Source organism: Moritella sp. 5, from assembly GCF_018219455.1.
Taxonomy (GTDB): Bacteria; Pseudomonadota; Gammaproteobacteria; order Enterobacterales; family Moritellaceae; genus Moritella.
The window spans coordinates 4,620,001-4,677,671 of the sequence record NZ_CP056122.1 but is presented as its reverse complement, the minus strand read 5'-3'; the positions used below and the strand labels follow the sequence as shown (position 1 = coordinate 4,677,671).

40 protein-coding genes, 4 tRNA genes and 12 rRNA genes (2 of these 56 only partly in view) are annotated in these 57,671 nt (G+C 42.1%); 46 read left to right on the top strand and 10 right to left on the bottom strand.

Annotation, left to right across the window (positions count from 1 at the left end):
• From HWV01_RS20910 to HWV01_RS20835, 16 genes are all read left to right on the top strand, one after another.
• On the top strand, positions 1–545 hold the 3' end of the coding sequence (locus HWV01_RS20910; protein WP_211673316.1) for an EAL domain-containing protein. The gene continues 2,440 nt to the left of window position 1, outside the view; the window shows 545 of its 2,985 coding nt (coding positions 2,441–2,985); its start codon lies beyond the left edge, outside the window; the stop codon is at positions 543–545.
• A gap of 112 nt (positions 546–657) precedes the next feature.
• Positions 658–1,422: a class I SAM-dependent methyltransferase gene (locus HWV01_RS20905; RefSeq protein WP_211673315.1), complete on the top strand. Its 765-nt coding sequence runs from the start codon at positions 658–660 to the stop codon at positions 1,420–1,422.
• A 144-nt stretch (positions 1,423–1,566) separates the two neighbouring features.
• On the top strand, positions 1,567–2,277 hold the full coding sequence (locus HWV01_RS20900; protein ID WP_211673314.1) for a transcriptional regulator: 711 nt from the start codon (positions 1,567–1,569) through the stop codon (positions 2,275–2,277).
• 568 nt (positions 2,278–2,845) lie between these two features.
• A 16S ribosomal RNA gene (locus HWV01_RS20895) occupies positions 2,846–4,390 on the top strand.
• Between the two features lie 291 nt (positions 4,391–4,681).
• Positions 4,682–7,575, top strand: a 23S ribosomal RNA gene (locus HWV01_RS20890).
• 136 nt (positions 7,576–7,711) lie between these two features.
• Positions 7,712–7,827, top strand: a 5S ribosomal RNA gene (gene rrf, locus HWV01_RS20885).
• A gap of 60 nt (positions 7,828–7,887) precedes the next feature.
• Positions 7,888–7,964: transfer RNA gene (locus HWV01_RS20880), tRNA-Asp, on the top strand.
• Between the two features lie 275 nt (positions 7,965–8,239).
• Positions 8,240–9,784: ribosomal RNA gene (locus tag HWV01_RS20875) — 16S ribosomal RNA — on the top strand.
• A gap of 291 nt (positions 9,785–10,075) precedes the next feature.
• A 23S ribosomal RNA gene (locus tag HWV01_RS20870) occupies positions 10,076–12,969 on the top strand.
• Between the two features lie 136 nt (positions 12,970–13,105).
• Positions 13,106–13,221: ribosomal RNA gene (gene rrf / locus HWV01_RS20865) — 5S ribosomal RNA — on the top strand.
• Positions 13,222–13,508: 287 nt separating this feature from the next.
• Positions 13,509–15,053, top strand: a 16S ribosomal RNA gene (locus HWV01_RS20860).
• A 119-nt stretch (positions 15,054–15,172) separates the two neighbouring features.
• Positions 15,173–15,248: transfer RNA gene (locus HWV01_RS20855), tRNA-Glu, on the top strand.
• Positions 15,249–15,467: 219 nt separating this feature from the next.
• Positions 15,468–18,361, top strand: a 23S ribosomal RNA gene (locus HWV01_RS20850).
• A gap of 125 nt (positions 18,362–18,486) precedes the next feature.
• Positions 18,487–18,602: ribosomal RNA gene (gene rrf / locus HWV01_RS20845) — 5S ribosomal RNA — on the top strand.
• 95 nt (positions 18,603–18,697) lie between these two features.
• A 5S ribosomal RNA gene (gene rrf / locus HWV01_RS20840) occupies positions 18,698–18,813 on the top strand.
• The 16S, 23S and 5S rRNA genes sit together here with 2 tRNA genes alongside, the layout of an rRNA operon.
• A 184-nt stretch (positions 18,814–18,997) precedes the next feature.
• The gene (locus tag HWV01_RS20835) at positions 18,998–19,558 is read left to right on the top strand and encodes a DUF1415 domain-containing protein (RefSeq protein ID WP_211673313.1); all 561 of its coding nucleotides are present in this window, start codon (positions 18,998–19,000) and stop codon (positions 19,556–19,558) included.
• A 55-nt stretch (positions 19,559–19,613) separates the two neighbouring features.
• On the opposite strand, the gene pyrI is transcribed toward HWV01_RS20835, so the two are convergent.
• Positions 19,614–20,075, bottom strand: a complete 462-nt coding sequence (pyrI, locus tag HWV01_RS20830) for an aspartate carbamoyltransferase regulatory subunit (protein WP_211673312.1) — start codon at positions 20,073–20,075, stop codon at positions 19,614–19,616.
• A gap of 4 nt (positions 20,076–20,079) precedes the next feature.
• Positions 20,080–21,012: an aspartate carbamoyltransferase gene (pyrB, locus tag HWV01_RS20825; RefSeq protein WP_211675932.1), complete on the bottom strand. Its 933-nt coding sequence runs from the start codon at positions 21,010–21,012 to the stop codon at positions 20,080–20,082.
• 338 nt (positions 21,013–21,350) lie between these two features.
• On the opposite strand from pyrB, the gene HWV01_RS20820 reads away from it, so the two are divergent.
• From HWV01_RS20820 to tuf, 8 genes are all read left to right on the top strand, one after another.
• Entirely contained in the window at positions 21,351–21,734 is a 384-nt protein-coding gene (locus HWV01_RS20820) for a RidA family protein (RefSeq protein WP_211673311.1), read from the top strand.
• A gap of 12 nt (positions 21,735–21,746) precedes the next feature.
• Positions 21,747–22,145, top strand: coding sequence for a sulfurtransferase complex subunit TusD (gene tusD, locus HWV01_RS20815; protein ID WP_211673310.1), 399 nt, complete (start codon positions 21,747–21,749; stop codon positions 22,143–22,145).
• Between the two features lie 22 nt (positions 22,146–22,167).
• Complete coding sequence (tusC, locus tag HWV01_RS20810; protein ID WP_211673309.1) at positions 22,168–22,524, top strand: sulfurtransferase complex subunit TusC; 357 nt, start codon at positions 22,168–22,170, stop codon at positions 22,522–22,524.
• 14 nt (positions 22,525–22,538) lie between these two features.
• Complete coding sequence (gene tusB / locus HWV01_RS20805) at positions 22,539–22,829, top strand: sulfurtransferase complex subunit TusB (RefSeq protein WP_211673308.1); 291 nt, start codon at positions 22,539–22,541, stop codon at positions 22,827–22,829.
• A gap of 228 nt (positions 22,830–23,057) precedes the next feature.
• Positions 23,058–23,432 carry a 30S ribosomal protein S12 gene (gene rpsL / locus HWV01_RS20800; RefSeq protein ID WP_006033662.1) on the top strand — a complete coding sequence of 125 codons (375 nt, stop codon included), beginning with the start codon at positions 23,058–23,060 and terminating at the stop codon, positions 23,430–23,432.
• Positions 23,433–23,516: 84 nt separating this feature from the next.
• Positions 23,517–23,990, top strand: a complete 474-nt coding sequence (gene rpsG / locus HWV01_RS20795) for a 30S ribosomal protein S7 (protein ID WP_017223615.1) — start codon at positions 23,517–23,519, stop codon at positions 23,988–23,990.
• Between the two features lie 68 nt (positions 23,991–24,058).
• On the top strand, positions 24,059–26,152 hold the full coding sequence (gene fusA, locus HWV01_RS20790; RefSeq protein ID WP_211673307.1) for an elongation factor G: 2,094 nt from the start codon (positions 24,059–24,061) through the stop codon (positions 26,150–26,152).
• Positions 26,153–26,216: 64 nt separating this feature from the next.
• Complete coding sequence (gene tuf, locus HWV01_RS20785; RefSeq protein ID WP_211673306.1) at positions 26,217–27,401, top strand: elongation factor Tu; 1,185 nt, start codon at positions 26,217–26,219, stop codon at positions 27,399–27,401.
• 150 nt (positions 27,402–27,551) lie between these two features.
• Here tuf and HWV01_RS20780 read toward each other — a convergent pair whose 3' ends face one another.
• From HWV01_RS20780 to hslR, 5 genes are all read right to left on the bottom strand, one after another.
• Complete coding sequence (locus HWV01_RS20780; protein ID WP_211673305.1) at positions 27,552–29,891, bottom strand: Tex family protein; 2,340 nt, start codon at positions 29,889–29,891, stop codon at positions 27,552–27,554.
• A 48-nt stretch (positions 29,892–29,939) separates the two neighbouring features.
• A complete protein-coding gene (gene greB, locus HWV01_RS20775) occupies positions 29,940–30,425 on the bottom strand; it encodes a transcription elongation factor GreB (protein ID WP_211673304.1) in 486 nt (161 codons plus the stop codon).
• Between the two features lie 171 nt (positions 30,426–30,596).
• A complete protein-coding gene (gene pckA / locus HWV01_RS20770; protein ID WP_211673303.1) occupies positions 30,597–32,228 on the bottom strand; it encodes a phosphoenolpyruvate carboxykinase (ATP) in 1,632 nt (543 codons plus the stop codon).
• A gap of 164 nt (positions 32,229–32,392) precedes the next feature.
• A complete protein-coding gene (gene hslO / locus HWV01_RS20765) occupies positions 32,393–33,274 on the bottom strand; it encodes an Hsp33 family molecular chaperone HslO (RefSeq protein ID WP_211673302.1) in 882 nt (293 codons plus the stop codon).
• Between the two features lie 19 nt (positions 33,275–33,293).
• Positions 33,294–33,707, bottom strand: a complete 414-nt coding sequence (hslR, locus tag HWV01_RS20760; RefSeq protein WP_211673301.1) for a ribosome-associated heat shock protein Hsp15 — start codon at positions 33,705–33,707, stop codon at positions 33,294–33,296.
• Between the two features lie 425 nt (positions 33,708–34,132).
• Between hslR and gspC the strand changes: the two genes are divergently transcribed.
• The 14 genes from gspC to cysQ all read left to right on the top strand — a co-directional run bounded on the left by gspC (position 34,133) and on the right by cysQ (position 46,971).
• Positions 34,133–35,005 (top strand): type II secretion system protein GspC, encoded by an 873-nt coding sequence (gspC, locus tag HWV01_RS20755; RefSeq protein WP_211673300.1) that lies wholly within the window; start codon positions 34,133–34,135, stop codon positions 35,003–35,005.
• Between the two features lie 52 nt (positions 35,006–35,057).
• Entirely contained in the window at positions 35,058–37,151 is a 2,094-nt protein-coding gene (gspD, locus tag HWV01_RS20750) for a type II secretion system secretin GspD (RefSeq protein ID WP_211673299.1), read from the top strand.
• Complete coding sequence (gene gspE / locus HWV01_RS20745; RefSeq protein ID WP_211673298.1) at positions 37,152–38,651, top strand: type II secretion system ATPase GspE; 1,500 nt, start codon at positions 37,152–37,154, stop codon at positions 38,649–38,651.
• Positions 38,652–38,653: 2 nt separating this feature from the next.
• A complete protein-coding gene (gene gspF / locus HWV01_RS20740) occupies positions 38,654–39,874 on the top strand; it encodes a type II secretion system inner membrane protein GspF (RefSeq protein WP_211673297.1) in 1,221 nt (406 codons plus the stop codon).
• Positions 39,875–39,899: 25 nt separating this feature from the next.
• Positions 39,900–40,334 (top strand): type II secretion system major pseudopilin GspG, encoded by a 435-nt coding sequence (gene gspG / locus HWV01_RS20735; RefSeq protein ID WP_211673296.1) that lies wholly within the window; start codon positions 39,900–39,902, stop codon positions 40,332–40,334.
• A gap of 117 nt (positions 40,335–40,451) precedes the next feature.
• Entirely contained in the window at positions 40,452–41,057 is a 606-nt protein-coding gene (gene gspH, locus HWV01_RS20730; protein ID WP_211673295.1) for a type II secretion system minor pseudopilin GspH, read from the top strand.
• Positions 41,057–41,446, top strand: a complete 390-nt coding sequence (gene gspI, locus HWV01_RS20725; RefSeq protein WP_211673294.1) for a type II secretion system minor pseudopilin GspI — start codon at positions 41,057–41,059, stop codon at positions 41,444–41,446. Before gspH ends, gspI begins: the two co-directional genes overlap by 1 nt.
• Positions 41,403–42,113, top strand: a complete 711-nt coding sequence (gspJ, locus tag HWV01_RS20720) for a type II secretion system minor pseudopilin GspJ (RefSeq protein WP_249185394.1) — start codon at positions 41,403–41,405, stop codon at positions 42,111–42,113. The genes gspI and gspJ overlap by 44 nt, the downstream gene beginning before the upstream one ends.
• Positions 42,113–43,090, top strand: a complete 978-nt coding sequence (gspK, locus tag HWV01_RS20715) for a type II secretion system minor pseudopilin GspK (RefSeq protein WP_211673293.1) — start codon at positions 42,113–42,115, stop codon at positions 43,088–43,090. Before gspJ ends, gspK begins: the two co-directional genes overlap by 1 nt.
• Positions 43,087–44,304, top strand: a complete 1,218-nt coding sequence (gene gspL / locus HWV01_RS20710) for a type II secretion system protein GspL (protein ID WP_211673292.1) — start codon at positions 43,087–43,089, stop codon at positions 44,302–44,304. Before gspK ends, gspL begins: the two co-directional genes overlap by 4 nt.
• Complete coding sequence (gene gspM, locus HWV01_RS20705; protein ID WP_211673291.1) at positions 44,301–44,774, top strand: type II secretion system protein GspM; 474 nt, start codon at positions 44,301–44,303, stop codon at positions 44,772–44,774. Before gspL ends, gspM begins: the two co-directional genes overlap by 4 nt.
• Positions 44,771–45,526 (top strand): type II secretion system protein N, encoded by a 756-nt coding sequence (locus HWV01_RS20700; protein ID WP_211673290.1) that lies wholly within the window; start codon positions 44,771–44,773, stop codon positions 45,524–45,526. The genes gspM and HWV01_RS20700 overlap by 4 nt, the downstream gene beginning before the upstream one ends.
• A gap of 47 nt (positions 45,527–45,573) precedes the next feature.
• Positions 45,574–46,119 carry an ADP compounds hydrolase NudE gene (gene nudE / locus HWV01_RS20695; RefSeq protein WP_067046719.1) on the top strand — a complete coding sequence of 182 codons (546 nt, stop codon included), beginning with the start codon at positions 45,574–45,576 and terminating at the stop codon, positions 46,117–46,119.
• A 45-nt stretch (positions 46,120–46,164) separates the two neighbouring features.
• Entirely contained in the window at positions 46,165–46,971 is an 807-nt protein-coding gene (gene cysQ / locus HWV01_RS20690) for a 3'(2'),5'-bisphosphate nucleotidase CysQ (RefSeq protein WP_211673289.1), read from the top strand.
• A gap of 79 nt (positions 46,972–47,050) precedes the next feature.
• On the opposite strand, the gene HWV01_RS20685 is transcribed toward cysQ, so the two are convergent.
• Positions 47,051–48,424 carry a sodium-dependent transporter gene (locus HWV01_RS20685; RefSeq protein WP_211673288.1) on the bottom strand — a complete coding sequence of 458 codons (1,374 nt, stop codon included), beginning with the start codon at positions 48,422–48,424 and terminating at the stop codon, positions 47,051–47,053.
• Positions 48,425–48,757: 333 nt separating this feature from the next.
• Between HWV01_RS20685 and fabR the strand changes: the two genes are divergently transcribed.
• Together fabR and HWV01_RS20675 are read left to right on the top strand one after the other, a co-directional pair.
• The gene (gene fabR / locus HWV01_RS20680) at positions 48,758–49,378 is read left to right on the top strand and encodes an HTH-type transcriptional repressor FabR (RefSeq protein ID WP_211673287.1); all 621 of its coding nucleotides are present in this window, start codon (positions 48,758–48,760) and stop codon (positions 49,376–49,378) included.
• Positions 49,379–49,401: 23 nt separating this feature from the next.
• Entirely contained in the window at positions 49,402–49,764 is a 363-nt protein-coding gene (locus HWV01_RS20675) for a DUF1422 family protein (RefSeq protein ID WP_211673286.1), read from the top strand.
• A gap of 84 nt (positions 49,765–49,848) precedes the next feature.
• Here the strand turns inward: HWV01_RS20675 and trmA are convergent, their stop codons facing one another.
• A complete protein-coding gene (gene trmA / locus HWV01_RS20670; protein WP_211673285.1) occupies positions 49,849–50,949 on the bottom strand; it encodes a tRNA (uridine(54)-C5)-methyltransferase TrmA in 1,101 nt (366 codons plus the stop codon).
• A gap of 383 nt (positions 50,950–51,332) precedes the next feature.
• Between trmA and HWV01_RS20665 the strand changes: the two genes are divergently transcribed.
• Both HWV01_RS20665 and murI read left to right on the top strand, forming a co-directional pair.
• A complete protein-coding gene (locus tag HWV01_RS20665; protein ID WP_211673284.1) occupies positions 51,333–53,204 on the top strand; it encodes a TonB-dependent receptor domain-containing protein in 1,872 nt (623 codons plus the stop codon).
• A gap of 128 nt (positions 53,205–53,332) precedes the next feature.
• Entirely contained in the window at positions 53,333–54,121 is a 789-nt protein-coding gene (gene murI, locus HWV01_RS20660) for a glutamate racemase (RefSeq protein ID WP_211673283.1), read from the top strand.
• 14 nt (positions 54,122–54,135) lie between these two features.
• On the opposite strand, the gene HWV01_RS20655 is transcribed toward murI, so the two are convergent.
• Positions 54,136–54,591 (bottom strand): RNA-binding protein, encoded by a 456-nt coding sequence (locus tag HWV01_RS20655; RefSeq protein ID WP_211673282.1) that lies wholly within the window; start codon positions 54,589–54,591, stop codon positions 54,136–54,138.
• 669 nt (positions 54,592–55,260) lie between these two features.
• Here HWV01_RS20655 and HWV01_RS20650 point away from each other — a divergent pair.
• From HWV01_RS20650 to HWV01_RS20635, 4 genes are all read left to right on the top strand, one after another.
• Positions 55,261–56,805 (top strand): 16S ribosomal RNA (locus HWV01_RS20650).
• Positions 56,806–56,881: 76 nt separating this feature from the next.
• Positions 56,882–56,958 (top strand) — tRNA-Ile (locus tag HWV01_RS20645).
• Positions 56,959–56,979: 21 nt separating this feature from the next.
• Positions 56,980–57,055 (top strand) — tRNA-Ala (locus HWV01_RS20640).
• 277 nt (positions 57,056–57,332) lie between these two features.
• A 23S ribosomal RNA gene (locus tag HWV01_RS20635) occupies positions 57,333–57,671 on the top strand (it continues 2,555 nt past the right edge of the window).

The window sequence follows — 57,671 nt, the reverse complement described above, 5'->3', positions numbered from 1 at the left end:
TGAAAATTTTGCATGAAGCCGGTTATCCTTATATTGAAATGAGTGTAAACCGTTCTAGTCTTGAATTTAAGACTGTTGATATGCAAGTATCAGAATGGCTCAAAGTAATTTCTTCACATAACTTACCTTATAGCTCGGTGACCATGGAGATTACTGAAAGTTTACTGATGGATATGGACGGTCAGTATATGCAACGCATTAACGCTTTAAAAAGTGCAGGTGTTAAAATTGCGATTGATGATTTCGGTACGGGTTATTCATCACTAAACTATTTGCGCAGCTTGCCTGCTGATATAGTTAAAATTGACCGTAGTTTCATTATTAATATTCCTGAGAACCAGCAAGATAATTTACTACTCGATGGTATTATTACTATTGTTCATAATCTGGGGATGAAAGTCGTAACTGAGGGCGTTGAAACAAAAGCACAATTGAATTACCTACAAGAGAAAAAATGTGATTACTCACAGGGTTTCTTATTATGTCGTCCGATACCACTGCATGAGCTATTAGAATTTATCTCTCAAAATGAAAGTGTTTTTTAATTCACACTTTCTATTTTCCTCTAATCATCAACTGAATTTAGGTTGTATTCGTATTTTTTGCTAATATAGGCAATCTAACTTGAATCATTATACCTAACCTTATCAGGCCTACATGAACAGCATACAAATAATCACAACAGATTCACTCTTTTCTGAACATATAGCAGAACTTGCTAAACAGTGGGGGTTTTCTCTTGAGCCTGTGGCTGATGCTCAATTCCAATTAGTATATTCGGATAAGGGACTTGAATTATTTAAACTAGATGAACCAAAGCTCGGTTCTGTATATGTTGATTTCGCTGGTGGTGCCGTTAATCACCGTCGTAAATTTGGTGGTGGCAAAGGGCAAGCAATTGCAAAAGCCGTGGGCTTAAAGTCGGGAGTAACACCATCTGTTGTTGATGGCACGGCAGGTTTAGGCCGAGATGCATTTGTGCTGGCATCATTAGGTTGTCATGTCACTATGTTAGAGCGCTCGCCAATTGTTGCGGCATTACTGGACGATGGTTTAAAGAGAGCCGTTGACGATGCAGAGATCGGTGGCTGGATTGGAACAAGGCTAAAATTGGTCTTTGCATCAAGCCTGTCGAAATTAGAAGGTTTGGGTATTACTCCTGATGTGGTTTATCTTGATCCTATGTATCCACATAAGAAGAAATCGGCACTGGTGAAAAAAGAGATGCGCGTTTTTCAATCTTTAGTTGGAGCGGATTTAGATGCGGATGGTCTGTTTGAACCTGCCATGCGCGTAGCGACGAAGCGTGTTGTTGTTAAACGTCCTGATTATGCTGAATATATAGCAAACGCTGAACCGAGCATGGCAATCGAAACTAAGAAAAATCGCTTTGATGTTTATGTTAAACAAGGGATGAAGTAATTACCTTAATTTATTTGTATAGTTATTAATATCGACCAGATATTTTATTTTAATATAATATCTGGTATCCGGTTCAAAGTTTTTAGTATTGAACTATGTTAACGTTGCCTCCCAAATGGGCTTAACTATAGGCGAGGGATAGTTGTGCTACTTGAACTAGATAATATTAAGAATGAATTAACAAGTTCATATACGTTTACGGATGAAGATCACCGTATTTTAAAATCTTATGATGGTGTTATAGAAGGTATTGCTGCTTTATTTGGTAAGCAATGTGAAGTGATCTTACACTCATTAGAAAGCGTAGATCGTTCTGTGATTAAAATTGAAAATGGTTTTAATACAGGCCGTGTTGAAGGTTCTCCGATCACTGATTTAGCATTAATGATGCTACAGGATATATCGGAACAAAATAAGCAATGTTCTAAAGCTTATTTTACACAGACAAAAGATGGTCAAATGATGCGTTCGATGACGATCGCAATCAAAAACCGTTCTGAAAGAACAATCGGTTTAATTTGTATCAACATTAATATTGGTGCGTCATTTATTGATTTTGTTCAGGAGCTATTACCTACACCTGAGACAAGAGAAACTGAGTTGTCTTCTGAAAATTTCGCAACGACAGTCGAAGAATTGGTTGACCGCTCTGTAGAAGAAACGATTGCCGATATTAACAACCGAACTGATATTGCCAATAATGCTAAAAATAAGCACATTGTAATCTCGCTTCACCAACAAGGTATTTTTGATATTAAAGATGCAATTAATATGGTTGCGGAAAAACTGAATATTTCAAAACATACTGTGTACTTATATATACGTCAAATCAAGTCCGATGAAGCTGAGCTGTAAATAAGTTAATTATTTAAGCTGCTTATATTTAGAATATGAATGTGTAAGTAACTAAGAAGGTGATTATTGTATGAATAATCACCTTTCCTTTCGAACTAACTCAGCTGCACCACACTTAATACACGTCATGTGCGCAATTATTGTACAGCTCAATATATCTGGTTAATTACGGCATATAAAACTTGCTAAGTGAGCCCAGTTCTCTATAATCCGACCTCACTGAAACGGCAAGAGCCGCTAAGTAAAGGTGTTTTATCAGTATCGAAAGTTGCTTTTCAAACCTCCTGAAATAAAGTGCAATATGTACTTGACTTCAAAACTGGTTGCCGTATTATACGCAGCCTGGCTACAGCGTAAAGCGTTGTTGTTAATGCTCTTTAACAATTTATTCAAGCAATCTGTGTGAGCACTTGCAGAGATATAATGACCAAAAATTATATCAATGTAATTGTGAACATTAAATTAAATCGAAAGATTTGGTTTTATAAACAACAAGCTTCGGTTTGTTGTTGAAGTACAGAATTCATTGAGCCGACTTAATCGCTTAGGCGATTAGTCAAAAAACTTTTAATTGAAGAGTTTGATCATGGCTCAGATTGAACGCTGGCGGTAGGCTTAACACATGCAAGTCGAGCGGAAACGAAGAATAGCTTGCTATTCTGGCGTCGAGCGGCGGACGGGTGAGTAATGCTTGGGAATCTGCCTAGTCGAGGGGGACAACAGTTGGAAACGACTGCTAATACCGCATACGACCTACGGGTGAAAGGGGGCCTCTTCTTGAAAGCTCTCGCGACTAGATGAGCCCAAGTGGGATTAGCTTGTTGGTGAGGTAAGAGCTCACCAAGGCGACGATCCCTAGCTGGTCTGAGAGGATGATCAGCCACACTGGAACTGAGACACGGTCCAGACTCCTACGGGAGGCAGCAGTGGGGAATATTGCACAATGGGGGAAACCCTGATGCAGCCATACCGCGTGTATGAAGAAGGCCTTAGGGTTGTAAAGTACTTTCAGCGAGGAGGAAAGGTAGTAGATTAATACTCTGCTACTGTGACGTTACTCGCAGAAGAAGCACCGGCTAACTCCGTGCCAGCAGCCGCGGTAATACGGAGGGTGCAAGCGTTAATCGGAATTACTGGGCGTAAAGCGCATGCAGGCGGTTTGTTAAGCGAGATGTGAAAGCCCCGGGCTCAACCTGGGAACTGCATTTCGAACTGGCAAACTAGAGTTCTTGAGAGGGTGGTAGAATTTCAGGTGTAGCGGTGAAATGCGTAGAGATCTGAAGGAATACCAGTGGCGAAGGCGGCCACCTGGCAAGTAACTGACGCTCAGATGCGAAAGCGTGGGTAGCAAACGGGATTAGATACCCCGGTAGTCCACGCCGTAAACGATGTCTACTCGGAGTTTGGTTCCTTGAGAACTGGGCTCTTAAGCTAACGCATTAAGTAGACCGCCTGGGGAGTACGGCCGCAAGGTTAAAACTCAAATGAATTGACGGGGGCCCGCACAAGCGGTGGAGCATGTGGTTTAATTCGATGCAACGCGAAGAACCTTACCTACTCTTGACATCCATAGAACTTTTCAGAGATGAATTGGTGCCTTCGGGAACTATGAGACAGGTGCTGCATGGCTGTCGTCAGCTCGTGTTGTGAAATGTTGGGTTAAGTCCCGCAACGAGCGCAACCCTTATCCTTATTTGCCAGCACGTAATGGTGGGAACTCTAAGGAGACTGCCGGTGATAAACCGGAGGAAGGTGGGGACGACGTCAAGTCATCATGGCCCTTACGAGTAGGGCTACACACGTGCTACAATGGCGCATACAAAGGGCTGCAAACCAGCAATGGTAAGCGAATCCCATAAAGTGCGTCGTAGTCCGGATTGGGGTCTGCAACTCGACCCCATGAAGTCGGAATCGCTAGTAATCGTGAATCAGAATGTCACGGTGAATACGTTCCCGGGCCTTGTACACACCGCCCGTCACACCATGGGAGTGGGCTGCACCAGAAGTCATTAGCTTAACCTTCGGGAGGGCGATGACCACGGTGTGGTTCATGACTGGGGTGAAGTCGTAACAAGGTAGCCCTAGGGGAACCTGGGGCTGGATCACCTCCTTACGTAAAGTTGTTAGTTTTTGTAAGTGCCCACACAAATTGCTTGAATAGAAAGTTGAATAGTATGTCTTACTAATAGTAAGACGCTAGTAAGCAAAGATAAACAATCGCTTGTTTATCTTTGCTTTTTAGCAAATTGCTCTTTAAAAATTTGGAAAGCTGAATAAATAAAGAAGTTCTTAAAACACGTTATTGCTTCGGCAATAACAATATAGTGTTCTTGAGTATTCTTGAGGCGAAAAAAACTAGATAATACCTAGTTATTTCAATTGTACGGTCGACTTTAGATTGTATGGTTAAGTGACTAAGCGTATACGGTGGATGCCTAGGCAGTCAGAGGCGATGAAGGACGTGTTAATCTGCGTTAAGCTGTGGGGAGTTGATAAAAAGCGTTAATCCACAGATTTCCGAATGGGGGAACCCACTCTACTTTGTAGAGTATCGTAACGTGAATACATAGCGTTACGAAGCGAACCGGGAGAACTGAAACATCTAAGTACCCCGAGGAAAAGAAATCAATAGAGATACCCTTAGTAGCGGCGAGCGAACGGGGTCTAGCCCTTAAGCAGTTTGGAAGTTAGTGGAAGATTCTGGAAAGTTTCACGATACAGGGTGATAGTCCCGTACATGAAAACGACCTTACTGTGAAATCGAGTAGGACGGCACACGTGATATGCTGTTTGAATATGGGAGGACCATCTTCCAAGGCTAAATACTACTGACTGACCGATAGTGAACCAGTACCGTGAGGGAAAGGCGAAAAGAACCCCTGTGAGGGGAGTGAAATAGAACCTGAAACCGTATACGTACAAGCAGTGGGAGCAGACTTGTTCTGTGACTGCGTACCTTTTGTATAATGGGTCAACGACTTAATTTCAGTAGCAAGGTTAAGCGAATAGCGGAGCCGTAGGGAAACCGAGTGTTAACTGCGCGAATAGTTGCTGGGATTAGACCCGAAACCCGGTGATCTAGCCATGGGCAGGTTGAAGGTTGAGTAACATCAACTGGAGGACCGAACCGACTAATGTTGAAAAATTAGCGGATGACTTGTGGCTGGGGGTGAAAGGCCAATCAAACCGGGAGATAGCTGGTTCTCCTCGAAAGCTATTTAGGTAGCGCCTCGCGTCTAACTATTGGGGGTAGAGCACTGTTAAGGCTAGGGGGTCATCCCGACTTACCAACCCTTTGCAAACTCCGAATACCAATAAGTTCAATCGCGGGAGACACACGGCGGGTGCTAACGTCCGTCGTGGAAAGGGAAACAACCCAGACCGTCAGCTAAGGTCCCAAAGTGTATGTTAAGTGGGAAACGATGTGGAAAGGCTCAGACAGCCAGGAAGTTGGCTTAGAAGCAGCCATCTTTTAAAGAAAGCGTAATAGCTCACTGGTCGAGTCGGTCTGCGCGGAAGATTTAACGGGGCTAAACATACCACCGAAGCTACGGATGCAAAGACTTGTTCTTTGCATGGTAGAGGAGCGTTCTGTAAGCCGTCGAAGGTGAGTTGAGAAGCTTGCTGGAGGTATCAGAAGTGCGAATGTTGACATGAGTAACGATAATGGGGGTGAAAAACCTCCACGCCGAAAGACCAAGGGTTCCTGTCCAACGTTAATCGGGGCAGGGTGAGTCGACCCCTAAGGCGAGGCCGAAAGGCGTAGTCGATGGGAAACAGGTTAATATTCCTGTACTCACTTATATTGCGATGGGGTGACGGAGAAGGTTAGGCTAGCATGGCGATGGTTGTCCATGTTTAAGGTTGTAGGCTGTATGCTTAGGTAAATCCGGGCGTACATTAAGGCTGAGAACTGATGACGAGTCTCTACGGAGATGAAGTAGTTGATACCCGGCTTCCAGGAAAAACCTCTAAGCTTCAGATATAAGAGAATCGTACCCCAAACCGACACAGGTGGTTAGGTAGAGAATACTAAGGCGCTTGAGAGAACTCGGGTGAAGGAACTAGGCAAAATGGTACCGTAACTTCGGGAGAAGGTACGCCAATGATGGTGAAGGACTTGCTCCGTAAGCTATTGTTGGTCGCAGAGAAATGGTGGCTGCAACTGTTTATTAAAAACACAGCACTGTGCAAAATCGAAAGATGACGTATACGGTGTGACGCCTGCCCGGTGCCGGAAGGTTAATTGATTGGGTTAGACTTAGGTCGAAGCTCATGATCGAAGCCCCGGTAAACGGCGGCCGTAACTATAACGGTCCTAAGGTAGCGAAATTCCTTGTCGGGTAAGTTCCGACCTGCACGAATGGCGTAATGATGGCCACGCTGTCTCCACCCGAGACTCAGTGAAATTGAAATCGCTGTTAAGATGCAGTGTACCCGCGGCTAGACGGAAAGACCCCGTGAACCTTTACTATAGCTTGGCACTGAACATTGAACCTACATGTGTAGGATAGGTGGGAGACGTTGAAGCATTGTCGCTAGATGATGTGGAGTCAACCTTGAAATACCACCCTTGTACGTTTGATGTTCTAACGTAGGCCCCTTATCGGGGTTGCGGACAGTGTCTGGTGGGTAGTTTGACTGGGGCGGTCTCCTCCCAAAGAGTAACGGAGGAGCACGAAGGTTGGCTAAACATGGTTGGACATCATGTGGTTAGTGCAAAGGCATAAGCCAGCTTAACTGCGAGACAGACACGTCGAGCAGGTACGAAAGTAGGTCTTAGTGATCCGGTGGTTCTGAATGGAAGGGCCATCGCTCAACGGATAAAAGGTACTCCGGGGATAACAGGCTGATACCGCCCAAGAGTTCATATCGACGGCGGTGTTTGGCACCTCGATGTCGGCTCATCACATCCTGGGGCTGAAGTTGGTCCCAAGGGTATGGCTGTTCGCCATTTAAAGTGGTACGCGAGCTGGGTTTAGAACGTCGTGAGACAGTTCGGTCCCTATCTGCCGTGGGCGTTTGAGAATTGAGAGGAGCTGCTCCTAGTACGAGAGGACCGGAGTGGACGAACCACTGGTGTTCGGGTTGTTATGCCAATAGCATTGCCCGGTAGCTAAGTTCGGAACTGATAACCGCTGAAAGCATCTAAGCGGGAAGCAGGCCTCGAGATGAGTTCTCACTGGAGCTTTAAGCTCCCTGAAGGGCCGTTGGAGACTACAACGTTGATAGGCAAGGTGTGTAAGTGCTGTGAGGCATTGAGCTAACTTGTACTAATTACCCGTGAGGCTTAACCATACAAATTAAAGTATGATTAATTGAAATACGACTTAAGAATAGACAGAACACTTTATGTTTTAAAGACTTCTTTATTTATAGCTTTTCAGATTTAAAATGAAACGTAAGTTTCTATATAGAAAGCAAACCAAATTTGCTTGGTGACCATAGTGTTGCGGTACCACCTGATCCCATTCCGAACTCAGTAGTGAAACGTAATAACGCCGATGGTAGTGTGGGGCTTCCCCATGTGAGAGTAGGGCATCGCCAAGCGCCAAACAACGTCGAGAGACTATAAATTAAGACTGATGGAAACATTAGCACAGATTGTGCGGAGTGGTAGTTCAGTTGGTTAGAATACCGGCCTGTCACGCCGGGGGTCGCGGGTTCGAGTCCCGTCCACTCCGCCAACAATTCTTAAATAACATTCTATGAGTGTTATTTTAAAATTGTAGTGCGTAAAGCACACAATCAGACCGTAAGGTCAATGCTCTTTAACAATTTATTCAAGCAATCTGTGTGAGCACTTGCAGAGATATAATGACCAAAAATTATATCAATGTAATTGTGAACATTAAATTAAATCGAAAGATTTGGTTTTATAAACAACAAGCTTCGGTTTGTTGTTAAAGTACAGAATTCATTGAGCCGACTTAATCAACATCGTTGATTAGTCAAAAACTTTTAATTGAAGAGTTTGATCATGGCTCAGATTGAACGCTGGCGGTAGGCTTAACACATGCAAGTCGAGCGGAAACGAAGAATAGCTTGCTATTCTGGCGTCGAGCGGCGGACGGGTGAGTAATGCTTGGGAATCTGCCTAGTCGAGGGGGACAACAGTTGGAAACGACTGCTAATACCGCATACGACCTACGGGTGAAAGGGGGCCTCTTCTTGAAAGCTCTCGCGACTAGATGAGCCCAAGTGGGATTAGCTTGTTGGTGAGGTAAGAGCTCACCAAGGCGACGATCCCTAGCTGGTCTGAGAGGATGATCAGCCACACTGGAACTGAGACACGGTCCAGACTCCTACGGGAGGCAGCAGTGGGGAATATTGCACAATGGGGGAAACCCTGATGCAGCCATACCGCGTGTATGAAGAAGGCCTTAGGGTTGTAAAGTACTTTCAGCGAGGAGGAAAGGTAGTAGATTAATACTCTGCTACTGTGACGTTACTCGCAGAAGAAGCACCGGCTAACTCCGTGCCAGCAGCCGCGGTAATACGGAGGGTGCAAGCGTTAATCGGAATTACTGGGCGTAAAGCGCATGCAGGCGGTTTGTTAAGCGAGATGTGAAAGCCCCGGGCTCAACCTGGGAACTGCATTTCGAACTGGCAAACTAGAGTTCTTGAGAGGGTGGTAGAATTTCAGGTGTAGCGGTGAAATGCGTAGAGATCTGAAGGAATACCAGTGGCGAAGGCGGCCACCTGGCAAGTAACTGACGCTCAGATGCGAAAGCGTGGGTAGCAAACGGGATTAGATACCCCGGTAGTCCACGCCGTAAACGATGTCTACTCGGAGTTTGGTTCCTTGAGAACTGGGCTCTTAAGCTAACGCATTAAGTAGACCGCCTGGGGAGTACGGCCGCAAGGTTAAAACTCAAATGAATTGACGGGGGCCCGCACAAGCGGTGGAGCATGTGGTTTAATTCGATGCAACGCGAAGAACCTTACCTACTCTTGACATCCATAGAACTTTTCAGAGATGAATTGGTGCCTTCGGGAACTATGAGACAGGTGCTGCATGGCTGTCGTCAGCTCGTGTTGTGAAATGTTGGGTTAAGTCCCGCAACGAGCGCAACCCTTATCCTTATTTGCCAGCACGTAATGGTGGGAACTCTAAGGAGACTGCCGGTGATAAACCGGAGGAAGGTGGGGACGACGTCAAGTCATCATGGCCCTTACGAGTAGGGCTACACACGTGCTACAATGGCGCATACAAAGGGCTGCAAACCAGCAATGGTAAGCGAATCCCATAAAGTGCGTCGTAGTCCGGATTGGGGTCTGCAACTCGACCCCATGAAGTCGGAATCGCTAGTAATCGTGAATCAGAATGTCACGGTGAATACGTTCCCGGGCCTTGTACACACCGCCCGTCACACCATGGGAGTGGGCTGCACCAGAAGTCATTAGCTTAACCTTCGGGAGGGCGATGACCACGGTGTGGTTCATGACTGGGGTGAAGTCGTAACAAGGTAGCCCTAGGGGAACCTGGGGCTGGATCACCTCCTTACGTAAAGTTGTTAATTTTTGTAAGTGCCCACACAAATTGCTTGAATAGAAAGTTGAATAGTATGTCTTACTAATAGTAAGACGCTAGTAAGCAAAGATAAGCAATCGCTTGTTTATCTTTGCTTTTTAGCAAATTGCTCTTTAAAAATTTGGAAAGCTGAATAAATAAAGAAGTTCTTAAAACACGTTATTACTTCGGTAATAACAATATAGTGTTCTTGAGTATTCTTGAGGCGAAAAAAACTAGATAATACCTAGTTATTTCAATTGTACGGTCGACTTTAGATTGTATGGTTAAGTGACTAAGCGTATACGGTGGATGCCTAGGCAGTCAGAGGCGATGAAGGACGTGTTAATCTGCGTTAAGCTGTGGGGAGTTGATAAAAAGCGTTAATCCACAGATTTCCGAATGGGGGAACCCACTCTACTTTGTAGAGTATCGTAACGTGAATACATAGCGTTACGAAGCGAACCGGGAGAACTGAAACATCTAAGTACCCCGAGGAAAAGAAATCAATAGAGATACCCTTAGTAGCGGCGAGCGAACGGGGTCTAGCCCTTAAGCAGTTTGGAAGTTAGTGGAAGATTCTGGAAAGTTTCACGATACAGGGTGATAGTCCCGTACATGAAAACGACCTTACTGTGAAATCGAGTAGGACGGCACACGTGATATGCTGTTTGAATATGGGAGGACCATCTTCCAAGGCTAAATACTACTGACTGACCGATAGTGAACCAGTACCGTGAGGGAAAGGCGAAAAGAACCCCTGTGAGGGGAGTGAAATAGAACCTGAAACCGTATACGTACAAGCAGTGGGAGCAGACTTGTTCTGTGACTGCGTACCTTTTGTATAATGGGTCAACGACTTAATTTCAGTAGCAAGGTTAAGCGAATAGCGGAGCCGTAGGGAAACCGAGTGTTAACTGCGCGAATAGTTGCTGGGATTAGACCCGAAACCCGGTGATCTAGCCATGGGCAGGTTGAAGGTTGAGTAACATCAACTGGAGGACCGAACCGACTAATGTTGAAAAATTAGCGGATGACTTGTGGCTGGGGGTGAAAGGCCAATCAAACCGGGAGATAGCTGGTTCTCCTCGAAAGCTATTTAGGTAGCGCCTCGCGTCTAACTATTGGGGGTAGAGCACTGTTAAGGCTAGGGGGTCATCCCGACTTACCAACCCTTTGCAAACTCCGAATACCAATAAGTTCAATCGCGGGAGACACACGGCGGGTGCTAACGTCCGTCGTGGAAAGGGAAACAACCCAGACCGTCAGCTAAGGTCCCAAAGTGTATGTTAAGTGGGAAACGATGTGGAAAGGCTCAGACAGCCAGGAAGTTGGCTTAGAAGCAGCCATCTTTTAAAGAAAGCGTAATAGCTCACTGGTCGAGTCGGTCTGCGCGGAAGATTTAACGGGGCTAAACATACCACCGAAGCTACGGATGCAAAGACTTGTTCTTTGCATGGTAGAGGAGCGTTCTGTAAGCCGTCGAAGGTGAGTTGAGAAGCTTGCTGGAGGTATCAGAAGTGCGAATGTTGACATGAGTAACGATAATGGGGGTGAAAAACCTCCACGCCGAAAGACCAAGGGTTCCTGTCCAACGTTAATCGGGGCAGGGTGAGTCGACCCCTAAGGCGAGGCCGAAAGGCGTAGTCGATGGGAAACAGGTTAATATTCCTGTACTCACTTATATTGCGATGGGGTGACGGAGAAGGTTAGGCTAGCATGGCGATGGTTGTCCATGTTTAAGGTTGTAGGCTGTATGCTTAGGTAAATCCGGGCGTACATTAAGGCTGAGAACTGATGACGAGTCTCTACGGAGATGAAGTAGTTGATACCCGGCTTCCAGGAAAAACCTCTAAGCTTCAGATATAAGAGAATCGTACCCCAAACCGACACAGGTGGTTAGGTAGAGAATACTAAGGCGCTTGAGAGAACTCGGGTGAAGGAACTAGGCAAAATGGTACCGTAACTTCGGGAGAAGGTACGCCAATGATGGTGAAGGACTTGCTCCGTAAGCTATTGTTGGTCGCAGAGAAATGGTGGCTGCAACTGTTTATTAAAAACACAGCACTGTGCAAAATCGAAAGATGACGTATACGGTGTGACGCCTGCCCGGTGCCGGAAGGTTAATTGATTGGGTTAGACTTAGGTCGAAGCTCATGATCGAAGCCCCGGTAAACGGCGGCCGTAACTATAACGGTCCTAAGGTAGCGAAATTCCTTGTCGGGTAAGTTCCGACCTGCACGAATGGCGTAATGATGGCCACGCTGTCTCCACCCGAGACTCAGTGAAATTGAAATCGCTGTTAAGATGCAGTGTACCCGCGGCTAGACGGAAAGACCCCGTGAACCTTTACTATAGCTTGGCACTGAACATTGAACCTACATGTGTAGGATAGGTGGGAGACGTTGAAGCATTGTCGCTAGATGATGTGGAGTCAACCTTGAAATACCACCCTTGTACGTTTGATGTTCTAACGTAGGCCCCTTATCGGGGTTGCGGACAGTGTCTGGTGGGTAGTTTGACTGGGGCGGTCTCCTCCCAAAGAGTAACGGAGGAGCACGAAGGTTGGCTAAACATGGTTGGACATCATGTGGTTAGTGCAAAGGCATAAGCCAGCTTAACTGCGAGACAGACACGTCGAGCAGGTACGAAAGTAGGTCTTAGTGATCCGGTGGTTCTGAATGGAAGGGCCATCGCTCAACGGATAAAAGGTACTCCGGGGATAACAGGCTGATACCGCCCAAGAGTTCATATCGACGGCGGTGTTTGGCACCTCGATGTCGGCTCATCACATCCTGGGGCTGAAGTTGGTCCCAAGGGTATGGCTGTTCGCCATTTAAAGTGGTACGCGAGCTGGGTTTAGAACGTCGTGAGACAGTTCGGTCCCTATCTGCCGTGGGCGTTTGAGAATTGAGAGGAGCTGCTCCTAGTACGAGAGGACCGGAGTGGACGAACCACTGGTGTTCGGGTTGTTATGCCAATAGCATTGCCCGGTAGCTAAGTTCGGAACTGATAACCGCTGAAAGCATCTAAGCGGGAAGCAGGCCTCGAGATGAGTTCTCACTGGAGCTTTAAGCTCCCTGAAGGGCCGTTGGAGACTACAACGTTGATAGGCAAGGTGTGTAAGTGCTGTGAGGCATTGAGCTAACTTGTACTAATTACCCGTGAGGCTTAACCATACAAATTAAAGTATGATTAATTGAAATACGACTTAAGAATAAACAGAACACTTTATGTTTTAAAGACTTCTTTATTTATAGCTTTTCAGATTTAAAATGAAACGTGAGTTTCTATATAGAAAGCAAACCAAATTTGCTTGGTGACCATAGTGTTGCGGTACCACCTGATCCCATTCCGAACTCAGTAGTGAAACGTAATAACGCCGATGGTAGTGTGGGGCTTCCCCATGTGAGAGTAGGGCATCGCCAAGCGCCAAATTAAATTGTTGTAACGATAGTTACAGCAATTTTCAGATAATACTCTTTGAGTGATATTTGAAAATTGCCGTGTTTAACACGCCAATGCTCTTTAACAATTTATTCAAGCAATCTGTGTGAGCACTTGCAGAGATATAATGACCAAAAATTATATCAATGTAATTGTGAACATTAAATTAAATCGAAAGATTTGGTTTTATAAACAACAAACTTCGGTTTGTTGTTGAAGTACAGAATTCATTGAGCCGACTTAATCGCTTAGGCGATTAGTCAAAAACTTTTAATTGAAGAGTTTGATCATGGCTCAGATTGAACGCTGGCGGTAGGCTTAACACATGCAAGTCGAGCGGAAACGAAGAATAGCTTGCTATTCTGGCGTCGAGCGGCGGACGGGTGAGTAATGCTTGGGAATCTGCCTAGTCGAGGGGGACAACAGTTGGAAACGACTGCTAATACCGCATACGACCTACGGGTGAAAGGGGGCCTCTTCTTGAAAGCTCTCGCGACTAGATGAGCCCAAGTGGGATTAGCTTGTTGGTGAGGTAAGAGCTCACCAAGGCGACGATCCCTAGCTGGTCTGAGAGGATGATCAGCCACACTGGAACTGAGACACGGTCCAGACTCCTACGGGAGGCAGCAGTGGGGAATATTGCACAATGGGGGAAACCCTGATGCAGCCATACCGCGTGTATGAAGAAGGCCTTAGGGTTGTAAAGTACTTTCAGCGAGGAGGAAAGGTAGTAAATTAATACTTTACTACTGTGACGTTACTCGCAGAAGAAGCACCGGCTAACTCCGTGCCAGCAGCCGCGGTAATACGGAGGGTGCAAGCGTTAATCGGAATTACTGGGCGTAAAGCGCATGCAGGCGGTTTGTTAAGCGAGATGTGAAAGCCCCGGGCTCAACCTGGGAACTGCATTTCGAACTGGCAAACTAGAGTTCTTGAGAGGGTGGTAGAATTTCAGGTGTAGCGGTGAAATGCGTAGAGATCTGAAGGAATACCAGTGGCGAAGGCGGCCACCTGGCAAGTAACTGACGCTCAGATGCGAAAGCGTGGGTAGCAAACGGGATTAGATACCCCGGTAGTCCACGCCGTAAACGATGTCTACTCGGAGTTTGGTTCCTTGAGAACTGGGCTCTTAAGCTAACGCATTAAGTAGACCGCCTGGGGAGTACGGCCGCAAGGTTAAAACTCAAATGAATTGACGGGGGCCCGCACAAGCGGTGGAGCATGTGGTTTAATTCGATGCAACGCGAAGAACCTTACCTACTCTTGACATCCATAGAACTTTTCAGAGATGAATTGGTGCCTTCGGGAACTATGAGACAGGTGCTGCATGGCTGTCGTCAGCTCGTGTTGTGAAATGTTGGGTTAAGTCCCGCAACGAGCGCAACCCTTATCCTTATTTGCCAGCACGTAATGGTGGGAACTCTAAGGAGACTGCCGGTGATAAACCGGAGGAAGGTGGGGACGACGTCAAGTCATCATGGCCCTTACGAGTAGGGCTACACACGTGCTACAATGGCGCATACAAAGGGCTGCAAACCAGCAATGGTAAGCGAATCCCATAAAGTGCGTCGTAGTCCGGATTGGGGTCTGCAACTCGACCCCATGAAGTCGGAATCGCTAGTAATCGTGAATCAGAATGTCACGGTGAATACGTTCCCGGGCCTTGTACACACCGCCCGTCACACCATGGGAGTGGGCTGCACCAGAAGTCATTAGCTTAACCTTCGGGAGGGCGATGACCACGGTGTGGTTCATGACTGGGGTGAAGTCGTAACAAGGTAGCCCTAGGGGAACCTGGGGCTGGATCACCTCCTTACGTAAAGTTGTTAGTTTTTGTAAGTGCCCACACAAATTGCTTGAATAGAAACGTTAAAGACAGTCTTATGAAAATAAGACAACGTTTGGGATGAAATCCAAACGTAGAAAGTAAATAGTGTCCCGTTCGTCTAGAGGCCTAGGACACCGCCCTTTCACGGCGGTAACACGAGTTCAAATCTCGTACGGGATACCACTTTTCTTTCTGATTAAAAATCAAAGCTAAGCAGTTAATGCTTATCTTTGCTTTTTAGCAAATGCTCTTTAAAAATTTGGAAAGCTGAATAAATAAAGAAGTTCTTAAAACACGTTATTGCTTCGGCAATAACAATATAGTGTTCTTGAGTATTCTTGAGGCGAAAAAAACTAGATAATACCTAGTTATTTCAATTGTACGGTCGACTTTAGATTGTATGGTTAAGTGACTAAGCGTATACGGTGGATGCCTAGGCAGTCAGAGGCGATGAAGGACGTGTTAATCTGCGTTAAGCTGTGGGGAGTTGATAAAAAGCGTTAATCCACAGATTTCCGAATGGGGGAACCCACTCTACTTTGTAGAGTATCGTAACGTGAATACATAGCGTTACGAAGCGAACCGGGAGAACTGAAACATCTAAGTACCCCGAGGAAAAGAAATCAATAGAGATACCCTTAGTAGCGGCGAGCGAACGGGGTCTAGCCCTTAAGCAGTTTGGAAGTTAGTGGAAGATTCTGGAAAGTTTCACGATACAGGGTGATAGTCCCGTACATGAAAACGACCTTACTGTGAAATCGAGTAGGACGGCACACGTGATATGCTGTTTGAATATGGGAGGACCATCTTCCAAGGCTAAATACTACTGACTGACCGATAGTGAACCAGTACCGTGAGGGAAAGGCGAAAAGAACCCCTGTGAGGGGAGTGAAATAGAACCTGAAACCGTATACGTACAAGCAGTGGGAGCAGACTTGTTCTGTGACTGCGTACCTTTTGTATAATGGGTCAACGACTTAATTTCAGTAGCAAGGTTAAGCGAATAGCGGAGCCGTAGGGAAACCGAGTGTTAACTGCGCGAATAGTTGCTGGGATTAGACCCGAAACCCGGTGATCTAGCCATGGGCAGGTTGAAGGTTGAGTAACATCAACTGGAGGACCGAACCGACTAATGTTGAAAAATTAGCGGATGACTTGTGGCTGGGGGTGAAAGGCCAATCAAACCGGGAGATAGCTGGTTCTCCTCGAAAGCTATTTAGGTAGCGCCTCGCGTCTAACTATTGGGGGTAGAGCACTGTTAAGGCTAGGGGGTCATCCCGACTTACCAACCCTTTGCAAACTCCGAATACCAATAAGTTCAATCGCGGGAGACACACGGCGGGTGCTAACGTCCGTCGTGGAAAGGGAAACAACCCAGACCGTCAGCTAAGGTCCCAAAGTGTATGTTAAGTGGGAAACGATGTGGAAAGGCTCAGACAGCCAGGAAGTTGGCTTAGAAGCAGCCATCTTTTAAAGAAAGCGTAATAGCTCACTGGTCGAGTCGGTCTGCGCGGAAGATTTAACGGGGCTAAACATACCACCGAAGCTACGGATGCAAAGACTTGTTCTTTGCATGGTAGAGGAGCGTTCTGTAAGCCGTCGAAGGTGAGTTGAGAAGCTTGCTGGAGGTATCAGAAGTGCGAATGTTGACATGAGTAACGATAATGGGGGTGAAAAACCTCCACGCCGAAAGACCAAGGGTTCCTGTCCAACGTTAATCGGGGCAGGGTGAGTCGACCCCTAAGGCGAGGCCGAAAGGCGTAGTCGATGGGAAACAGGTTAATATTCCTGTACTCACTTATATTGCGATGGGGTGACGGAGAAGGTTAGGCTAGCATGGCGATGGTTGTCCATGTTTAAGGTTGTAGGCTGTGTGCTTAGGTAAATCCGGGCGCACATTAAGGCTGAGAACTGATGACGAGTCTCTACGGAGATGAAGTAGTTGATACCCGGCTTCCAGGAAAAACCTCTAAGCTTCAGATATAAGAGAATCGTACCCCAAACCGACACAGGTGGTTAGGTAGAGAATACTAAGGCGCTTGAGAGAACTCGGGTGAAGGAACTAGGCAAAATGGTACCGTAACTTCGGGAGAAGGTACGCCAATGATGGTGAAGGACTTGCTCCGTAAGCTATTGTTGGTCGCAGAGAAATGGTGGCTGCAACTGTTTATTAAAAACACAGCACTGTGCAAAATCGAAAGATGACGTATACGGTGTGACGCCTGCCCGGTGCCGGAAGGTTAATTGATTGGGTTAGACTTAGGTCGAAGCTCATGATCGAAGCCCCGGTAAACGGCGGCCGTAACTATAACGGTCCTAAGGTAGCGAAATTCCTTGTCGGGTAAGTTCCGACCTGCACGAATGGCGTAATGATGGCCACGCTGTCTCCACCCGAGACTCAGTGAAATTGAAATCGCTGTTAAGATGCAGTGTACCCGCGGCTAGACGGAAAGACCCCGTGAACCTTTACTATAGCTTGGCACTGAACATTGAACCTACATGTGTAGGATAGGTGGGAGACGTTGAAGCATTGTCGCTAGATGATGTGGAGTCAACCTTGAAATACCACCCTTGTACGTTTGATGTTCTAACGTAGGCCCCTTATCGGGGTTGCGGACAGTGTCTGGTGGGTAGTTTGACTGGGGCGGTCTCCTCCCAAAGAGTAACGGAGGAGCACGAAGGTTGGCTAAACATGGTTGGACATCATGTGGTTAGTGCAAAGGCATAAGCCAGCTTAACTGCGAGACAGACACGTCGAGCAGGTACGAAAGTAGGTCTTAGTGATCCGGTGGTTCTGAATGGAAGGGCCATCGCTCAACGGATAAAAGGTACTCCGGGGATAACAGGCTGATACCGCCCAAGAGTTCATATCGACGGCGGTGTTTGGCACCTCGATGTCGGCTCATCACATCCTGGGGCTGAAGTTGGTCCCAAGGGTATGGCTGTTCGCCATTTAAAGTGGTACGCGAGCTGGGTTTAGAACGTCGTGAGACAGTTCGGTCCCTATCTGCCGTGGGCGTTTGAGAATTGAGAGGAGCTGCTCCTAGTACGAGAGGACCGGAGTGGACGAACCACTGGTGTTCGGGTTGTTATGCCAATAGCATTGCCCGGTAGCTAAGTTCGGAACTGATAACCGCTGAAAGCATCTAAGCGGGAAGCAGGCCTCGAGATGAGTTCTCACTGGAGCTTTAAGCTCCCTGAAGGGCCGTTGGAGACTACAACGTTGATAGGCAAGGTGTGTAAGTGCTGTGAGGCATTGAGCTAACTTGTACTAATTACCCGTGAGGCTTAACCATACAAATTAAAGTATGATTAATTGAAATACGACTTAAGAATAGACAGAACACTTTATGTTTTAAAGACTTCTTTATTTATAGCTTTTCAGATTTTAAAGATACAACTTGAAAGCAAACCAAATTTGCTTGGTGACCATAGTGTTGCGGTACCACCTGATCCCATTCCGAACTCAGTAGTGAAACGTAATAACGCCGATGGTAGTGTGGGGCTTCCCCATGTGAGAGTAGGGCATCGCCAAGCGCCAATTACAATTTATTTAGACTTAGTCTGAGTAGATATTGTTTAAGACTTAGTCTTAAACAAGAGCAGATGATTCGTAAGACTCGAAAAATTTGTTTGGTGACCATAGTGTTGCGGTACCACCTGATCCCATTCCGAACTCAGTAGTGAAACGTAATAACGCCGATGGTAGTGTGGGGCTTCCCCATGTGAGAGTAGGGCATCGCCAAACGCTAAATTAGATTTAAGACACTGTCTTGAACGAAAAAAGCCGATATCATTGATATCGGCTTTTTTTATATCTGTAAATTATTAACTGTTAAAGTTAAAATGTAATCAAATATACTTTCATCACTTTAGGTTAAATCACTAATTTTGTGGTTAACGAATTAAATTCATATATTTAGGATCCTTGTATGACTGATAACCATGAGATAATTAAGTTACAGACGCTAAAATGGGTGAAAGATATTATTGTGAAATACAATCTTTGTCCTTTTGCGAAAAAAGAATTAGAGCGAAAAACAATTCATTGTGCAGTACTTGATGGGACTGATTTAACTGAGTTATTAGAATGTGTTAATGCTGAGTTTATTCGTTTAGATACCAATGAAGAGATAGCTACAACATTAGTTGTTATTCCTAAATTGAGCAGCAACTTTGATGATTTCCTGGACTTAATTGATTATGCGAACGATTTATTGGAAATACAGGATTATGAAGGTGTTTATCAATTAGCGCATATGCACCCTAAGTATCGTTTTGATGACACGACAATGCAAGATGCTGCTAACTTTACTAATCGCTCACCTTATCCAATACTGCACATTATTCGTGAAGATGAGATGGCGCGCGTATTGAGAGTATTCCCGAACCCAGAGGAAATCCCTGAACGTAATGTTGAATTATTACGTAAAAAAGGGTTTAAGGAAATTAAAGCGGAATTAGAAGCGTGTTTTGATGTGAAAACAAAATAATACTATAAAGCGTTTATAACAGAGCTGTATCAGTGAGAAACAGCTCTGTATTAAGTTAAACTTGTTCTGTTACAATTTCTTTTGAAAAAGTTTTTTCACAATACTTACATTTCAAACCGATATTACCTTTGATCATTTTAATGGTAAAAGATGAAATAACCGGTTCTCCGTGTGTAATACAATTTGAGTTTGGACACGGAAATACGTTTTCAACTTCTTTTGGCAATGCTAACGCATGCTTATCTGTCACCTCGAAATTTTCAATTATATTAATGGTTGCATTTGGTGCAAGCAGTGCTAATTGATTCGCTTGTGACTTGGTTATCTCAGTGTTTTCAACTTTAATTAAATCTTTGCTCGCACCATTATGAGTTGGAAGGTTAAAACCAACGGTAACACGCTGCTTTGTATTTGTAAGACTAAATAGTCTGAGGATCTTCACACCTTGTCCCGATGGAATGTGATCGATAACATAGCCATTACAGATAGCTTCGACTTGCATGTGATTGCTTTTCATTATCTTATCCTTCGATTGTTTCGTTTAATACAAGAGCAAGTAATGCTTCACGTGCGTAGACACCATTCTCAGCTTGCTGGAAGTAATACGCGTATGGCGTTTTGTCCACATCGACAGTGATTTCATCAACACGTGGTAATGGGTGAAGCACTTTTAGATTATCTTTCGCATTCTTTAATGAACTGGCTGATAAAATAAACCCTGCTTTCATGTGTTGATACTCTGTTTCATCAAAACGTTCTTTTTGTACGCGAGTCATGTACAACACGTCGATTTCAGGCACGACTTCTTCAATCGAGTTATAACAGGCATAGCTGATATCGTGCTCATCAAGCTCATCACAGATATATTCAGGCATCGCCAATGCATCTGGTGCAATAAAATAGAACTTGCAGCCACTGAACTTAGCAAGGGCTTGTGCTAAAGAATGAACTGTTCGACCGTATTTAAGATCCCCCACCAATGCGATATTTAAATTATCTAAACTGCCTTGTGTTTCGTAAATTGAAAATAGGTCGAGTAATGTTTGTGTGGGATGTTGATTAGAGCCATCTCCGCCGTTAATTACGGGAACGTTGGAAAATTCTGATGCCAGTCTTGCTGCACCTTCTTGGGGGTGGCGCATCACAAATGCATCCGCATAGCTTGAGATCACACTGATTGAATCGGCAAGCGTTTCACCTTTCTTCGCAAGTGATGTGTTACCAGCATTATCGAAGCCAATAACAGCCCCTCCTAATCGTTGGATAGCCGTTTCGAATGATAATCGTGTTCGTGTTGATGCTTCAAAGAAACAGCTCGCAATTACTTTGTTTTTTAAAAGCTCGGGCTGTGGCTGTTTTTTTAGTTTTGCCGCAGTTTTAACAATAAGTTCTAGCTCATTACGTGACATATCATTGATAGATACTATATGTTTTCTAAATAACGGATTTACCATTTTTGTGCCCTGATGATCAGAATTATCCAAAAAAAAGCCTCATATGAATAGTTATGAGGCTTTACAAGTTTGCATGCATAGGGAGAGAGTTCTATGGTCTAATGATATGAACATTCGTTAATCCTCTAATCCGCTAAACACAATTGGTAATTTTAGCTTAAAATAAAAACGACAGAAAGCACTAATCAAATTAATTTTATGTAAAAAAAACCTATAAAGTTTAAACTATTCGTTGCTCTAGATTTGCTTATTATGCGTGTTATTAAATATAATGCGTATAAATAGTGCAATATACTCGCTCTGAATATGGGAGCATTGATAAATTTATGGAACTTACAATGAGTAAAAAAATCATTTCTACAACGAATGCACCTGCTGCAATTGGTCCGTACTCACAAGCTAATCAACTTGGTAATATGGTTTTTACTTCAGGACAGATCCCATTAGTGCCAGAGACGATGGAAATTATTGAAGGTGGCGTCAAAGAGCAAGCTGAATTAGTAATGGAAAATCTAATGGCAGTACTAAAAGCGGCGAATGCAAGTGCCGATACAGTAATTAAAACAACATGTTTCCTGAGTGATATGAATGATTTTGTTACTTTCAATGAAGTATACGCACGTTATTTCCCTGAGAATGCACCTGCACGTTCATGTGTTGAAGTTGCCCGTTTACCGAAAGATGTATTAGTTGAAGTTGAAGCTATCGCTTACACGCTTTAATTAGGCCTATTTATGTCTAAATCGGTCACTATTGCTGTGCTTGTTACAGGTCCAGCATATGGTAGTCAAGATGCTTTAAGCGCCTATCATTATGTTAAATCAGCGATTGAGTTAGGTCATACTATTCAACGCGTATTTTTTTATAATGATGGTGTGCTTAATGGTTCAACACTGACATCTCCAGCTGCGGATGAATTTGATTTATATAATGCTTGGCTTGTGATGGCTCGTGAGCATCTATTTCCTTTAGATATATGTTCAGGTGCAGCGCTAAGGCGTGGTGTTATTGATCAAAATGAAGCGGAGAGGACTGGGAAGAATCAGTTTAATCTTGAGTTACCATTTCAATTAACCGGATTAGGTCAATTAGCAGAGTCGATTATGACTGCTGATCGGGTTATCCAGTTTTAATTATCTACATTTGGTTGAAAATATGTTGAGAGCCGCGTTTGTTACTCGTCAAGTTCCTCATGGCACCAGTCTAGCCAGAGAAACACAAGACGCCATCCTTGCTACGTCTGCATTAACGGAAGAGTTAAGTGTTTTTTTTATTGGCGATGGCGTTTATCAGTTAGTTTGCAATCAAAAGCCTCAAGATATCGCTTGTCGGGATTTTGCGCCTACATTTGGACTGTTTGACATATATGATATCGAAAACATTTATGTGTGCGCAGACTCGCTCCTAGAGCGAGGTATAAGCGATATTGAGTTGATTATCGATGCTGAACGTTTACCACAGCTAGAAATTAATCAGCGTATACGCCAGCATGCTATTATTTTGAATTTTTGACTGGTGATAACATCATGCTTCACATTATTAAATCGTCGCCGTTCTCAAAAAACACATTTATTGACAGTCTAGCTTATCTCAATGAGGGTGATGCGCTGGTCTTTATTCAAGATGCTGTCGTCATTACGGCATCACAGCATAAATATGCTAAAATACTTCAAGATCTCCTACCGAAGATAAGTGTTTACACTTTAACTGAAGATCTGGATGCGAGAGGGTTAAAATGTATTCTAGGTCAGCAAGTTAGCTATCTAGAATTTGTTGATCTTACTGTGTCGCATTTACAAGTACAGACTTGGAATTAAAGAAGCTTAACTGTACGAATTTTCATTGTTGCCCTATAAACTATGGGTAAGTTTTTATCTAGTAGTGTTGTAAAAGCAGTTTATTTACGATTTATTGGTGAATAAACTGATTTATTTTCAATAATACTGTTCTTATGCTTGACAGCTAAAGGCTCAATGACTAAAATTCTGCGTCCCTATATTAGGGATGATTTTTCACACGTAAAAAACTCAACGGAGCTATTTTAAATGGCAACTACTAACCAATTAGTACGCAAGCCTCGCGTAAGAAACGTTACAAAAACTAACGTTCCTGCTCTTGAAGCTTGTCCACAACGTCGTGGTGTTTGTACTCGCGTATACACTACTACTCCTAAAAAACCTAACTCGGCTCTACGTAAAGTAGCACGTGTTCGTCTAACTAACGGTTATGAAGTAACTTCATACATCGGTGGTGAAGGTCATAACCTTCAAGAGCACAGCGTGATCCTAATCCGTGGTGGTCGTGTTAAAGATTTACCGGGTGTTCGTTACCATACAGTTCGTGGTGCGTTAGATACAGCTGGTGTTAGTGACCGTCGTAAAGGTCGTTCTAAATACGGTACTAAACGCCCTAAGAATTAATAATTCTTCGTTTAGTAAGGCCAAGCAAACTGTTAACTATTTATTAGTTTTGGGTAATACCTGAAGCACAACGAGGAATAAGAGATGCCAAGACGTCGCGTCGTAGCTAAAAGAGAAATTTTAGCAGATCCAAAATTCGGATCAGAAATCCTAGCAAAATTCATCAACATCGTAATGGTAGACGGTAAAAAATCTACTTCAGAAGCGATTGTATACGGTGCGCTAGAAACTATCTCTACTAAAAGTGAAGATAAAACACACCTAGAGCTTTTCGAAATCGCTTTAGACAATGTTCGTCCATCGGTTGAGGTTAAATCTCGCCGTGTTGGTGGTTCAACTTACCAAGTGCCTGTAGAAGTTCGTCCTTCTCGTCGTAATGCACTAGCTATGCGTTGGTTAGTTGAAGCAGCACGTAAACGTGGTGAAAAATCAATGGCTGCTCGTCTAGCTGGAGAGCTATTCGACGCTGCTGAAAACAAAGGTTCTGCGGTTAAGAAACGTGAAGACGTTCACCGTATGGCTGACGCGAATAAAGCATTTGCTCACTATCGCTGGTAATTTTTGGACGCAGATTTTAAATCTGCGTCAATTACTTTCTGTCTAGGTTTCCTAGTAAGGGATTTATTGTGGCACGTACAACTCCGATCGAGCTCTACCGAAACATTGGTATTTGTGCTCACGTTGATGCGGGTAAAACTACAACTACAGAACGAATTCTGTTCTATACTGGTCTTTCACATAAGATGGGTGAAGTTCATGATGGCGCAGCCACTATGGATTGGATGGAACAGGAGCAGGAGCGTGGTATTACCATTACTTCTGCTGCGACAACAACAATGTGGAAAGGTATGGATGCGCAATTTAAGCAGCACCGTATCAACATCATTGATACTCCGGGACACGTTGACTTCACGATTGAAGTAGAACGTTCTTTACGAGTCCTTGATGGCGCAGTTGTCGTGTTTTGTGGTGCATCAGGTGTTGAACCACAATCTGAAACGGTTTGGCGTCAAGCTAATAAATATCAAGTACCACGTATCGTATTCGTTAATAAGATGGATCGTACAGGTGCTGATTTTGAAGCTGTAATTGACCAAATTCGTAATCGTCTGGGCGCGACTTGTGTTCCTATCCAGTTAAACATTGGTGCGGAAGAAGAGTTTGAAGGCGTAATTGATTTAATTAAGATGAAATCAATTAGCTGGAATGAAGCAGATCAAGGTATGTCATTTAGTTATGGCGATATTCCTGCTGGTCTACTTGAGCGTGCAGAAGAATTACATGAAGAATTGGTTGATGCTGCCGCCGAAGCTAACGATGAGCTTATGGATAAATACCTTGAAGAAGGTGAATTATCTGAAGAAGAAATTAAAGCGGGTTTACGTCAACGTACGCTGAACAACGAGATCGTACTTGCGACTTGTGGTTCTGCCTTTAAAAATAAAGGTGTACAAGCGGTACTTGACGCCGTGGTTGAATTTCTTCCTAGCCCAACGGAAGTGAAAGATATCAATGGTATTGATGATAACGAGAACGAAATTACTTGTCCATCAAGTGATGACGCTCCCTTTGCTGCATTAGCCTTTAAGATCGCGACAGACCCATTCGTAGGCACGCTTACGTTCCTGCGAGTGTATTCTGGGGTGGTCAATACGGGCGATGGCGTTTATAATTCTGTTAAGCAGAAGCGTGAACGTTTAGGTCGTATTGTGCAAATGCATGCCAATGATCGTCAAGAATTGAAAGAAATACGTGCCGGCGATATTGCTGCGGCAATTGGTCTTAAGGACGTCACTACTGGTGATACGCTTTGTGATATTAATCATAAAGTAATTCTTGAGCGTATGGATTTTCCGGAACCGGTTATCCAAATTGCTGTAGAGCCTAAAACAGTAGCCGACCAAGATAAGATGGCTATCGCTCTAAGTAAATTAGCGGCGGAAGATCCATCGTTCCGTGTTGAAACTGACGAAGAGTCAGCGCAAATTCTGATATCTGGTATGGGTGAACTTCACCTGGACATTATTGTTGACCGTATGCGTCGTGAGTTTAACGTTGAATGCAACGTTGGTAAGCCTCAGGTTGCATATCGTGAATCAATTCGTGATTCAGTTGAAGCAGAAGGTAAATTCATTCGCGAATTAGGCGGGAAAGGTCAATATGGCCATGTTCTGCTGAAATTAGAACCGCTTGAAGCGGGTGCTGGTTTTGAATTTGTGGATGCAATCGTTGATGGTGAAGTTCCTCGTGAATTCATTCCAGCGGTAGAAAAAGGTTGTAAAGAACAGATGGATCAAGGTGTGTTAGCTGGATATCCTATCATGGATGTTCGTGTTACACTCTACGGTGGTTCATTTCACGATGTTGATTCCAATGAAATGGCATTCAAGGTCGCGGGTTCTTTTGGTTGCAGACAAGGCGCATTGGATGCAAATCCAGCCTTGCTTGAGCCAATGATGAAAGTTGAAATTACCACTCCTGAGGGGTGGATGGGTGATGTTGTTGGTGACGTAAGCCGTCGTCGCGGCATGATCGATGGTATGGATGATGGCCACTCAGGTCTTAAAATTATTCATGCTAAGGTTCCGTTGTCTGAAATGTTCGGTTATGCAACTGCACTACGTTCAGCTACACAGGGCCGCGCTTCGTATTCAATGGAATTCCTTGAATACAATGAAGCACCTAAAAACATCGCTGACAAAATTATTGAAGCGAAATAAAGTTTAACTTTGGTAGTCTTTATCATAAGATAAAGGCTTAACTGATAATTAGAAGGTACACGTCGTGTCTAAAGAAAAATTTGTACGTAGTAATACCCACGTAAACGTAGGTACAATTGGTCACGTTGACCATGGTAAAACAACTCTAACAGCAGCAATCACAAACGTACTTGCAAAAGTATACGGTGGTGAAGCTAAAGATTTCGCATCAATCGATAACGCTCCTGAAGAAAGAGAACGTGGTATCACGATCAACACTTCTCACGTTGAATACGATACGCCTAACCGTCACTACGCACACGTAGATTGCCCAGGTCACGCGGATTACGTTAAAAACATGATTACTGGTGCTGCTCAAATGGACGGCGCTATCCTAGTTGTTGCTGCAACTGATGGTCCTATGCCACAAACACGTGAGCACATCCTGCTTTCACGTCAGGTTGGCGTTCCTTTCATCATCGTATTCATGAACAAATGTGATATGGTTGATGATGAAGAACTACTTGAACTAGTAGAAATGGAAGTTCGTGAACTTCTTTCTGAATATGATTTCCCAGGTGATGACCTACCAGTTATCCAGGGTTCTGCTCTTAAAGCTCTTGAAGGCGAAAAAGAGTACGAAGACAAGATCATTGAACTAGCAGACGCGCTAGATTCATATATCCCTGATCCAGAACGTGCTATCGATATGCCTTTCATTATGCCTATCGAAGACGTATTCTCAATCTCTGGCCGTGGTACTGTTGTAACTGGTCGTGTTGAGCAAGGTATCGTTAACGTTGGTGATGCAGTAGAAATCGTTGGTATCCGTGATACTGTTACTACTACTTGTACTGGTGTTGAAATGTTCCGTAAACTGCTTGACGAAGGTCGTGCTGGTGAGAACATTGGTGCACTTCTACGTGGTACTAAACGTGAAGACGTTGAACGTGGTCAAGTACTAGCTAAGCCTGGTTCAATCACTCCACATACTAAGTTTGAATCTGAAGTATACGTACTTTCTAAAGAAGAGGGTGGTCGTCACACTCCTTTCTTTAAAGGTTACCGTCCACAGTTCTACTTCCGTACAACTGACATCACTGGTGCTGTAGAGCTTCCAGAAGGTGTTGAAATGGTTATGCCTGGTGACAACCTTAAGTTTGTTGTTGAGCTAATCAACCCAATCGCGATGGAAGAAGGTCTACGCTTCGCTATCCGTGAAGGTGGCCGTACTGTTGGTGCTGGTGTTGTTTCTAAAGTAATCGCTTAATTTCGATTAGTTTGAACAATATATAGAAAGGTCGCTTAGGCGACCTTTTTTTTCATCTTCGATTTATGTCATTAATTGTTAGCAGAGAATAGCTAAAAAATGACGAACTAAGTTCGCCACATTTCATTTTATAACATAGTCATTTCACTATTAACGTTTCTTTGCATTTTTAAACGCGTCAGCAAAGGCATTGTTACCGAACGATGTATTTCTATTTTCAGTTTGATTCTGTTTTTTTGATTCTGGTTGCTTGTATGGTTTTGCTTTATTAACAACCGTTTGGTTCTTATCTGATTCTGAAGTATTACGTTGTACTATGTCATCATCTAACCGCATTGTGAGTGCGATACGCTTTCTGGCTATATCAATTTCTGTCACTTTAACTTTGACTACTTGACCAGCTTTCACAATCTCATGGGGATCTTTTACAAAACGGTTCGTTAGTGCAGAAATATGGACTAAACCATCCTGATGAACACCGATATCAACAAAGGCACCAAAGTTAGTCACATTACTGATTATACCCTCTAATAACATCCCTGGTTCTAAATCTGTTATTTTTTCAATACCGTCTTTGAATGTTGCTGTTTTGAATTCGGGTCTTGGATCTCGACCTGGTTTCTCTAGCTCTTGCAGAATGTCGATGACCGTTGGTATCCCCACTTTAGTATTTGTGTAATCTTGTGGGTCAAGCGATCTCAGTATTTCACTATTACCAATAATATCGGTAATTTTTCTCCCTGTCTTTTGAGTAATCTCTTTCACGATGGAATATGACTCAGGATGAACTGCTGAGCTATCAAGCGGGTCTTTCGCGTTTAATATACGCAAGAATCCGGCACATTGTTCAAAAGCTTTAGGACCTAATCTCGCAACTTTCTTTAGTTCACTACGTTTACTAAATGGACCGTTGTCATTACGATAATTAACAATGTTTTCAGCAATGGTTTTGTTCAATCCTGCAACACGAGAGAGTAGGGCTGCTGATGCTAAGTTAACATCAACCCCGACTTTATTTACGCAATCTTCAATGACAATGTCGAGTTGCTTTGATAACAAGGTCTGGTTTACATCATGCTGATATTGACCAACACCAATTGCTTTCGGGTCGATTTTAACTAACTCGGCAAGTGGGTCTTGTAAACGACGAGCAATGGATACGGCTCCTCGAATAGAAACATCAAGCTGTGGAAATTCGTTGGCTGCTAACTCTGATGCAGAATAGACTGATGCACCGGCTTCACTGACCATGATTTTTTGTAATTTAAGCTCTGGCTTCGCTTTAATTAACTCAGCGACTAACTTATCTGTTTCTCGAGATGCGGTGCCGTTACCAATACTGACTAATTCAACGTTATAGCGTTGGCACAAAGTCGCTAATGTCGACAGCGATTGTTGCCATTGCTTTTGTGGTACATGCGGATAGATGGTTGTGTGATCGAGTAATTTACCTGTTGCATCAACGATGGCAATTTTGGAACCTGTACGTAATCCTGGATCAAGTCCAAGTGTTACTTTTGGTCCCGCTGGCGACGCCATGAGCAATGCAGTTAGGTTGGCTGCGAATACTTTGATAGCTTCCACTTCCGCCGATTCTTTCATTTTACCGATAAGTTCAGTTTCTAATTGGCTGAGTAATTTTTGTTTCCAACTGCTGTGAACGACTGATTTTAACCATTCGTCAGCGGGTTTATTTTGATAATGAATACCCAAATGTTTGGCGATGATTATTTCACAATAGCTGGTTGCATTTTTCTCGGTAAATTCAGGGTCTGCATTCAAACCTATTTGTAGCTCACCTTCATTTTTGCCGCGTAACATGGCTAACATGCGGTGTGATGGTACTTTGCTAATCCCCTCACTGTGGGCAAAATAATCTTTGAATTTGCTGTCTTCTGTGGCTGTTTTTTTATTTTCTTTTGACTCAAGCGTTGCGTGAGAAAGTAACTGTTTACGGACTTTAGCAATCAGTTCTGCATCAACGCTCGCTTTTTCCATCAGAATAAATTTAGCCCCTTCTAAAACTTGCTCTGGTTCAGAAAAATTACTCTCTGATGTGGTGAATTGTTTCGCAAGCTGCAGAGGTTGTTGTTGTGGGTTTTCAATAAGCGTTTCAGCAAGTGGGATTAGTCCTGCTTCAATTGCTATTTGTCCTTTAGTTCGACGCTTTGTTTTAAAAGGTAGGTAGAGATCTTCTAAACGCGTTTTTGTTTCAGCATTATTGATAGCGGCGGTTAACTGTGGGGTTAACTTATCTTGTTCGGCGATATTTTTTAAAATTGTTTCACGGCGCGTTTCTAAGTCACGTAAGTAGGTCAGGCGCTGTTCTAATGTTCTTAGTTGACCATCATCTAAGCCTTCAGTGGCTTCTTTTCGATAGCGGGCGATAAAAGGGACGGTCGACCCGTCATCAAGTAGGGTAATTGCAGCGTTAACTTGGCGTACATGCGCATTAATTTCTTGCGCGATCAGAATAGCTAATTTAGACACTTTGGATCCTTAAAATGAATAGATTTGTGATGACATGAATACGGATGATTATTCTGTAAATGGGATGTATTGGATCTTGTTGATGTACCACGTTTTACTACCCGCAGGCGTGTGCACTATCGCCTCATCATCAACTTGTTTCCCGATAAGGGCTTTTGCCATTGGAGAGTCGACTGTAATGAAATTACGTTTTGGGTCTAATTCGTCACGGCCGACAATGCGGCACTGTATTACCTTACCATCATCATCTTCTAATTCGGCATAGGCGCCAAAATAGACAGTGCCATCTTGTTGTGGACGATAATCGACGATCTCTAATACTTCGAGGCGTTTAACTAAAAATCGAATTTCGCGGTCGATGGTTCGCAGTAAATGTTTATTTTCTTTGTAGTCAGCATTTTCACTGCGGTCACCTAGAGAAGCTGCCCAAGACACAACTTTTGTGACTCTTGGTCGTTCTTCTTTCCAGAGAAATTTAAGGCGTTTGTCTAAAGTTTCCCAGCCCACTCGGGTGATTAAGTTTGATATAGCCAATGCTATGACCTTCTTAAATTATATTGAAGAGAAATTATAGCAATAGCACAGCTGAATAGCTCATTTTCGTTATGGCAGGTAGAAAAAATGCCAGGTCGATTACTCGATACTGGCATTATGTTCATTATTGCTCATTATTTAAATCGGTATAAACATTAACTTAAATAAAGTTTAAAGTTGTGGACCTGCAGCAAGTAGTGCTTTGCCTTCTTCGTTGTCAGTGAACTTCTCAAAGTTGCTCACGAAACGTTTTGCAAGCGCTACCGCTTTCTCTTCCCATACATTTGCATCTTCGTATGTATCTCGTGGATCAAGAATCTTAGTATCACAACCTGGTAGTGTTGTTGGTACTTCTAAATTGAAGTAAGGGATCGTTTTACTTTCCACTTTTTCAATTGAACCATCAAGAATTGCATCGATGATTGCACGTGTATCTTTAATTGAAATACGTTTACCTGTGCCGTTCCAACCCGTATTCACTAGGTAAGCTTGCGCGCCGGATGCTTCCATACGTTTAACAAGCTCTTGGCCGTATTTGGTTGGGTGAAGCGATAGGAACGCGGCGCCGAAACAGGCAGAGAATGTTGGTGTTGGTTCTGTAATGCCACGCTCAGTACCAGCCAATTTAGCCGTAAAACCTGATAGGAAGTGATATTTAGTTTGTTCTGGCGTTAGTTTAGATACTGGAGGTAAAACACCAAATGCATCAGCACTTAAGAAAATAACTTTATTTGCGTGACCGCCTTTCGAGATTGGCTTAACGATATTTTCAATGTGTTCGATAGGATAAGAAACACGTGTGTTTTCTGTTTTCGAACCGTCGTTATAATCAACTACGCCACCGTCAAGTACGGTTACGTTTTCAAGTAATGCGTCACGACGAATTGCGCCGAATATTTCTGGCTCCGCTTCTGCACTTAACTTAATTGTTTTTGCGTAGCAACCACCTTCGAAGTTGAATACGCCATCATCATCCCAACCGTGTTCATCATCACCAATTAATTGGCGTTTTGGATCGGTTGATAATGTTGTTTTACCTGTACCAGATAAGCCAAAGAAGATTGCTGTTTCACCATCAGAACTTACGTTTGCTGAACAATGCATTGATGCAATACCTTGTAGTGGCAATAGGTAGTTCATATAAGAGAACATACCTTTTTTCATTTCGCCGCCGTACCAAGTACCGCCGATAAGTTGAATTTTCTCTGTTAAATTGAAAGCAACAAAGTTTTCAGAATTTAGGCCGTGCTTTTCCCAGTCAGGGTTTGTGCACTTAGCGCCATTCATTACCACGAAATCTGGTTCGTAAGTTGCTAATTCTGCTTCGGTTGGACGGATGAACATGTTCTTAACGAAATGCGCTTGCCATGCAACTTCGGTGATGAAACGAACTTTAATACGGGTATTGGCGTTAGCACCACAGTATGTATCAACAACGAATAAACGTTTTGTGGAAAGCTGTTGTGTTACGAGTGCTTTAAGATCATTCCATACGTCTTGAGAGATGGCTTTATTATCATTTTTACCTTGATCTGACCACCATACTGTATCGCGAGTTGTATCATCACGAACAATGTATTTATCTTTTGGTGAACGACCGGTGAAGATACCTGTATCAACTGCAACTGCACCTGATTCAGTAACAGTCCCTTTTTCATAACCTTCTAGACCTGCTTTTGTTTCTTCTGAAAAAAGTAGCTCGTAAGAAGGGTTATATACGATTTCTTCAACATCCTTGATGCCATATACCGATAGATCGATAGTGGCGCCAATAACTGTATTTTTATGTTTTACTTCTGTCATTGGTATCTCCTGGGGGTACAGAGTTTAATTTATTGTTTCAGATTAAATTAAGTTGGTTTGCAAATTAAATTTAATGGGTGCACTAACGGCACCCTTATTATTAAATTTAGCAGTGTTAAACGATGTGCTACGGTGTATTTTCTACACTCTTATTCACATTTTGTTTAATGTACTGGGTTGCCAATTTGCGGTGAATGTATATCTTCTACATCTCCCGCATTAAAGGCATAAAGCGAACCGCAATAATCACAGTGCATCTCTATTTGTCCTTTTTCAGCAATAATATCAAGTAACTCTTCTTTTGCTACGCTAAGTAGTGCTGTTGCACTACGTTCATGTGAACAACCACATTTAAATGACACGGTTTGTGGATCGAATAAGCGTACTTTTTCTTGGTGATAAAGTCGTACTAGCACATCTTCAGCATCAAGATTAAATAATTCATCATCTTTTATCGTTGCTGTTAATGCGACTAGGTGTTCAAAATCTTCATGTGAACTTTTCTTGTCGTCTGATGCTGGTAATTTTTGTAGCATCATGCCTGCAGCTTGTTTTCTATAGCCCACTTTACCAGTACGGAACCACAAACGTGTTGTTAGCTGTTCAGACTGTTCGAAGTATTGCTCTAAGCATTCTTGTAAAGTTTCGCCACCAAGATCAACGATACCTTGATAACGTTCGCCTTTGTCTGGTGAGACAGTAATAACCATCACACCTTTACCAATCAATTCTTTTACATTGTTTGTGTCTGGTACTGAACCATTCCAGCGAGCCACACCACGTAATTCAAGATCTTCGTTACCATTAATAACTGCAAGTGTCACCGGACCGTCACCTTGTAACTGAACCGTGATAGAGCCTTTAAATTTTAATGTCGCTGTTAATAGACTTGCTGCAACTTGTAACTCACCGAGTAGGCGCTGAACAGGTCTTGGGTAATTTAGGTTTTCTAAAATATCAATAAAGCTTTGTTCAAGTTGTACAATCTCACCACGTACTTGGTGATCTTCAAACAGGTAACGGTGTAATAAATCTTTCTGGCTCATAATATTCTCGACGTTAAAGTTAATGATTTTTTATCCGCAATAGTTCTCGACGTTGTTTCTTGTCGGGACGTTTATCAGGGCTAGGGTTATACAATGTATTCAGTTTACGCGCGACATCATTTTGTGCACGCTTTTCAACACTAGTTGGTGTTTCTTCATACAAAGTAGCCGCCTCTGGTGCCCCTCTCCTTTGTGCGGAAAGCTGCTTTACGATCACTTCCTTTTCATCAAAGCCTTGTTTTATTTTTATTGTTGCACCCAACTCAACGGTTTTACTGGGTTTTGTGCGTTGATCATTGTAGCGGACTTTACCACTTTGGATCATGTCTCTGGCAATGGCGCGGGTTTTAAAAAACCGTGCAGCCCACAACCACTTATCAAAACGCACATCACTATCTGGTTTGGTATTTTTTGACATATTGAATGTAACCATATTCCAAATAAACGATCTTATTGATCTGATTATAACAGATAAATAAAGCAGTAAGAGAGTCTTTTATTGAGCGGGAATACACATTTCATTAACTAAATCACGTCGTTGATTTCACATTTCTTTCATCATAGTTTCATTTGTAAGTGTTGTAATTATAGTGTGGCGAATAATCAGAATTCATATATTCTTTAAAGGTTAGCGCTGGTATATTTTTTTATTAAAAAAATATTAATTTTCTGTCATGATTTATCCGATTCATCTGATTTATATGATTTAACTGATGTTTGTCGTGTTTAAGGCTTGTACGGATAGAGCGAGAGGGCTAATATTGGTCAGTTCAATTTACGACTTTTATTCGGGTTAATCACAAACGTTGGTAAACATAGCTTATTTTGAAAGTAATGCTGTATTAGGGTAATACAAAAATGGATAATTTAGATGCGCTTAAGCAGCTTATAATCAAACTACCTCAAAAACAAATATCGACCTTTTGTTGCTATTTTTTACTCGCTGTATTTTGTTATCAATCAGCGGTGTTAACTTGGCAGTTATGGCCGATAAAGTCAGAATCTGCAACATTATGGCAACCTATATTTAGCAGTGGTAGTGATCAAGCCAAAAGTTATGAATTAAATACACTTCGTAATTTAAATTTATTTGGTAAACAGCAAGCAGAAAATCAAGAGTCTGTCGCTGTTCAGACTATTGATGCACCAAAAACACGCTTACGTCTAATATTAGTTGGCCTTGTTGCGAGTACTGAACCAAGTCTTGCATTAGCGATTATCGAGCTCAAAGGTAAGCAAGAAACGTACGGGATTGATGATGAGATTGGCGAGACGAATGCGGTGTTAAACCAGGTACTGGTTGACCGTGTGATCATTAAATATAGAGGTAACTTAGAAACGTTAATGTTGGATGGTGAAGAATTCACTCGTGAGACAAGCGAACGACAGTCTCATAACGAAAGTTCAAGCAAAGCACCTAGAGACCTTTCTAATCTACGTAACGACTTATTATCAAACCCTGCCAGCATTACCGACTACGTACGTATTTCTCCCGTTCGAACTAATGGGAAATTAGCGGGTTATCGTGTTAATCCAGGTAAAAATCGTGAACTATTTAAAGAAGTTGGTTTAAAACCAAATGATCTCGCCGTATCGTTAAATGGATATGATTTAACGGATACTCGCCAAGCAATGGAAGTTGCCACGCAACTGAAAGACTTGACCGAAATGTCCCTGACAGTTGAGCGTGATGGGCAATTACACAGTATTTATTTAAGTATGCCAGAGTAGCCATTGAGCGACACACTTTTTAAGCCGGTAACTTAGGTAGCTAAGGATAAAGATGAACCTTAATAACGTTGGAAAAAAATTAACAAGCTTAACTTCAGGGATATTGCTGAGTTTGAGTGGGATGGCCATGGCTGCCGATTATTCTGCAAGTTTTAAAGGCACTGATATTAATGAATTTATTAATGTTGTGGGTAAAAATTTAAATAAAACAGTGATCATTGATCCGAGTGTGCGTGGCAAGGTGAATGTTCGTAGTTACGATCTATTAAATGAAGAACAGTATTATCAGTTCTTTCTTAATGTCTTAGATGTATATGGTTATTCCGTTGTTAAGATGGACAATGGTGTACTTAAAGTTATTAAAAGCAAAGTAGCAAAAACATCCAGCATACCTGTGGTTGATGATAACGATCCTGGTCAGGGTGATGAAATGGTTACGCGTGTTGTACCTGTTCATAACGTATCGGTACGTGAGCTCTCTCCGTTATTACGTCAGCTAAATGATAATGCTGGTGGCGGTAATGTAGTGCATTATGAACCGTCTAATGTGTTAATGCTGACAGGCCGCGCAGCCGTGGTTAATCGCTTAGTGGAAATTGTCCACCGTGTAGATAAAGCGGGAGATCAGGCCGTTGATATTATTCATCTTAAATACGCATCTGCTAGTGAGATGGTTCGTATTATTGATAGTGTGAACAAAGGCGATGGGAAATCGAAGATCCCAAGTATTTTACAACCTAAAATTGTTGCTGATGATAGAACTAACGCGGTTGTGATTAGTGGTGATCCCAAAGCGCGTCAACGTGTTGCTAAATTAATCCAACAGCTTGATAGCGAATTAGAAAGCACAGGTAATACCCGCGTTATTTATTTGAAATACGCGAATGCTAAAGAAGTTGCCGAAGTTTTAAAAGGGGTGAGTAACTCTATTGAGGATGGAACGTCTGGTTCATCGACTAAATCAAAATCAAAATCGAGTTCAAAATCAGAGCCGGGTATTGAAGCGCATGAAGACACCAATGCGTTGGTGATTACGGCACAACCGGATGTGATGCGTACCTTAGAGCAAGTGATTAGTCAGCTTGATATTCGCCGTGCACAAGTATTAGTCGAAGCGATTATTGTCGAAATATCAGAAGGTGATGGCATTGACTTTGGTGTTCAGTGGGCAACGGAAGCAGGTGGCACGCAATATAATAATGGCAAGCAAGTCTCTTTAGGTGCACTTGGCCAGGGTATTTATGATGCACAGGATAAAAAAACGACAACGATTTATACTGACCCTGCAACAGGTATAGAAACACCGAGGACGACTACAACTTCTGGTGATACTTCAGCACTTGCTTCAGCACTTGGTAATGTGAACGGCATGATTATGGGCGTTATGAATGGGTCAAAAACCTTCGGTGCGATTATTCAAGCGGCTGCTACAGATACTAATTCTAACCTTCTTGCTACGCCAAGTATCATGACACTCGATAATCAAGAAGCCACATTTGTTGTTGGTGAAGAAGTACCCGTTATTACAGGCTCTTCAACGGGGTCGGGTAATGAAAACCCATTCCAGACGATTGAGCGTCGGGAAGTGGGAATTAAATTAAAAGTGACGCCACAAATCAACGAAGGTGATGCGGTACAGTTAACCATTGAGCAAGAGGTATCACAAGTATTAGGTTCTACTGCGGTGGATGTGACTTTTGCGAAACGTCAGGTAAATACCACCATTTTAGTGGACAGTGGGCAAACGATCGTGATTGGTGGCTTACTTGATGAGAAAGTGATTGAAAGTGTTTCTAAGGTACCTTGGCTCGGCGACATCCCTTGGATTGGTAATTTATTCAAGTCTACATCATCAAGCACTTCAAAACGTAATCTGATGATCTTTATTAAACCGACCATTATTCGTGATAATGCATCGATCCGCGGTATCAGCAATCGTAAGTACAGTTTAATGCGCGCAAATCAGTTGCTACAACAAGAAAAAGGTGTCGCATTGATGCCGTTTACTGATGTTCCAGTGTTACCTAAATTTGATGAAGAGCGTATTATTTCGCCTGCAGTTCGTCAATATCTGGAAGAGCAAGATGATCAAACGGTTGAATTTGACATGAGAACGAAGCCTAAAACGACAAGTGAGGCTGAGTAGATGAGTACTCAGGATTATGACGAGGTAAGTGAAAGCGAACGCTTGCCTTTTTCGTTTGCCAAAAAATTTGGTGTAGTGCTAAGTGAAGGTGAACGGGGCTGGGTGTTATATCACAAAGCCGATGTTGCCCCGAGTACGGTACTTGAAGTACGCCGTAACCTTGGCCAAGCGTTTCAATTGGTGTTGTTAGATGATGAGGCATTCGAATTAAAACTGACAGATGTGTTTCAACGTGACTCATCAGAAGCTAGACAGTTAATGCAGGACATTGGTAATGAAGTTGATTTTTTTACGTTAGCTGAGGAGTTACCAACCGAAGAAGATTTATTGGAGTCCGATGATGATGCGCCGATCATTAAACTGATCAATGCGATGCTCAGTGAAGCGATTAAAGAAGGTGCTTCAGACATTCATGTGGAAACATTTGAGCGTGCATTGGTGATCCGCTTCCGTATTGACGGTGTATTAAGAGAAATTTTGAAACCGAATCGGAAATTGGCATCATTGTTAATATCACGAATCAAAGTTATGTCAAAAATGGATATAGCAGAAAAGCGTGTTCCCCAAGATGGGCGAATCTCGTTGCGAATTGGTGGACGTGGTGTTGACGTGCGTGTATCAACCTTACCATCGAGTTTTGGTGAACGTGTCGTAATGCGTTTACTCGATAAGAATAACGCTAAATTAGAATTAAAGCATTTGGGGATGACGTTAGATAATCGTAATAAGATGTCTGAACTTATTCATAAGCCACACGGCATTATTTTAGTTACTGGTCCTACGGGGTCGGGTAAGAGTACGACCTTATATGCCGCACTATCGGATATTAACAGCAAAGATCGTAATATCTTAACGGTTGAAGATCCAATTGAATATCAACTTGATGGCATTGGGCAAACGCAAGTAAATCCAAAAGTTGATATGACCTTCTCACGTGGTTTACGTGCTATTTTACGTCAAGACCCCGATGTTGTGATGATTGGTGAGGTGCGTGATTTAGAAACAGCGCAAATTGCCGTTCAAGCTAGTTTAACGGGTCACCTCGTATTATCTACCTTACATACTAATACCGCAGTGGGCGCCGTCACTCGTTTACGTGATATGGGATTAGAGCCCTTCTTATTGTCGTCAAGTATATTGGGTGTACTGGCACAACGATTAGTACGAACGCTTTGTCCCGATTGTCGAGAAGGTGCACCGCCAACAGAGCGCGAACTTGAGCAATTGGCTTCTAATCGAGTGGCGGACGCGACAGTCATTTATCATCCGAAAGGTTGCGAAAACTGTAACAACACAGGCTATCGAGGTCGTACTGGTATTCATGAATTATTAATCGTCGATGAAGATGTGCGAGACATGATCCACAGTGGTGCTGGCGAACAAATCGTAGAACGTCATATTCGACCATTCACACCAAGTATCCGTCAAGATGGCCTAGCTAAAGTACTGGAAGGTGTCACCACCTTAGAAGAAGTACTTCGTGTGACAAGAGAGGGATAAGCATGCCTGCATTTTCTTATTTAGCGATTGATCAAAAAGGTAAAAATAAAAAAGGGGTAGTGGAAGCAGATGGGCCAAAGCAAGCGCGTGCTTTATTACGCGAGAAAGGCTTAACTCCACTGGAAGTGGAAATGTCTGCAGCGGCTGAAAAGAAAAAAGCGGCAGGTATTTTTTCATTTAAACGAGGTATTAGTACGGCGGATATGGCGCTATTAACCCGCCAGTTATCCACGTTAATTGCTGCTTCGCTACCACTCGAGGAATCATTAAAAGCGGTTGCAGAACAAAGTGAACTGCCCCGTATTCAGAATATGATCTTGGCCGTACGTAGTCGTGTTGTTGAAGGACATACGTTAGCAGAAAGTTTTGCTGAGTTCCCTCATGCCTTTGACGATCTATATTGTTCTATGGTGGCCTCTGGCGAAAAGTCGGGTCATTTAGATAAAGTACTCAATCGTTTGGCTGACTATACCGAACAACGCCAAAAAATGACCAGTCAATTAACGCAAGCCATGATTTATCCGGTCATGTTAACGCTGGTGGCTATTGGTGTTGTGTCGCTATTATTGACAAGTGTCGTGCCTAAAGTTGTAGGCCAGTTTGAACACATGGGACAAGAATTACCGCAAATCACCCAAATATTGATCGGACTTTCTGATTTTGTCAGTAACTATGGTCTTTATCTTGTTGTTGGTATTGTCCTTACTATCATTGTTATTAAACGCTTGTTATTAAAACCTGCGAATCGCTTGATATTCGATGAACGATTATTAAAAGTGCCTGTCATTGGTAAGGTGAGTCGTGGAATCAATACTGCGCGTTTCGCGCGAACATTAAGTATTTTAAATGCCAGTGCGGTACCGCTACTCGAAAGTATGTTGATTGCGGGACGGGTATTAACCAATATGCATGCGCGTAAATTGGTCGAAGCTGCGACAATGCGCGTTCGTGAAGGTACTAGTTTAAGAGCAGCATTAACGGAAACAAAATTATTTCCACCAATGATGCTGCATATGATTGCCAGTGGTGAACAAAGTGGTGAATTAGGTCCGATGTTAGAGCGCGCTGCAGATAATCAAGATTCACAATTTGAAGCGCAAGTGACGATGGCTTTAGGCATTTTTCAACCCTTACTGGTAGTGAGTATGTCGGGTGTTGTATTATTTATTGTGATGGCAATTCTTCAACCGATTTTGTCTTTAAACAATATGGTTTCAGGTTAGATTTTTATTTCAAATAGAGGATTTTATGAATAATAAAAAACGGAATATGTCAGGTTTTACCCTGTTAGAAATCATGGTTGTTATCGTGATTTTAGGTATTCTTGCATCAATGGTTATCCCTAATTTATTAGGTAATAAAGAAAAAGCGGATCGCCAGAAAGTAGTATCAGATATCGTCGCGTTAGAAAATGCGATGGATATGTATAAGTTAGACAACAGCCGTTATCCAACGACAGAACAAGGCTTAGATGCATTAGTTGAAATGCCGGATGTAGATCCAGAACCAAGAGATTATCGTACTGGCGGTTACATCAAGCGTTTACCGCAAGACCCTTGGGGTAATGAATATCTATTAGTTAGCCCAGGTGAACATGGTCAAGTTGATATTTATTCTATTGGTTTAGATGGTGAAGAAGGTTCCGATGACGATATCGGCAACTGGAACATGCATGATAAATAACTAATTGTTTTATTGAGGCACAGGTTATTTTCTGTGCCTTTTTTTATCCAACTGAATGCATTCGATGTTAATTCTTACTCTATCAGAACGCATATCAACAATGACCAAAGGTACACAATGAAAAATCGTACTCATCAAGAATCTGGCTTTACACTATTAGAGATAATGTTAGTTATATTCTTAATGGGCATGATGGTCACCGGTGTTGTCATGACAATGAGTTCTTCTGGCCCTGATAAGCAACTCAAAAAAGAAGCTGCTCGTTTTATCGGAGTGCTAGAACTGGCCGAAGAAGAAGCCTTACTCAGTAGTATTGAAATGGGGATCGTGATTGAAGAACAGCACTATCAATTTGTTTATTTAGATGACAATGATAAATGGTCCGCATTTAATGATTCTAAGTTTTTTGTAAAAAAAGAGCTACAAGAAGACATGCTTATGTCACTTGAGTTAGCTGGGCTGAAAGCGGAAGGCAGCTTGTTAGGTGATCGCAAGCTATTTGCTGATGATGATGGTTTGTTTGAGGATAATGGCGGGCTATTTGAAGGTGATGAAAAAGACGAACGTATCGAACCGGATGTGTTTATTTATTCAAGCGGTGAAATTACCGATTTTACGTTGACGTTTACCTACATGGATGCGGATGTTGGGGACAGTAGTATCAAGGTCCAATTTGATGAATATGGAAAATTAATGATTAATACCACGATGGATGGATTTTAATGAAACCATGTTTAGGAAAAAAAACATTATTTAAGCAAGCTGGCATGACATTATTAGAAGTCATGGTGGCGATGGCGGTATTTGGCACGGCTGGTTTAGCAGTGATGAAAGTCGCGACTGAAAATCTCAGCAGTTTAGCCTATTTGGAAGAAAAAACATTCGCTAATTGGGTGGCTGCTAATACTTTAACTGAATTAAAATTAGCAAAAACAATACCTGGAAAGTCATGGCGAAAAGGTGAGTCTGAATTAGCGGGTCGAACTTGGTATTGGCGTTATAAAGCAGAGTCGACAGACAGCAATGATTTTGTCGGGGTGACAGTCGAAGTGGCGACAGATAAGAAGTATGACTCAACGATTAGCCATTTACTCACCTATGTGGTGCGCTAAGATGATGCGAGAACCGACAATAAAACAAAATGGCTTCACATTGATCGAGATGATGATTGCGATCGCTATTTTTGCCTTACTCAGTCTGGGGGCTTATCAAGTATTACAAGGTGTATTACGCAGCGATGAAATTTCGACAGAACGTGGGAATGCATTAAAACAATTACAACGAGCAATGGTTATTGTCGAACGTGATTTTCAACAAATGAATGCGCGTAATAATCGTAGTGATGATGAACAGACTGCAATGCCATTACAGTCTGGGAAATTTATGTTTGATAGTGATGACGATGGTATTGCTTTCGTTCGCAGTGGTTGGCGTAATCCATTATCACAGTTACCACGCTCATCGTTACAGCGGGTAATGTATCGTGTTAAAGATGCGCACTTAGAACGTTTAAGTTATGTCTATTTAGACCCCACTACAGGGGAAGAGCCGAAAAGGCAGTTGATCTTGGAAAATGTCGAGTCATTAACGTTCGAATTTTATCATAAAAATAAATGGAATGAGACTTGGACAAACAAGACCGCACTACCTGATGGCGTTAAAATGACGCTAACATTAAAAGGTTTTGGTGAAATACAACGCTTATTCCTATTACCCAAAGCGACAGTCGACAGTGGTAAAGATAAAGATAAAGATAAAGATAAAGGAAAGGGCAGCTAATGATATATGCCTCTAAACAGCGTGGTATTGCACTATTAACCGTCTTACTTATTTTGGCTGTGATGGTGATTATTGCCAGTAATATGTCATCACGTTTACAGCTGGAATTACGCCGTACCAGTAACATAATGACGCATCAACAAGCCCTTTGGTATGCTTATGGTGCAGAGGCGTTGGTTGAAAAGGGCTTAAAGCAAGCATTGAAAGACGATGATACGATCAACTTAGATCAATATTGGGCCACAGAAGGCATGATGTACCCTGTTGAAAATGGACTCATTGGTGGTCAGGTTTTTGATATGCAAGCCTGTTTTAATGTTAATGCTGTTACTGGAGAAGATGATAAAAACGGTCAAGCCCCACTGAAGGTCCGTTTATTCCGTAATTTATTAGAACAGCTTGACCTAGAAGTGTATGACGCGGAGCAATTAAGTGATGCCTTACGTGACTGGATTGATACTGATACAAATGTGGTGTCGAGTTACGGTGTTGAAGATGCTTACTATGAATCCCTCAATTACCCTTATCAAGCGGGTAATCAACGTTTAATTAATGTCAGTGAACTACGGGCAATAAAAGGATTTAATCAAGCTGTTTACCGTAAGGTTCGTCCTTATCTTTGCGCCTTACCAACAGCAGACTTAAAGATAAACGTGAATACCATTGTGATTGATAAGCCTGAGATATTAGCTGGATTATTTGCAGGGCAATTATCACTAGATGTAGCGAAAACAATATTGGAAGAACGGCCTAACGGCGGTTGGAAAACAACTGCGGATTTCTTAGCGTTACCGTTATTGGCTGGTATTAAGCTGGATAAAGCAGAGCAAGCTGTGTTTGATATAAAAAGTGGTTATTTTGTTGCGCTATTACAAGCTGAATTTGCTAGCGCAACCATGAAAGTAGAATCGTTATTTAAAGCTGAAAGCAAAGATAGTGTTTATGTTATTCGTCGACAATTCGGAGGAGCTCAATGAGTGAGCAATTAGTAGTAAGGCTTGGTAGTGAAAGTCGACAAGCAATACATTGGTTAGTGTGGTCAACCGTTGAAAGCGAGATCATTGCATCAGGTGTGTTGACCAGTGCCGCTGAACTTATCGAGCTAAAATCCCGTGCTGGTGGACGACCTATCATTGCATTAGTACCAAGCTGTGATATCACGTTTAAAGAGGTGGAATTACCTGGGCGTAGTAATAAGCAATTACTCAATGCATTACCCTACATGCTAGAACAAGAATTGAGTAGTGATATTGATAAGCTACACTTTTCTGTTCTAAGTAAGACTGCGAATACAGTATCCGTTGCGGTGATTGCGCATGACAAAATGCAACAGTGGCAATCATGGTTATCGGATGCCGAACTAGTTTGCACACAAATTATTCCTGATGCATTAACACTACCGTACAGTGAAGATAGTTGGAGTGCGATTGAATTAGATGGGCAATGGCTTATTAGGCAAACTCGTACACAAGGTATGTGTATTGAGACCGCATTATTAGGTTTTGTCTTGCCAACTGTTGCTCATGTAGACGTTGATGATGAGAGTGTTGTGCAGACGGTGACTAGCTATTCTACTATCGATCATCTTGAGTTAGATAATTGGCAACAGAATACAATTGAGTTGCCAATGAAACTTTGTGCTGAGGGCGCTGTTACCAGCCGTTATAACTTATTGCAAGGTGAGTACAAAATAGTACGTGAAGAAAATGTCGCATTAAAATTATGGCGTGGTACGGCTATCGCAGCTGGTTTAGCTATCGTGATGATATTTGTGAATCAATTTGTGATGTTAAATAAGTTAGAACAGCAACAAATGGCATTAGAAAATGAGATTAAGCAGGTATATAAAACGGTATTTAAACCGAAAAAAATGCGCCTAAATACGCGTTTAGTTAAAAAACAGATGCAGAATCGTTTAAATGATTTACGCGGTGGGGGCAGTGATTCAGGATTCTTAGTGATGTTAAGTCAGTTGACCCCTACATTTAAACAATCACCGGGAATTAAACCTATTTCAGTTCGATTTGATACGAAACAAGCAACATTACGATTGCAAGCAAGTGCGGTGGACTTTCAGGCCTTTGATCAATTCAAATCATCGTTATCGACAGAGTTTGATGTTGAACAAGGGGCGTTAAGTCAACGAAATGGCCGCGTTCAGGGCACGCTGGATATTAAGGGTAAAAAATGAAGGCATACTGGCAACAATTAGAGCAAAAAGAAAAGCAGCTCATTAGTTTATTAATCGCCACATTATTGCTTGCAGGTGGTTATTGGCTGGTTTGGCAACCGTTACAAAATGATATTAGCAATACCCAACGAAAAGTTAATGTTCAAACGCAAACACTCGCCGATGTGAAAGTGATAGGGCAAAAAATTATGAATTTACAGGGAGGCCAAGTAAACCGTCCTGAAGCGGGTGATCTTAACCAGCTTGTTAGTCGTAGTGCTAAACGTCATAAGATAATGCTCACACGTATTCAAGCAAAAGCAGATAATCTGCAAGTATGGATTGATGATGTTAATTTTAATCAGCTTACCGATTGGTTAGAGCAATTGAACAAACAATACGGTATTGAAATCCAGAATATTGATCTGAGTGTGTCAGATAAAAAAGGGATGGTTAAGGTTCGCCGATTACAGTTAGGAAAAAGAGCATGAGAAATAAACTTCTAGGGCTATGTTTTGTCATGATTGCGTATGTATTCTTTCTTATCGGCACACTACCAGCTACATTAGTATTATCATATATCCCATTGCCAGCGAACTTAACGATTAGCCAAGTTGAAGGTACGGTATGGAAAGGGGAAGCAAAACAGGTATCTTTTAATCATATAGAAGTGAAAGATGTCAGCTGGGATACATCGGTAATTGCGCTATTAACGGGATCTGCACAAGTTTACGTTGAGTTTGGTCGTGGTAAGAATAGCTTACGCGGCAGTGGTGAACTAGGCTATTCAAGTGCAGGTGTCTATGCGCAAGATTTCACCGTTACGGCAAGTTCTGAATGGTTAGTCACGGCGAGTAATATTCCATTACCAGTGACGACCAAAGGTAGCGTTAAATTGGCAATAGCAGAGATGCAGCAAGGAAACCCTTGGTGTGAACAACTTGATGGACAGCTGAGTTGGTCTAATGCAGGCATTGACTCACTGTTGGGAAATGTAGAAATTGATTCTGCTGTCGCTAATTTAAGTTGTGACAAGGGGACTATTGTTGCCAACATCAAGCAGAGCTCTAACCAGCTGAAATTATCAGGTATTGCTAGGTTAGAAAATCAAGGTAAATACACGTTTTCTGGCGTACTTGTACCAAGTAATGAATTACCGCAATCAATACGCAGTAATTTACGTTATGTTGGGCAAGAAAATGCCAAGGGTGAGTATAAGATTAATTACGCTGGCCGCATATAATGTTGTTATATAACGCGTACTCGTTATGACAAGGATGCAGAATTAAAATGACACATCAGAAACCTAAAATATTAAGCACGAATATTGTCGCAGAAAGTCGACTATTTAAAATTGAGTCTGTTGCACTGCGTTTTTCTAATGGTGTTGAACGTACTTACGAAAGAATGAAAGGCGGTGGTCACGGCGCGGTCATGATGGTGCCTGTCGATGCGGATAATAACCTTATCTTGATCCGTGAATACGCTGTCGGTACTGATAGTTACGAACTTGGTTTTCCCAAGGGGGCGATCGATAAAGGTGAAACAGCATTGATTGCTGCTAATCGAGAGTTAATGGAAGAGATTGGATATGGGGCTAAAACACTAAGCTTACTGAAAGAAGTTAACTTAGCACCGAGTTATTTTTCTGCTCGAATGCAGATTTATCTTGCACAAGATCTGTACCCTGAATCTTGTGAGGGTGATGAACCTGAGCCACTCGAAATTATAAAGTGGCCATTAGCCAGAGCAAATGAGTTACTTGATAATGATGAAATCACAGAATCACGTGCTATTTGTGCATTATTACTTGCCCTAAAACAACTAGATAAGTAATACTAAATCATTAAGCGATGGCGAGAATAAAGTAGGAAGTGCGATATGCAAATAATGACCTTAATTCCAGAGTTAAAAAAAATTGCACGCGCCACTGGTGCAGTGATTTATGATATTTATCAATCGGGCGAGTTTGAGCAAGAAATTAAACTCGATCATACACCGGTCACCAGTGCTGATATCGCCGCTCATCACTATTTATCTAAGCAACTTGCGTTACTGACGCCTGACATTCCAATCTTATCTGAAGAAGATTGTGATATTGCCGTTGAAGAGCGTCAATCTTGGGAAACTTATTGGTTATTAGATCCGTTAGATGGCACCCAGGAGTTTATTTCTCGTAGTGGTGATTTTGCGACAATTATTGCATTGGTACACAAGAATAAACCTATCTTGGGGATGATTTACGGCCCTAAAGATGACGTTCTCTATTGGGCTGTTGACGGTGAGGGTGCATACAAAGATACATTGGAAGGTGAAGAAAGAATCTTCAGTCATACATGCCTGCAACCTTTAACCAGTTTAAATGTGGTTGTGAGCCGCGTTCAGAATCCAGACAACATCCGTAAGTTAGTTGAAGATGATATTGACTTAGAATTACAATCTCTCGGCTCTGCGAGCTTAAAAGGTTGCTTAGTTGCAGAAGGTAAAGCGGATTGTTATATACGCTTAGGCATTACTGGTGAGTGGGATACAGCGGGTACGCAATGTATTGTGACTGAAGCGGGAGGGGCTATTCTTGATTTGAATTTAAACCCACTCTCTTATAACCTGCGCGATACATTAAAAAACCCTGACTTTATTGTACTCGGAGACCGTAATCTGACATGGTCTGAGATCTTAACGGGTTAAATAAATTAGTTTTATATCAAATAGAGAAAAGGTCAGCGTATTGCTGACCTTTTTATTATTCATTGAACCGTATGTTCGTTTATTGGAATGACGCGAACACTAGGATAAGTACTAATACTGGGCAAACAAATTTTACGTATACAGGCCAGATCTTCCAAAAGATAGAATGCTCTGTTACACCTTCTTGTTCTCTGATCTCTGCCATTAAGCCTTTACGGCTCCAAACCCAACCTGCAAAGATTGCTACGCCTAAACTAATGAGTGGTTGTGCGTATTGTGTCGTGAGTGTGATAACAAAACCAAACAGTGTTGAGAAGTTAAATACAATCACTAAGCTAAGCGCGGTGACGATCGTACCAACGATATAGGCTGCTTTCTTACGTGTCATAGATGCACGTTCTGCAAGATAACTTGTTGGTGATTCCATCATACCAATCGCCGATGTTAATGCGGCAACAAACAATAATGCAAAGAATAAAATTGAAACTGGGTATTGTGCAGCGCCCATCGTTTCAAATAATGCCGGTAATACTGTAAACACTAATGTATCAGAACTCAGTAGACTACCGTCTGCAGCGAAGATCTCAACGCCGTTATGTGAAGCCACATACATAGCAGGTAAGATCACCATACCTGCAACAAATGCGACAGCGGTATCCATCAGTGTTACTTGCGCGGCTAATTTAGCAATATTTTCTTTTTTGTTTAAGTAAGAACCGTATACCATCATGCAACCACTGCCTAATGATAGTGAGAAGAATGTTTGACCGAGTGCTCCAATCAGTACGTCACGGTCTAGGATGCGACTAAAGTCAGGAATAAGTAACGCTCGTAAACCTAGCTCAGCGCCTGGTTGAGTCAAGATATAAAGCATTGCAGCGATAAGCATTAAAAATAACAGTGGCATTAAACGCTTCGACCATTTTTCGATACCGTCTTCTACACCTTGTTGGATAACTAGGACTGTGAATATCGCGAATATCACTGTAAATATCACGTTGCGTGATAATGACATATCAACTAACCAGTTAGCCGTTGTTGTAGAGCCCATCATTTCTGCAATTGGTGCTAAGGTATTACTGATGAACCAACCTGATAAAATACCGTAGAAAGAAAAAATCAGTGCTGACGTTATAATTGCCGCAAGGCCAATAGTAATACCAATTAATTTAACGCTTTTATTTTTAGCTAGTTTACTTAATGCATTAGCGGGGTTTGTTTGTCCATGGCGGCCGATCATCAATTCAGCAATTAGCATTGGATAGCCAAGCATAAAGATGAGAACAAGATAAACCAGTAAAAAAGCACCGCCGCCGTTACTTGCTGCTTGAGTTGGGAACCCCCAAATATTACCAACACCAACAGCAGACCCTGCTGCCGCCATAATGAAACCAAATTTAGAACTAAACTGGCCGCGTTTAGCTGATTCTATTGTTGTACTGATGGTCGACATAACTCTCCGTGTAAACTTTTATTTACTCTAAGTTTGTTTGTAACTAAATATTTACGATTAATATCCTATTTAAGCTTGTTTTGGTCAACGTTTAATTTTGGTTTTAGTGATTAATGTGGGTTTTAAGTGTTGTTTGATGATATTTTAGGCGGGGTTTATTTCAAGTTCTCAGTTGTAAACAATTGTTTACAGTATCTATTTTTAGGTTTGTTTATAACGTATTTGTACCTGTCTTAAAAACGATAAAAATAAGTTAGTTGCTGATAATGTTGAAAGTAGTATTATAATATCAATGGTAACAATCCCTACCCCTTAATGAATGACATTTAAATTATGACCGGAATTAGAGCTCAGCAAAAAGAAAAAACCCGCCGTTCACTGATCAACGCGTCATTCAGACTCGTGACTGCAGAGCGAAGCTATTCAAATTTAAGCTTACGTGAAGTTGCACGTGAAGCTGGGATCGCACCTACGTCTTTCTATCGCCATTTTTGCGATATGGAAGAGTTGGGTTTAACCATGGTTGATGAGGGAGGTCTGACATTAAGACAACTGATGCGTCAAGCACGACAACGTATTGAAACTGGTGGTAGCGTGATCAAAACCTCTGTAGAAACATTTATGGAGTTTGTTGAACAGAATCCAAATATTTTTCGAGTTTTATTGCGTGAGCGTTCTGGTACATCGGCAGCCTTTCGAGCTGCGGTATCTAGAGAGTTACGTCACTTTAGCGCTGAGCTAACCGATTATATTGAGCTCGCAAGTAAACTAAGCCGTGATGAAGCGACGATTCAATCTGAGGCAATGGTCACAATTGTTTTTAATGCGGGGGCTGAAGCGTTAGATTTATCGAACGAAGAACGTCGAACATTGTCTGACCGTACTATAATGCAATTGAGAATGATTGCAAAAGGTGCAGCGGTATTAAAAATGACAAGAGGTATTGCGCTGTAAACTTTGAACATTGAGGTATTTAAATGACGACAAAGAATCAAGCGGGTTATAAACCATTATACTTTGCCTTTTTAGCAGGCTTATGTGGTAACGCAACATTAGCAACGTTAACGACAAGTGAAGTTCCATTCAGTATTTTTCCGCTCATTGCATTAGTGCTGGTGGCTTATAATTGGTATCAAGTTTATATGACTAGCGCTATTGAAAGCCATATAAGCAAATCGTCATTAGGTTTGTTTGTTATTGGTGTTTTGATATACACGACATTTGTACGTATGGAATATCCTGAGTTAGGCAGTAATTTCTTCCCCTTGATATTGGTATTAGGTCTATCTGCTTGGGTAGCAAAAACCATCGGTGTGTTCAGATCTAAAAAACAGGCATAATATCGGACTTATAAAAAAGCTCGTTAGCAACAATGTTGTTAACGAGCTTTTATCTATTCAAATTAATGTTGAGTTAACTTTTCGTTAGCTCTTTTTCGTTAAGTACACACCTGATTCAATATGGTGGGTATACGGAAATTGATCGAACAATGCAAAGCGGTCGATATTGTGCGTTTGACTTAATGCTTCGAGGTTGTCACTCAATGTTTCTGGGCTGCAAGAAATATAAACGATATTATCGTATTCTTGCACCATTTTAACTGTGTCAGCATCCAAACCTGCACGTGGAGGATCGACAAAAATAGTGTTGCAATTAAATGTCGTTAAATCAACTTTTGCATCTTTAAGGCGGTTGAACTCTCGTTCACCATTAATCGCAATTGTAAATTCTTCTGCAGATAAACGTAAGATAGTTAAATTGTCTAATCCGTTTTCGGCGATATTGTATTGTGCAGACTGCACTGATGATTTAGATATTTCTGTCGCTAATACTTTTTCAAAGTTTGGTGCTAATGCGATAGAGAAATTACCATTACCACAATACAACTCAAGTAAATCACCACTACAATCTTTAGTTACGTCTAATGCCCACTCTAGCATTTTCTGATTGACGATACCGTTTGGTTGCGTGAAGCTGTTTTCAACTTGCTTGTATTTTAATTTTTTACCCGCAACGTTAAGTTCTTCAACCACGAATTCACGATCTAATACGACCTTTTGTTTTCTAGCACGGCCAATAATGTCGATATTGAAGCGTTCACTTAGTTTTTCTTTTAATGCTTTCGCTTCAGTGATCCATTCATCACTTAATTGACGATGGTAAAGTAAGCTAACTAACAGTTCACCGCTTAGTGTTGATAAAAAATCGACTTGGAAAAGTTTGAAACGCAATAAGTTTGATTTTTTTAGTTCCAAAATAAGTGCTGGCATTATCTCGTTAATCAATTTACTACCAGGCAGGAAATAATCGATTTTTATTTTTTGCTTAGTTTCTTTATCAAACATGATGTAGTCAAGATCGTCGCCATCATGCCAAACACGAAATTCAGCACGTAAACGATAGTTCTCTGCCGGAGAGTCAAATACTTCTAATTCTGGTGGTGAGAATTTTTTAAATGTGTCACGTTGACGAGCTGCTTTATCGTCAAGCTGTGATTGGTAGTTGTCGGGGTGCATTTCGATCATGTGGGCTCACCGTAGTTAGATACTAAACAAAAGAGTAGGGATTGTAAGACCCAAATAGAGTTTGTCCAGCATATTTTACCTTCAGTTCGATACTTACCTTACCTTATCTTGAAAATATAAATAACCGAATTATAAATATACATTTATCTCGCATGACTCTATACTTTTTTTTGTTATTACTTGTAGAAGTAAATCTCTAGTTTAGTAACATACATTTATTGGGGGAATCCAGTTAGATTCTGGACCTGTCGCGCAACGGTGATAGTGCTTAGCACTTAAGGCCGGTCTCCAATAGGAACCTGAGTAATTAATAAAATAATAAATACTCAATTTTGCTGAATGATTCGGCTTATTTTTCTACGCGTAAATAGGAAAAATTTACAATGTCTAAAAAACTCTTAGCAGCGGCGCTTTTACCGTTCGCTGCTCTTGCCCAAGATCCATCTACTAATAATGAAGAAGTAACTGTCGTTACTGCCAACCGTGTTGAACAAGCGGTTTCTGATGTGCTTGCACCTATTACTGTTATCACCCGTGATGATATTGAATTAAGTATGGCAAAGTCATTACCTGAAATATTAAGAATGGTTCCAGGTATCGATATTGGTCAAAATGGTGGTCGCGGAAGTAAAGCCTCTGTTTTCATGCGAGGATCTGAGTCAGACCATGTATTAGTATTGATTGATGGTGTTCGTTTACCATCGAGTATCACATCTGGCGTTGATTTCAGTAAAATACCTGTTAGCCAAATTGAAACGATTGAAGTTGTTCGCGGACCTAGAGGTGCTATTTATGGCTCTGAAGCGATTGGTGGTGTGATTAATATTATCACCCGTGGTCAACAAGGTGCCAATATCAAACAAATCTCTGCCGGAATAGGTTCTGATAAATACTATGAAGCTGATTTGTTCTTATCATCTGATTTAACCGATAAGCTACATGTGAATTTTGGGCTCGGTTATGATGATAGTGAAGGTTATAACTCTAAACCAGTACCTGGTGTTAATGATGGTGACAAGCATGGATTTGAAAACACCGATGTTTTATTAGGTCTCGATTATAAATTAACGTCGCAGTTAAATGCTTTCATTAATACTCGATATTCTCAGAGTACATCTGAGTATGATGGTTCGAGTGACGCTTATTATTGGGGGGGCGTGCTTTATCCTGCGACACACTTAAAGAAAGAGCAGTGGCTAGAAACGACATCGGTCATGGCTGGTGCTAAGTATCGTCGTGATAATTATTTCGGCTCGTTAAGTTATTCATTTGGTGAAAATAAATCATACCAATATGAAGCGGGTGATGATTATAAAGATGCCAATAGTACACTTTTCACTAAGCAACATAATGTAAGCTTTATCAATTCGTTTGTGCTATCGGATTCATTATTACTAAACGCAGGTTTAGACTGGCGAGATGATCAAGCTGAAGATGAGGGCGGTACTCTTGATGGTATTGTTTCTCGTTCGAATACCGGTATATTTACAACGGTTGTATATGATATCTCATCAGTCACATTAGATGGCTCAATTCGGTATGACGACAACGAAACATTTGGTGGAAATACAACGTGGGGCTTAGCTGCTGGCTGGGAGTTTGTGAATAATTATAGTGTCATTGCTTCGACTGGTACATCGTTTAAAGCCCCATCTCTGTACGATCTATATGCTACAAATGCTTATACTAAAGGAAATCCAGATTTAAAACCTGAGTCTGGTGAATCTATTGAAGTAGGTGTTAAAGGTATTACAGGGCTTGTGGATTGGAAAATTATTGCATATAAGAATAAAGTACAAGATTTAATTGATGGGAAAAAGATCAACACAGTTCGAACTGCTTACAATAAAGAAGGGGTGAGTACGCTCCAAGGTATTGAACTAGAAATTAATACCGTAACGGGTATCGTTTCACACCAGGCGGTGCTTGAGTATTTAGATCCTAAAGATGCGAATGGTGATACATTACTGCGCCGTGCTAAATATAAAGCTAAATGGCAAGGTGTTGTTCAATTAGGTGATGTTGATTTGTCTTTACGTTATTTATACCAAGGTGAAAGGGATGACTACGTAGGCTCTGATAAAGAAACGATAGCTGGTTACAGCCTATGGGATATTTCAGCTGCTTATATAGTGACGGAAGCATTCAAGGTCAGCGCTAGACTAGATAATGTATTCGATAAAGAATACGCAACAGCGCAAGGTTACCCAGCACCAGAACGCGGTTACTACATTAATGCTACTTATGAATTTTAATTTGTAATGACACATTAACATGATGATTGAGAAGCCAGCGTTATGCTGGCTTCTTTTATATTCATCTATTCCAATTTATCCTGCCCTTGACTATTATATGTCTTTTACAATAATCCAATGGTTTGTACATGAGTAAGATATTGATTTTTGATTCTGGTGTAGGTGGTATATCTATATATAAAGCAATCAAAGAGCAATTACCAAACGCTGATTATCTTTACTTGTTTGATAATAAGTATTTCCCTTATGGTGAACTTGAGCCTGAGTTTCTTATCGAACGTGTTTGCCAGTTAATCGGACATATGTATGAAGAATATGATCTAGATCTTGTGGTTATCGCATGTAACTCTGCGAGTACATTAGTACTACCTGCTTTACGCAAACGCTTTCCTATTCCTTTTGTTGGCGTTGTACCCGCAATAAAACCCGCAGCATTACAAAGTAGAAAGAAAAAAATAGGTTTGTTGGCAACGCCTGGCACTGTTTCTCGAGACTATACGCAATTACTTGTAAGTGAACATGCCCAAGACTGTGAGATCGACATGATTGGAACAACAAGTCTTGTGTTACAAGCTGAAAACAAACTATATGGTAAACCTGTTGACTTAGATGAAATAAAAAAGGTTGTATCAAAATGGACAGTTGCTATTAATAGTCCTGATATTGTTGTATTGGGCTGTACTCACTTCCCGCTGTTAGTTGAGGAGTTAGGGCTGATTGTTGGTGAGCATATTAAATTTATCGATTCAGGGATGGCTATCGCATCTCGCGTTAAACATATCCTCGGCGATAGTGTGCTTTTTGGTGGTGACAATTATGGTGGAAAAGCGTTTTGTACCAAAATACAGGCACAAAAAAAGCTGACTTGCCTATTTAATGAAATAGGGTTAAGCCAGCCTTTATATATAGACGTATAATTTAATGAAACAAATTACTCAGCAGAATGAACCGTGCGTTCATTTGCTTCACGTACTTTTAATGTCCGTTGTTGATATTCAGCATCGTTAAGCGATTGAATTGCTTCTTTCGCGTCAGCCTCTGGCATTTCTACAAAACCAAAACCACGACGTTTACCTGTATGTTTATCTTTCATTAAGCGAACTGATAATACCTGACCATGCTCTGCAAACAATGTACGTACTGATGTTTCATTTGCTCGGTAAGGTAGGTTCCCTACGTATAATGTCGTTGTCTCTACAGCTGCGCTGTTTGAAGATGAAGGTGTTGTGAATTTAATTGTAATACCAGTAATAATTGCACCAATAGCAAACGCAATAGGCGCTGGTATTGTATTTCCTATAAAGGAAAGCGCTGCAAAACCAATTGCTGCAATCGCTACCGAAATAATGGATGCTCGAGTTGCATTAGATAAAGTTGAAAAGCCCATCGTTTTAAAGAACCTCTGAAAAAACATAAGTGATTAATATTAAAGAATAATTCATCAATTGTTACTCTTGTCCCTAATAGTAACTAATATCTAGAAGAGCGACAATCAGTCTCAATGTATCAATAAAAAGCTACAAAAAATCATAGCTGTGTCTTATTTTGTCAAAAAATGTATGAAATACAAACAAAAATATTGCATTCATTCAAATATAAATGGTTACTCTGTGTATAAGTTGGTAGTAAGCTGTTATTAATATTATCTTTCGTGTTTTTATATGAAAATGCTTGTCATCATCAGCCATCTCTCTATAATGCGACCTCACTGACACGGCAATAGCCGCTAAGTAAAGGTGTTAATAAGTATCGAAAGTTACTTTTTAACCTCCTGAAATAAAGTGCAAATATGCACTTGACTTCGAAATTGGTTTGCGTAGAATACGCAGCCTGACTACGACGGATAACGTCAAGGTCAATGCTCTTTAACAATTTATTCAAGCAATCTGTGTGAGCACTTGCAGAGATATAATGACCAAAAATTATATCAATGTAATTGTGAACATTAAATTAAATCGAAAGATTTGGTTTTATAAACAACAAGCTTCGGTTTGTTGTTGAAGTACAGAATTCATTGAGCCGACTTAATCGCTTAGGCGATTAGTCAAAAAACTTTTAATTGAAGAGTTTGATCATGGCTCAGATTGAACGCTGGCGGTAGGCTTAACACATGCAAGTCGAGCGGAAACGAAGAATAGCTTGCTATTCTGGCGTCGAGCGGCGGACGGGTGAGTAATGCTTGGGAATCTGCCTAGTCGAGGGGGACAACAGTTGGAAACGACTGCTAATACCGCATACGACCTACGGGTGAAAGGGGGCCTCTTCTTGAAAGCTCTCGCGACTAGATGAGCCCAAGTGGGATTAGCTTGTTGGTGAGGTAAGAGCTCACCAAGGCGACGATCCCTAGCTGGTCTGAGAGGATGATCAGCCACACTGGAACTGAGACACGGTCCAGACTCCTACGGGAGGCAGCAGTGGGGAATATTGCACAATGGGGGAAACCCTGATGCAGCCATACCGCGTGTATGAAGAAGGCCTTAGGGTTGTAAAGTACTTTCAGCGAGGAGGAAAGGTAGTAGATTAATACTCTGCTACTGTGACGTTACTCGCAGAAGAAGCACCGGCTAACTCCGTGCCAGCAGCCGCGGTAATACGGAGGGTGCAAGCGTTAATCGGAATTACTGGGCGTAAAGCGCATGCAGGCGGTTTGTTAAGCGAGATGTGAAAGCCCCGGGCTCAACCTGGGAACTGCATTTCGAACTGGCAAACTAGAGTTCTTGAGAGGGTGGTAGAATTTCAGGTGTAGCGGTGAAATGCGTAGAGATCTGAAGGAATACCAGTGGCGAAGGCGGCCACCTGGCAAGTAACTGACGCTCAGATGCGAAAGCGTGGGTAGCAAACGGGATTAGATACCCCGGTAGTCCACGCCGTAAACGATGTCTACTCGGAGTTTGGTTCCTTGAGAACTGGGCTCTTAAGCTAACGCATTAAGTAGACCGCCTGGGGAGTACGGCCGCAAGGTTAAAACTCAAATGAATTGACGGGGGCCCGCACAAGCGGTGGAGCATGTGGTTTAATTCGATGCAACGCGAAGAACCTTACCTACTCTTGACATCCATAGAACTTTTCAGAGATGAATTGGTGCCTTCGGGAACTATGAGACAGGTGCTGCATGGCTGTCGTCAGCTCGTGTTGTGAAATGTTGGGTTAAGTCCCGCAACGAGCGCAACCCTTATCCTTATTTGCCAGCACGTAATGGTGGGAACTCTAAGGAGACTGCCGGTGATAAACCGGAGGAAGGTGGGGACGACGTCAAGTCATCATGGCCCTTACGAGTAGGGCTACACACGTGCTACAATGGCGCATACAAAGGGCTGCAAACCAGCAATGGTAAGCGAATCCCATAAAGTGCGTCGTAGTCCGGATTGGGGTCTGCAACTCGACCCCATGAAGTCGGAATCGCTAGTAATCGTGAATCAGAATGTCACGGTGAATACGTTCCCGGGCCTTGTACACACCGCCCGTCACACCATGGGAGTGGGCTGCACCAGAAGTCATTAGCTTAACCTTCGGGAGGGCGATGACCACGGTGTGGTTCATGACTGGGGTGAAGTCGTAACAAGGTAGCCCTAGGGGAACCTGGGGCTGGATCACCTCCTTACGTAAAGTTGTTAGTTTTTGTAAGTGCCCACACAAATTGCTTGAATAGAGAAATTAAAGACATAGTAAATGTCAGTAGGACTGTAGCTCAGTTGGTTAGAGCGCGCCCCTGATAAGGGTGAGGTCGGTAGTTCAAATCTACTCAGTCCTACCAATTTACTAGCCACAATGATGTGGGGCTATAGCTCAGCTGGGAGAGCGCCTGCCTTGCACGCAGGAGGTCTGCGGTTCGATCCCGCATAGCTCCACCACATCATGTTCTCAGGAAGAGACCAAAGTTAAATCTGCTTATGAATAGCAAGCGACTTAACTTTGGTTTTTTTAACTCTGAAATTCAGGGTTAGAGACGAAAACTTTGCTTTTTAGCAAATTGCTCTTTAAAAATTTGGAAAGCTGAATAAATAAAGAAGTTCTTAAAACACGTTATTACTTCGGTAATAACAATATAGTGTTCTTGAGTATTCTTGAGGCGAAAAAAACTAGATAATACCTAGTTATTTCAATTGTACGGTCGACTTTAGATTGTATGGTTAAGTGACTAAGCGTATACGGTGGATGCCTAGGCAGTCAGAGGCGATGAAGGACGTGTTAATCTGCGTTAAGCTGTGGGGAGTTGATAAAAAGCGTTAATCCACAGATTTCCGAATGGGGGAACCCACTCTACTTTGTAGAGTATCGTAACGTGAATACATAGCGTTACGAAGCGAACCGGGAGAACTGAAACATCTAAGTACCCCGAGGAAAAGAAATCAATAGAGATACCCTTAGTAGCGGCGAGCGAACGGGGTCTAGCCCTTAAGCAGTTTGGAAGTTAGTGGAAGATTCTGGAAAGTTTCACGATACAGGGTGATAGTCCCGTACATGAAA

Bases quoted from the DNA above. Each gene is read 5' to 3' on its own strand.
- pckA (WP_211673303.1), bottom strand. From the start codon at position 32,228: ATGACAGAAGTAAAACATAAAAATACAGTTATTGGCGCCACTATCGAT.
- gspI (WP_211673294.1), top strand. From the start codon at position 41,057: ATGAAACCATGTTTAGGAAAAAAAACATTATTTAAGCAAGCTGGCATG.
- gspH (WP_211673295.1), top strand. From the start codon at position 40,452: ATGAAAAATCGTACTCATCAAGAATCTGGCTTTACACTATTAGAGATA.
- hslR (WP_211673301.1), bottom strand. From the start codon at position 33,707: ATGGTTACATTCAATATGTCAAAAAATACCAAACCAGATAGTGATGTG.
- gspJ (WP_249185394.1), top strand. From the start codon at position 41,403: ATGACTCAACGATTAGCCATTTACTCACCTATGTGGTGCGCTAAGATG.
- tusD (WP_211673310.1), top strand. From the start codon at position 21,747: ATGTCTAAATCGGTCACTATTGCTGTGCTTGTTACAGGTCCAGCATAT.
- tusB (WP_211673308.1), top strand. From the start codon at position 22,539: ATGCTTCACATTATTAAATCGTCGCCGTTCTCAAAAAACACATTTATT.
- HWV01_RS20685 (WP_211673288.1), bottom strand. From the start codon at position 48,424: ATGTCGACCATCAGTACAACAATAGAATCAGCTAAACGCGGCCAGTTT.
- rpsG (WP_017223615.1), top strand. From the start codon at position 23,517: ATGCCAAGACGTCGCGTCGTAGCTAAAAGAGAAATTTTAGCAGATCCA.
- HWV01_RS20820 (WP_211673311.1), top strand. From the start codon at position 21,351: ATGAGTAAAAAAATCATTTCTACAACGAATGCACCTGCTGCAATTGGT.
- trmA (WP_211673285.1), bottom strand. From the start codon at position 50,949: ATGATCGAAATGCACCCCGACAACTACCAATCACAGCTTGACGATAAA.
- gspK (WP_211673293.1), top strand. From the start codon at position 42,113: ATGATATATGCCTCTAAACAGCGTGGTATTGCACTATTAACCGTCTTA.
- HWV01_RS20675 (WP_211673286.1), top strand. From the start codon at position 49,402: ATGACGACAAAGAATCAAGCGGGTTATAAACCATTATACTTTGCCTTT.
- gspF (WP_211673297.1), top strand. From the start codon at position 38,654: ATGCCTGCATTTTCTTATTTAGCGATTGATCAAAAAGGTAAAAATAAA.
- HWV01_RS20665 (WP_211673284.1), top strand. From the start codon at position 51,333: ATGTCTAAAAAACTCTTAGCAGCGGCGCTTTTACCGTTCGCTGCTCTT.
- gspC (WP_211673300.1), top strand. From the start codon at position 34,133: ATGGATAATTTAGATGCGCTTAAGCAGCTTATAATCAAACTACCTCAA.
- cysQ (WP_211673289.1), top strand. From the start codon at position 46,165: ATGCAAATAATGACCTTAATTCCAGAGTTAAAAAAAATTGCACGCGCC.
- gspM (WP_211673291.1), top strand. From the start codon at position 44,301: ATGAAGGCATACTGGCAACAATTAGAGCAAAAAGAAAAGCAGCTCATT.
- hslO (WP_211673302.1), bottom strand. From the start codon at position 33,274: ATGAGCCAGAAAGATTTATTACACCGTTACCTGTTTGAAGATCACCAA.
- HWV01_RS20655 (WP_211673282.1), bottom strand. From the start codon at position 54,591: ATGGGCTTTTCAACTTTATCTAATGCAACTCGAGCATCCATTATTTCG.
- HWV01_RS20905 (WP_211673315.1), top strand. From the start codon at position 658: ATGAACAGCATACAAATAATCACAACAGATTCACTCTTTTCTGAACAT.
- gspD (WP_211673299.1), top strand. From the start codon at position 35,058: ATGAACCTTAATAACGTTGGAAAAAAATTAACAAGCTTAACTTCAGGG.
- pyrI (WP_211673312.1), bottom strand. From the start codon at position 20,075: ATGAAAAGCAATCACATGCAAGTCGAAGCTATCTGTAATGGCTATGTT.
- rpsL (WP_006033662.1), top strand. From the start codon at position 23,058: ATGGCAACTACTAACCAATTAGTACGCAAGCCTCGCGTAAGAAACGTT.
- pyrB (WP_211675932.1), bottom strand. From the start codon at position 21,012: ATGGTAAATCCGTTATTTAGAAAACATATAGTATCTATCAATGATATG.
- fabR (WP_211673287.1), top strand. From the start codon at position 48,758: ATGACCGGAATTAGAGCTCAGCAAAAAGAAAAAACCCGCCGTTCACTG.
- nudE (WP_067046719.1), top strand. From the start codon at position 45,574: ATGACACATCAGAAACCTAAAATATTAAGCACGAATATTGTCGCAGAA.
- HWV01_RS20835 (WP_211673313.1), top strand. From the start codon at position 18,998: ATGACTGATAACCATGAGATAATTAAGTTACAGACGCTAAAATGGGTG.
- gspG (WP_211673296.1), top strand. From the start codon at position 39,900: ATGAATAATAAAAAACGGAATATGTCAGGTTTTACCCTGTTAGAAATC.
- tusC (WP_211673309.1), top strand. From the start codon at position 22,168: ATGTTGAGAGCCGCGTTTGTTACTCGTCAAGTTCCTCATGGCACCAGT.
- gspE (WP_211673298.1), top strand. From the start codon at position 37,152: ATGAGTACTCAGGATTATGACGAGGTAAGTGAAAGCGAACGCTTGCCT.
- gspL (WP_211673292.1), top strand. From the start codon at position 43,087: ATGAGTGAGCAATTAGTAGTAAGGCTTGGTAGTGAAAGTCGACAAGCA.
- murI (WP_211673283.1), top strand. From the start codon at position 53,333: ATGAGTAAGATATTGATTTTTGATTCTGGTGTAGGTGGTATATCTATA.
- HWV01_RS20700 (WP_211673290.1), top strand. From the start codon at position 44,771: ATGAGAAATAAACTTCTAGGGCTATGTTTTGTCATGATTGCGTATGTA.